Annotated in this window: 55 protein-coding genes and 1 pseudogene (1 of these 56 cut by a window edge); 22 read left to right on the forward strand and 34 right to left on the reverse strand. The window is 66.4% G+C overall.

What is annotated here, in order from left to right; genetic code table 11:
* Together ACU0AG_RS10070 and ACU0AG_RS10075 are read left to right on the forward strand one after the other, a co-directional pair.
* The coding region (locus ACU0AG_RS10070) for a hypothetical protein (protein WP_482782147.1) at positions 1 to 510 on the forward strand (510 nt) is incomplete at its 5' end.
* Between the two features lie 79 nt (positions 511 to 589).
* Entirely contained in the window at positions 590 to 2,764 is a 2,175-nt protein-coding gene (locus ACU0AG_RS10075) for a putative bifunctional diguanylate cyclase/phosphodiesterase (protein WP_482782148.1), read from the forward strand.
* Here the strand turns inward: ACU0AG_RS10075 and ACU0AG_RS10080 are convergent, their stop codons facing one another.
* A complete protein-coding gene (locus tag ACU0AG_RS10080) occupies positions 2,765 to 3,256 on the reverse strand; it encodes a DUF6702 family protein (protein ID WP_482782149.1) in 492 nt (163 codons plus the stop codon).
* Positions 3,256 to 5,694, reverse strand: coding sequence for a M1 family metallopeptidase (locus ACU0AG_RS10085; RefSeq protein ID WP_482782255.1), 2,439 nt, complete (start codon positions 5,692 to 5,694; stop codon positions 3,256 to 3,258). The genes ACU0AG_RS10080 and ACU0AG_RS10085 overlap by 1 nt, the downstream gene beginning before the upstream one ends.
* A 150-nt stretch (positions 5,695 to 5,844) precedes the next feature.
* Between ACU0AG_RS10085 and ACU0AG_RS10090 the strand changes: the two genes are divergently transcribed.
* The 5 genes from ACU0AG_RS10090 (at position 5,845) to ACU0AG_RS10110 (ending at position 10,846) form a co-directional block, all read left to right on the forward strand.
* Positions 5,845 to 6,030 (forward strand): C1orf53 family protein, encoded by a 186-nt coding sequence (locus ACU0AG_RS10090; RefSeq protein ID WP_482782150.1) that lies wholly within the window; start codon positions 5,845 to 5,847, stop codon positions 6,028 to 6,030.
* Positions 6,031 to 6,086: 56 nt separating this feature from the next.
* Positions 6,087 to 7,199 (forward strand): S-(hydroxymethyl)glutathione dehydrogenase/class III alcohol dehydrogenase, encoded by a 1,113-nt coding sequence (locus ACU0AG_RS10095; protein WP_482782151.1) that lies wholly within the window; start codon positions 6,087 to 6,089, stop codon positions 7,197 to 7,199.
* Between the two features lie 91 nt (positions 7,200 to 7,290).
* On the forward strand, positions 7,291 to 8,394 hold the full coding sequence (locus ACU0AG_RS10100) for a GNAT family N-acetyltransferase (protein WP_482782152.1): 1,104 nt from the start codon (positions 7,291 to 7,293) through the stop codon (positions 8,392 to 8,394).
* Complete coding sequence (locus ACU0AG_RS10105) at positions 8,387 to 9,883, forward strand: lipopolysaccharide biosynthesis protein (RefSeq protein WP_482782153.1); 1,497 nt, start codon at positions 8,387 to 8,389, stop codon at positions 9,881 to 9,883. Before ACU0AG_RS10100 ends, ACU0AG_RS10105 begins: the two co-directional genes overlap by 8 nt.
* A 57-nt stretch (positions 9,884 to 9,940) precedes the next feature.
* Positions 9,941 to 10,846 (forward strand): alpha/beta fold hydrolase, encoded by a 906-nt coding sequence (locus tag ACU0AG_RS10110; protein ID WP_482782154.1) that lies wholly within the window; start codon positions 9,941 to 9,943, stop codon positions 10,844 to 10,846.
* A gap of 15 nt (positions 10,847 to 10,861) precedes the next feature.
* Here ACU0AG_RS10110 and ACU0AG_RS10115 read toward each other — a convergent pair whose 3' ends face one another.
* From ACU0AG_RS10115 to ACU0AG_RS10200, 18 genes are read right to left on the reverse strand one after another with little or no spacing between them, the layout of a single operon-like run.
* On the reverse strand, positions 10,862 to 11,227 hold the full coding sequence (locus ACU0AG_RS10115) for a hypothetical protein (protein WP_482782155.1): 366 nt from the start codon (positions 11,225 to 11,227) through the stop codon (positions 10,862 to 10,864).
* 12 nt (positions 11,228 to 11,239) lie between these two features.
* Positions 11,240 to 12,670, reverse strand: a complete 1,431-nt coding sequence (gene fliD, locus ACU0AG_RS10120; protein ID WP_482782156.1) for a flagellar filament capping protein FliD — start codon at positions 12,668 to 12,670, stop codon at positions 11,240 to 11,242.
* Between the two features lie 30 nt (positions 12,671 to 12,700).
* Positions 12,701 to 13,837: an EscU/YscU/HrcU family type III secretion system export apparatus switch protein gene (locus ACU0AG_RS10125; protein WP_482782157.1), complete on the reverse strand. Its 1,137-nt coding sequence runs from the start codon at positions 13,835 to 13,837 to the stop codon at positions 12,701 to 12,703.
* Positions 13,837 to 14,622, reverse strand: a complete 786-nt coding sequence (locus ACU0AG_RS10130) for a flagellar biosynthetic protein FliR (protein ID WP_482782158.1) — start codon at positions 14,620 to 14,622, stop codon at positions 13,837 to 13,839. The genes ACU0AG_RS10125 and ACU0AG_RS10130 overlap by 1 nt, the downstream gene beginning before the upstream one ends.
* Positions 14,623 to 14,626: 4 nt before the next feature.
* Positions 14,627 to 14,899: a flagellar biosynthesis protein FliQ gene (gene fliQ / locus ACU0AG_RS10135; protein WP_482782159.1), complete on the reverse strand. Its 273-nt coding sequence runs from the start codon at positions 14,897 to 14,899 to the stop codon at positions 14,627 to 14,629.
* The gene (fliP, locus tag ACU0AG_RS10140) at positions 14,896 to 15,648 is read right to left on the reverse strand and encodes a flagellar type III secretion system pore protein FliP (RefSeq protein WP_482782160.1); all 753 of its coding nucleotides are present in this window, start codon (positions 15,646 to 15,648) and stop codon (positions 14,896 to 14,898) included. The genes fliQ and fliP overlap by 4 nt, the downstream gene beginning before the upstream one ends.
* Positions 15,649 to 15,701: 53 nt before the next feature.
* Positions 15,702 to 15,980: a flagellar biosynthetic protein FliO gene (locus ACU0AG_RS10145; RefSeq protein ID WP_482782161.1), complete on the reverse strand. Its 279-nt coding sequence runs from the start codon at positions 15,978 to 15,980 to the stop codon at positions 15,702 to 15,704.
* Between the two features lie 16 nt (positions 15,981 to 15,996).
* The gene (locus ACU0AG_RS10150) at positions 15,997 to 16,314 is read right to left on the reverse strand and encodes a FliM/FliN family flagellar motor switch protein (RefSeq protein WP_482782162.1); all 318 of its coding nucleotides are present in this window, start codon (positions 16,312 to 16,314) and stop codon (positions 15,997 to 15,999) included.
* Entirely contained in the window at positions 16,311 to 17,267 is a 957-nt protein-coding gene (locus tag ACU0AG_RS10155; protein ID WP_482782163.1) for a FliM/FliN family flagellar motor switch protein, read from the reverse strand. The genes ACU0AG_RS10150 and ACU0AG_RS10155 overlap by 4 nt, the downstream gene beginning before the upstream one ends.
* Positions 17,264 to 17,869, reverse strand: a complete 606-nt coding sequence (locus ACU0AG_RS10160; protein WP_482782164.1) for a flagellar basal body-associated FliL family protein — start codon at positions 17,867 to 17,869, stop codon at positions 17,264 to 17,266. Before ACU0AG_RS10160 ends, ACU0AG_RS10155 begins: the two co-directional genes overlap by 4 nt.
* 33 nt (positions 17,870 to 17,902) lie before the next feature.
* Positions 17,903 to 19,291, reverse strand: coding sequence for a hypothetical protein (locus ACU0AG_RS10165; protein WP_482782165.1), 1,389 nt, complete (start codon positions 19,289 to 19,291; stop codon positions 17,903 to 17,905).
* Positions 19,292 to 19,309: 18 nt separating this feature from the next.
* A complete protein-coding gene (locus tag ACU0AG_RS10170; protein WP_482782166.1) occupies positions 19,310 to 19,750 on the reverse strand; it encodes a hypothetical protein in 441 nt (146 codons plus the stop codon).
* On the reverse strand, positions 19,743 to 21,077 hold the full coding sequence (locus ACU0AG_RS10175) for a FliI/YscN family ATPase (protein ID WP_482782167.1): 1,335 nt from the start codon (positions 21,075 to 21,077) through the stop codon (positions 19,743 to 19,745). Before ACU0AG_RS10175 ends, ACU0AG_RS10170 begins: the two co-directional genes overlap by 8 nt.
* The gene (locus ACU0AG_RS10180; RefSeq protein WP_482782168.1) at positions 21,074 to 21,721 is read right to left on the reverse strand and encodes a FliH/SctL family protein; all 648 of its coding nucleotides are present in this window, start codon (positions 21,719 to 21,721) and stop codon (positions 21,074 to 21,076) included. Before ACU0AG_RS10180 ends, ACU0AG_RS10175 begins: the two co-directional genes overlap by 4 nt.
* Positions 21,705 to 22,763 (reverse strand): flagellar motor switch protein FliG, encoded by a 1,059-nt coding sequence (gene fliG / locus ACU0AG_RS10185; RefSeq protein WP_482782169.1) that lies wholly within the window; start codon positions 22,761 to 22,763, stop codon positions 21,705 to 21,707. Before fliG ends, ACU0AG_RS10180 begins: the two co-directional genes overlap by 17 nt.
* A complete protein-coding gene (fliF, locus tag ACU0AG_RS10190; protein ID WP_482782170.1) occupies positions 22,763 to 24,445 on the reverse strand; it encodes a flagellar basal-body MS-ring/collar protein FliF in 1,683 nt (560 codons plus the stop codon). The genes fliG and fliF overlap by 1 nt, the downstream gene beginning before the upstream one ends.
* 3 nt (positions 24,446 to 24,448) lie before the next feature.
* A complete protein-coding gene (gene fliE / locus ACU0AG_RS10195) occupies positions 24,449 to 24,808 on the reverse strand; it encodes a flagellar hook-basal body complex protein FliE (RefSeq protein WP_482782171.1) in 360 nt (119 codons plus the stop codon).
* Complete coding sequence (locus tag ACU0AG_RS10200; protein WP_482782172.1) at positions 24,805 to 26,100, reverse strand: sigma-54 interaction domain-containing protein; 1,296 nt, start codon at positions 26,098 to 26,100, stop codon at positions 24,805 to 24,807. Before ACU0AG_RS10200 ends, fliE begins: the two co-directional genes overlap by 4 nt.
* Before the next feature lie 273 nt (positions 26,101 to 26,373).
* Between ACU0AG_RS10200 and ACU0AG_RS10205 the strand changes: the two genes are divergently transcribed.
* Both ACU0AG_RS10205 and ACU0AG_RS10210 read left to right on the forward strand, forming a co-directional pair.
* Positions 26,374 to 27,204, forward strand: coding sequence for a flagellin N-terminal helical domain-containing protein (locus tag ACU0AG_RS10205; RefSeq protein WP_482782173.1), 831 nt, complete (start codon positions 26,374 to 26,376; stop codon positions 27,202 to 27,204).
* Between the two features lie 212 nt (positions 27,205 to 27,416).
* Positions 27,417 to 27,761 (forward strand): hypothetical protein, encoded by a 345-nt coding sequence (locus ACU0AG_RS10210; protein ID WP_482782174.1) that lies wholly within the window; start codon positions 27,417 to 27,419, stop codon positions 27,759 to 27,761.
* Between the two features lie 70 nt (positions 27,762 to 27,831).
* Here the strand turns inward: ACU0AG_RS10210 and ACU0AG_RS10215 are convergent, their stop codons facing one another.
* Positions 27,832 to 28,119, reverse strand: a complete 288-nt coding sequence (locus ACU0AG_RS10215) for a YciI family protein (RefSeq protein ID WP_069309208.1) — start codon at positions 28,117 to 28,119, stop codon at positions 27,832 to 27,834.
* Between the two features lie 147 nt (positions 28,120 to 28,266).
* Here ACU0AG_RS10215 and putA point away from each other — a divergent pair, with 147 nt between their 5' ends.
* The 6 genes from putA to ACU0AG_RS10245 all read left to right on the forward strand — a co-directional run bounded on the left by putA (position 28,267) and on the right by ACU0AG_RS10245 (position 41,263).
* On the forward strand, positions 28,267 to 31,404 hold the full coding sequence (putA, locus tag ACU0AG_RS10220) for a bifunctional proline dehydrogenase/L-glutamate gamma-semialdehyde dehydrogenase PutA (protein WP_482782175.1): 3,138 nt from the start codon (positions 28,267 to 28,269) through the stop codon (positions 31,402 to 31,404).
* A gap of 108 nt (positions 31,405 to 31,512) precedes the next feature.
* Entirely contained in the window at positions 31,513 to 36,540 is a 5,028-nt protein-coding gene (locus ACU0AG_RS10225) for a beta strand repeat-containing protein (RefSeq protein WP_482782176.1), read from the forward strand.
* A 537-nt stretch (positions 36,541 to 37,077) separates the two neighbouring features.
* Entirely contained in the window at positions 37,078 to 39,105 is a 2,028-nt protein-coding gene (locus ACU0AG_RS10230) for a ribonucleoside-diphosphate reductase subunit alpha (RefSeq protein WP_482782177.1), read from the forward strand.
* 82 nt (positions 39,106 to 39,187) lie between these two features.
* On the forward strand, positions 39,188 to 39,373 hold the full coding sequence (locus ACU0AG_RS10235; protein WP_482782178.1) for a hypothetical protein: 186 nt from the start codon (positions 39,188 to 39,190) through the stop codon (positions 39,371 to 39,373).
* Between the two features lie 62 nt (positions 39,374 to 39,435).
* Complete coding sequence (locus ACU0AG_RS10240; protein ID WP_482782179.1) at positions 39,436 to 40,485, forward strand: ribonucleotide-diphosphate reductase subunit beta; 1,050 nt, start codon at positions 39,436 to 39,438, stop codon at positions 40,483 to 40,485.
* Positions 40,486 to 40,546: 61 nt separating this feature from the next.
* Positions 40,547 to 41,263: a hypothetical protein gene (locus tag ACU0AG_RS10245; RefSeq protein WP_482782180.1), complete on the forward strand. Its 717-nt coding sequence runs from the start codon at positions 40,547 to 40,549 to the stop codon at positions 41,261 to 41,263.
* 63 nt (positions 41,264 to 41,326) lie between these two features.
* Here ACU0AG_RS10245 and ACU0AG_RS10250 read toward each other — a convergent pair whose 3' ends face one another.
* Together ACU0AG_RS10250 and ACU0AG_RS10255 are read right to left on the reverse strand one after the other, a co-directional pair.
* On the reverse strand, positions 41,327 to 41,695 hold the full coding sequence (locus ACU0AG_RS10250) for an endonuclease domain-containing protein (RefSeq protein WP_482782181.1): 369 nt from the start codon (positions 41,693 to 41,695) through the stop codon (positions 41,327 to 41,329).
* Positions 41,696 to 41,942: 247 nt separating this feature from the next.
* Positions 41,943 to 42,074, reverse strand: a pseudogene (locus tag ACU0AG_RS10255) (DUF559 domain-containing protein); the annotation flags it as partial.
* A gap of 215 nt (positions 42,075 to 42,289) precedes the next feature.
* Here ACU0AG_RS10255 and ACU0AG_RS10260 point away from each other — a divergent pair.
* Positions 42,290 to 43,018 (forward strand): hypothetical protein, encoded by a 729-nt coding sequence (locus ACU0AG_RS10260; protein ID WP_482782182.1) that lies wholly within the window; start codon positions 42,290 to 42,292, stop codon positions 43,016 to 43,018.
* A 7-nt stretch (positions 43,019 to 43,025) separates the two neighbouring features.
* On the opposite strand, the gene ACU0AG_RS10265 is transcribed toward ACU0AG_RS10260, so the two are convergent.
* Complete coding sequence (locus ACU0AG_RS10265) at positions 43,026 to 43,691, reverse strand: hypothetical protein (RefSeq protein ID WP_482782183.1); 666 nt, start codon at positions 43,689 to 43,691, stop codon at positions 43,026 to 43,028.
* 295 nt (positions 43,692 to 43,986) lie between these two features.
* On the opposite strand from ACU0AG_RS10265, the gene ACU0AG_RS10270 reads away from it, so the two are divergent.
* Positions 43,987 to 44,244, forward strand: a complete 258-nt coding sequence (locus tag ACU0AG_RS10270; protein WP_482782184.1) for an HP1242/YdcH family protein — start codon at positions 43,987 to 43,989, stop codon at positions 44,242 to 44,244.
* A gap of 59 nt (positions 44,245 to 44,303) precedes the next feature.
* Here ACU0AG_RS10270 and ACU0AG_RS10275 read toward each other — a convergent pair whose 3' ends face one another.
* Complete coding sequence (locus ACU0AG_RS10275) at positions 44,304 to 44,468, reverse strand: hypothetical protein (RefSeq protein WP_482782185.1); 165 nt, start codon at positions 44,466 to 44,468, stop codon at positions 44,304 to 44,306.
* A 125-nt stretch (positions 44,469 to 44,593) separates the two neighbouring features.
* Here ACU0AG_RS10275 and argB point away from each other — a divergent pair, with 125 nt between their 5' ends.
* The 5 genes from argB to ACU0AG_RS10300 all read left to right on the forward strand — a co-directional run bounded on the left by argB (position 44,594) and on the right by ACU0AG_RS10300 (position 48,209).
* A complete protein-coding gene (argB, locus tag ACU0AG_RS10280; protein WP_482782186.1) occupies positions 44,594 to 45,505 on the forward strand; it encodes an acetylglutamate kinase in 912 nt (303 codons plus the stop codon).
* Between the two features lie 106 nt (positions 45,506 to 45,611).
* Positions 45,612 to 45,905, forward strand: a complete 294-nt coding sequence (locus ACU0AG_RS10285) for a YggT family protein (RefSeq protein ID WP_482782187.1) — start codon at positions 45,612 to 45,614, stop codon at positions 45,903 to 45,905.
* Complete coding sequence (gene folD / locus ACU0AG_RS10290; protein WP_482782188.1) at positions 45,905 to 46,801, forward strand: bifunctional methylenetetrahydrofolate dehydrogenase/methenyltetrahydrofolate cyclohydrolase FolD; 897 nt, start codon at positions 45,905 to 45,907, stop codon at positions 46,799 to 46,801. The genes ACU0AG_RS10285 and folD overlap by 1 nt, the downstream gene beginning before the upstream one ends.
* Positions 46,798 to 47,577, forward strand: a complete 780-nt coding sequence (locus tag ACU0AG_RS10295) for a Cif family virulence factor (RefSeq protein ID WP_482782189.1) — start codon at positions 46,798 to 46,800, stop codon at positions 47,575 to 47,577. Before folD ends, ACU0AG_RS10295 begins: the two co-directional genes overlap by 4 nt.
* Positions 47,578 to 47,579: 2 nt before the next feature.
* Positions 47,580 to 48,209, forward strand: a complete 630-nt coding sequence (locus ACU0AG_RS10300; RefSeq protein WP_482782190.1) for a MarC family protein — start codon at positions 47,580 to 47,582, stop codon at positions 48,207 to 48,209.
* Between the two features lie 31 nt (positions 48,210 to 48,240).
* Here the strand turns inward: ACU0AG_RS10300 and ACU0AG_RS10305 are convergent, their stop codons facing one another.
* The 9 genes in view from ACU0AG_RS10305 to ACU0AG_RS10345 are tightly spaced (at most 30 nt apart) and all read right to left on the reverse strand, a layout consistent with a single transcriptional unit that may run on beyond the window.
* Entirely contained in the window at positions 48,241 to 49,197 is a 957-nt protein-coding gene (locus ACU0AG_RS10305) for a flagellar motor protein MotB (RefSeq protein WP_482782191.1), read from the reverse strand.
* Position 49,198: 1 nt separating this feature from the next.
* Entirely contained in the window at positions 49,199 to 50,062 is an 864-nt protein-coding gene (motA, locus tag ACU0AG_RS10310; RefSeq protein WP_482782192.1) for a flagellar motor stator protein MotA, read from the reverse strand.
* A 30-nt stretch (positions 50,063 to 50,092) separates the two neighbouring features.
* A complete protein-coding gene (locus ACU0AG_RS10315) occupies positions 50,093 to 51,013 on the reverse strand; it encodes a flagellin N-terminal helical domain-containing protein (RefSeq protein ID WP_482782193.1) in 921 nt (306 codons plus the stop codon).
* 15 nt (positions 51,014 to 51,028) lie between these two features.
* Entirely contained in the window at positions 51,029 to 52,369 is a 1,341-nt protein-coding gene (flgK, locus tag ACU0AG_RS10320; protein WP_482782194.1) for a flagellar hook-associated protein FlgK, read from the reverse strand.
* Positions 52,369 to 52,668 (reverse strand): rod-binding protein, encoded by a 300-nt coding sequence (locus ACU0AG_RS10325; protein WP_482782195.1) that lies wholly within the window; start codon positions 52,666 to 52,668, stop codon positions 52,369 to 52,371. Before ACU0AG_RS10325 ends, flgK begins: the two co-directional genes overlap by 1 nt.
* Positions 52,665 to 53,771, reverse strand: coding sequence for a flagellar basal body P-ring protein FlgI (locus ACU0AG_RS10330; RefSeq protein ID WP_482782196.1), 1,107 nt, complete (start codon positions 53,769 to 53,771; stop codon positions 52,665 to 52,667). Before ACU0AG_RS10330 ends, ACU0AG_RS10325 begins: the two co-directional genes overlap by 4 nt.
* Positions 53,772 to 53,781: 10 nt before the next feature.
* The gene (locus tag ACU0AG_RS10335; RefSeq protein WP_482782197.1) at positions 53,782 to 54,489 is read right to left on the reverse strand and encodes a flagellar basal body L-ring protein FlgH; all 708 of its coding nucleotides are present in this window, start codon (positions 54,487 to 54,489) and stop codon (positions 53,782 to 53,784) included.
* Positions 54,490 to 54,497: 8 nt separating this feature from the next.
* Complete coding sequence (gene flgG / locus ACU0AG_RS10340; RefSeq protein ID WP_482782198.1) at positions 54,498 to 55,289, reverse strand: flagellar basal-body rod protein FlgG; 792 nt, start codon at positions 55,287 to 55,289, stop codon at positions 54,498 to 54,500.
* A 26-nt stretch (positions 55,290 to 55,315) separates the two neighbouring features.
* Positions 55,316 to 55,855 carry the 3' portion of a flagellar basal body rod protein FlgF gene (locus ACU0AG_RS10345; RefSeq protein ID WP_482782199.1) on the reverse strand. The gene runs 234 nt beyond the window's last position, so 540 of the gene's 774 nt are visible here — the last part of the coding sequence; its start codon lies beyond the right edge, outside the window; the stop codon is at positions 55,316 to 55,318.

The raw sequence follows: 55,855 nt of genomic DNA on the forward strand, positions 1-55,855 counted from the left end.
GATGGCCTCGTCTATTTCATGGACTTCAGCTGGGCGGGCGAGACGCGGGTGGCGGGCATCTACATCGATCCGCTGGTGCAAGCAGGCATCGTCGAGCGGTTCGGCCCGAACGACAGCCAGCGCCGCTTCCAGAACGACTTGCAGATCGAGAACATCAACCGCGTGCTGGGTGCCGACGACTACGACAATGACGGGCTGCAGGAGGTCTATTTCGCTCTGACAGACGGCACCGCCTACCTGCGCGCGATCATGGAGTTCGATGGCAACATCCGTTACGCCAATTACCAGTCGCAGCAGGAAGTGATCGACTACCTCACCGCCAACGGCTTCGGGCCCGAGACCTATGCGGGCTGGTTCACCCGGCCTTCGTCAGGCGAGGCGATGCCGGGCGTGGATCAAGCCGCGGGGAGCCTCTATGCACCCCCCAATTTCGACCTGGCCGGTGATGTCGCAATCGCACCCCGCGGCGGCCTGTTGATGGAAGGCTTCCTGCAACCCGAATTCTTCTGACCGGTTTCAGGCCGGATCGACGCCACTACGCAGGGCGCTTGCCACCCGATTTTAAGGGATTTTCCTCCATCGACAGGGCGTGAACGATAACGCCCGTCTCGATGCCATCCGCAGTCTCGGGCTGGACAACCTGCCCGACCGCGATCTGTTTTCCCGGATAACCCTGCTGGCCAGCACGATGCTGGGCTGCCCCATCGCGCTGCTTTCGATTGTCGAGCAGGATCGCCAGTGGTTTCTGGGCCGCACCGGCACCACGCTCGCCGAAACCCCGATTGCCGATTCCTTCTGTGCGCTGTGCGTCATCAACAAGGGGCCTTCGCTGATTGCCGATGCCCGTCGGGACCCCTGCTGGCAGAACAATCCGCTGGTGACCGGCGCGCCCTTCATCCGTTCCTATCTGGGCGTGCCGGTGCGCGGCGACGGGGGGCTGCTGATCGGCGCGCTGTGCGTAATCTCGCCCGAACCCGATGCCTTCAGGCCCGAACAGATCGCGCCGCTCGCCATGCTCGCCGAACTGGCCGAGCAGAGCATTGCCCTGCATGTGCGCACCCGCGAACTGGGGGCCGCCAATGCGGCGCTGCGGCAATCGACCCGCATTTTCCGCCAGGCCGAACGGGCGGTCAATGTCGGCAGCTGGCGGGTGGATCTTGCCACGAACCGGCTGCACTGGTCCGATCAGGTCTATGCCATCACCGGGCTTGAGGCAGGCAATTCCGTCAGCGTTGCCGAGGCGGTCAACCTCTACCACCCGGATGACCGGGCGTTGATCAGGACCGCGCTTCACGACACGATCGAACATGGCAAGCCGTTCGGCTTCGAAACCAGCATCCGCCGCGATGATGGCGAACGGCGCCGGATCCGCGTGGTGGGAGAGCGGATCGATGTCGAAGGCAAGCCCGACAGCGTTGCCGGGATCATCCTCGACTGCACCGAGGAGCACCTGCGCAATGTCGCCTTGAAGCGCGCTGCCGAACGCGACCGGCTGACCGGCCTGTTCAACCGTGCGAGCTTCGACCGCAGGCTGGCAGCGGCGATGGAGCGGGTCGATTGCGAACCGGTGACGGTCGCGCTGCTCGATCTCGACGGGTTCAAGGATGTCAACGACACGCTCGGCCATCTGGTCGGCGACCGGGTGCTGGAGACGATTGCCGCGCAGCTCCAGCTCAAGACCGCATCCGGAGTGTTCCTCGCCCGCTGGGGTGGCGATGAATTCGCGATGCTGTTCCCCGCCGCCATGTCATTGGACGATGTGACCGGGTTCTTGCGCGAATTGCTGGCCGATTTCGGCGAGATTGCCCCGCTCGGCTCTTCGCTGCTGCGGATCGGCGCGACCTGCGGGGTGGCGCGGATGGACACGCCTGCGGGCAGCGAGGAGATCATGCGCCGCGCCGATCTGGCGCTCTATCGCGGCAAGGAAGACGGTGGCGGACAAGTCGTGTGCTGGGACCGGCAGATCGAGGCGTGCCAGTCCGAACGCCAGCAGGCCATCGCCCGCCTGCGCGGCGCGCTGGCCACCGGACAGGCGATTGCGGCCTATCAGCCGATCGTGGAACTCGCCAGCGGGCGGGTGGTCTCGGTCGAAGCCCTGCTGCGGCTGCGCGACGAACACGGGGGGCTGCTGGCGGCAGGCGATGTCTTCACCGCCCTGCTCGATCCCGAATTGTCGCGGCAGGTATCCCGCGTGATGCTCGATTGCGTGGTGGCCGACGGGTCGGCCCTGCTGGCGCTGTTCGGCCCCGATTGCCGGATCGGGCTCAACATGTCCGAAGCCGACCTCAGGCAGGGCGATTTCGTGCGCCACCTGATCGACGTGATCGACGACAGCCCGCTCAGCCCGCGCAACATCACCATCGAAGTGACCGAGACCATGCTGATCGACGCCCGCGGCAATCTGCGCGCTTCGCTCGCCCTGCTGGACGAATGCGGCTTCACCATCTGCCTCGATGATTTCGGCACCGGCTTTTCATCGCTCACCCACCTGCGCGCCTTCCCGATCAGCAAGGTCAAGATCGACCGCGATTTCATCGCCGGGATTGCCGATGACCACCAATCGCGGCTGATCATCCAGGCGATCGTGCAGATGGCGCACAGTCTGGGTCTCAGAGTGGTCGCCGAAGGGGTGGAGACCGAGGAACAGGAACTGTTCTTGCGCGCCATCGGCTGCCGCCATGTGCAGGGCTACCGCTTCGGTCGTCCGGCGCTGCTGGCGGAGTTGCAGGCGGACGGCGCACAGGAAAAGCGCCGCCGCGCCTGATCAGCGAGACAGCACCGTGTCGCGCGGGGTGGACCCGGCAGTGAAGATGAAGGTCGTCACCTTTGTCCCGCTGCCAATGTTGACGCGGTTTTCCTGCCGCGCCCAGACATCGATCAGCACCTGCGAATTGACCCGCAGCCGCACCTCGCCCGCCGGAGCAGGCATGTCCTGATAGACCATCAGGCTGCCGCCGACGATTTCGCTGCCGACATATTCGGGCGTGGCGACCTCGCCATTGACCGACAGCGCGAAGCGGCGGGTGACATAGGCGGCAAAGGCCTCGCGGCTTTTGGCGCTGCCGACGATGTCGGGCGTTTTCGCGCCCTGTGCCCGCAGCGCGTGTTCGGCATCGTGCACCGGCACCTGATGCACCAGCTCGATGCGGTCGGTGCGCGGGTTTACCGAGACAGTGCTGATCGTGATCTTCTGCTGGTGCGCCCACAAGGGGGCCGCCACCAGCAGCGCGAACAGCAGGACAACGCGGCGCAGCATCACTTGCGGTCTTTCACCTTCTCGGCGCCGGCAGCTTCACCCATCAGATCGCGGCTGACCCGCGACTTGCCCGCCTCGTCCTTGAAGGCTTCGATCCGGCTGGGGATGATGCGGCGCGGATAGTGGTTGTTCTCGATATCGGCATCGGCGGTTTCCCAATCGGGATCGACGACAACCTGCACCAGTTCCTTGCCCTTGGGGAACACCAGCAGCTTGGCCACCTCGCGCGCATTGCGGCGCCAGATTTCCGCCGGGATCATCAGCTTCTCGGTCTTGCCGTCCTTGAAGGTAAGGCCAAGGATGATCGGCATCACCAACCCGCCCTTGTTGCTGAAATTGAGGACGTAGTAGTTCGCGTCCTCTTTCACCGCGCGGTCAAACGCGGCGCGCTCCCAGCGGTCGAGCCCCTCGATGAAGTCCTTGTAACCCTTGCGGTCCTTGGGGGTGACGGTGAATTCGTCATTCTTGTCGTAGAAGTCGGTCACGCCAGGGTTTTCCATCACCCAGATCGGCAGGCGCTGCTGTTCGTTCAGGCCCACGCCGACCAGATCCGGCTCGTCGGCGCGCTCCTTGCGGCGCAGCGGCAGATCGATGTCGGGATCCTTGCTGTCCATCTTGAGGCGGTAGATCGAATCAAGGCTGATATCGACGTGATCGGTGGTGTAGAACCAGCCGCGCCAGAACCAGTCGAGATCGGTGCCCGATGCTTCCTCGATGGTGCGGAAGAAGTCCGCCGGCGTGGGCCGCTTGAACTTCCAGCGGCGGGCATATTCCTTCAGCGCGAAATCGAACCGCTCGCGCCCGATGATCGTGTCGCGCAGCAGGTGATAGGCAGCGCTCGGCTTGCCATAGGCATTGGCGCCGAGGTTGGTGATCGAATCCGACTGGGTCATGATCGGCTGCTGGTCGGAGGAGACCATGTAGCTGATCATGTCGCGCGGCAGGCTGCGGGTCCACGGCATGTTCGGATCCCATTCGTAACCCGCCACCGAATCGAGGAAGGAGTTTAGCCCTTCATCCATCCAGGTCCACTGGCGTTCATCCGAATTGACCGTCATCGGGAAGTAGATGTGCCCGATTTCGTGGATCACCACGCCCACCAGAAACACCTTTTCGGCCAGCGAATAGGTGCGGCTGCCATCCTTGTTGAGGGTGGTGCGCGGGCCGTTGAAGGTGATCATCGGATATTCCATCCCACCGACCGGCCCGTTCACGGACTGCGCGGTGGGATAGGGATAATCGAAGCTGAAGCGCGAATAGACCTTCAGCGTGTGCACCACGGCGGCGGTCGAATACTTCTTCCACAGATCGCCGCCTTCCTTGGGCCAGAAGCTCATGGCGAGCACGGTTTCATGCTCTGCACCGGGCTGCTTCACACCCTGTGCGTCCCACATGAACTTGCGGCTCGAAGCCCATGCGAAATCGCGCACATTGGCGGCGTTGAATTTCCAGGTCTTGGTGCCCCTGGGATTGCCCGCCTCGGCAGCGGCAGCCTCCTGCGGGGTGACGATGAACACCGGCGCATCGGCGTTCTTCGCCGCTTCCAGCCGCTGGCGCTGGGCGGCGGTGAGCACCGCATCGGGGTTCTGGAGCACACCGGTGGAAGCCACGATGTGATCGTCGGGCACCGTCATCTCGACTTCGTAATCGCCGAATTCGAGTGTGAATTCCCCGCGGCCCAGAAACTCCTTGTTGTGCCAGCCTTCGTAGTCCGAATAGACCACCATGCGCGGGAACCACTGCGCCATCAGGAAGATGTCGTTGCCGCCCTTGCGCGGATCATCGGGGAAATGTTCGAAGCCCGAACGCGCCACCACCGCGTCTTCCTCGACGATGTTGAAGGCCCATTCGATCATGAATTCACTCGTCGCGCCCGGCGCCAGCGGTTCTGCGAGATCGACCCGCATCAGCGTGCCGACGATGGTGTGCGGAATATCCGCCCCTGCCAGCGTCTTCACCGCGGAAATATCATAGCCGTAGTCATTGTCGGCCATCACCTGCTGGCGGCGCAGTTCGTCCATCGAAAGCTTGGTCGGCTCGGACGATGAACCCAGCTGGACCTTCGGCCCGCGCCGTCCGGCACCGCCGAAAGCGTCGGTCAGTTCGGCCATCGAATCGCGCTTGAAGATGTTCTGGTCGAGCTGCATCCACAGCCACGGCAGGGCATCAGGCGAATTGTTGGTGTAGCGGATAGTGGCCTTGGCCGTCAGGCGGCGCTTGGCCTCGTCCAGCTGCGCGGTGATCTTGTAATCGACCTTCTGCTGCCAGTATTCGTGCCCCGGCGCACCGCCTGCGGTGCGGTAGGTGTTGGCATCGGGCAGCACCTCGTCGAGCTGGCGGAACTTGTCCTCGAACGAACCCTTGGTCTGCTGCACGCCCTGAGCCGAAAGGGGCGCGGCGGCAGGGACAGCGAACAGCAGGGCAGCGACAAACAGCACGAAACGCAAGGGCAGTCTCCGGAGGTGCGATGTGTGATCGGTCGCAGGAGAGAGCGCAAAAGCACGGGGCGCGCAAGCCGGTATCCTGCCCGCTGCGGCAATTTTATGTCGCGCATGGCATCGAAAGCACGATTGCTCTAATCCGCTTCCATGACCGAGCCTGCCTGGCACGCCCTGCACGAAGCCGCCTGCGCCCGCGGGGAGAGCACCTATCGCGATCCCGCGACCGGCTACATGGTGTTCACAAGGCTCGCGCATCTCAAGCGCGGCAAGTGCTGTGGATCGGCCTGCCGCCACTGCCCATACGGCCACGAGGCGGTGCCGGGGCGCACGTGACGCTTGCCAATCCCTGAAGCTGCGGGAATAGGCATGGCTCCAAGGAGACACGCCCCATGAAGACCCGCGCCGCCGTTGCCTTTGCCGCCAAGCAGCCGCTCGAAATCGTCGAGCTCGATCTCGAAGGCCCCAAGGCCGGCGAGGTGCTTGTGGAGATCATGGCGACCGGCATCTGCCATACCGATGCCTACACGCTCGACGGTTTCGATAGCGAGGGGATCTTCCCCAGCGTTCTGGGCCATGAAGGCGCAGGCATCGTGCGCGAAGTTGGCGCGGGGGTGACCAGCGTGAAGCCGGGCGATCACGTGATCCCGCTCTACACCCCGGAATGCCGCCAGTGTAAGTCGTGCCTTTCGGGCAAGACCAACCTGTGCACCGCGATCCGCGCGACGCAGGGCAAGGGGCTGATGCCCGATGGCACCACGCGCTTCAGCTATAAAGGCCAGCCGATCTATCACTACATGGGCTGTTCGACCTTCTCGAACTTCACGGTGCTGCCCGAAATCGCCGTGGCGAAAATCCGTGAGGACGCGCCGTTCCAGAGCGCCTGCTACATCGGCTGCGGCGTCACCACCGGGGTGGGCGCGGTGACCAACACCGCCAAGGTGCAGGTGGGCGACAATGTCGTGGTGTTCGGACTCGGCGGGATCGGCCTCAATGTCATCCAGGGCGCGCGGCTGGCGGGGGCGAACCTGATTGTCGGCGTCGATATCAATCCGGCGCGGGAGGAATGGGGCAAGCGCTTCGGCATGACCCACTTCCTGAACTCATCCGGCATGAGCCGCGAGGAAATCGTCGCCAAGGTGGTCGAGATGACCGATGGCGGGGCGGACTTTACCTTCGATGCCACCGGCAACACCGAAGTGATGCGCACCGCGCTCGAAGCCTGCCACCGCGGCTGGGGCACCTCGATCATCATCGGCGTCGCCGAAGCGGGCAAGGAAATCGCCACCCGCCCGTTCCAGCTGGTGACGGGCCGCAACTGGCGCGGCACGGCCTTCGGCGGGGCCAAGGGCCGCACCGATGTGCCCAAGATCGTCGACATGTACATGACCGGCAAGATCGAGATCGACCCGATGATCACCCACGTCATGGGTCTTGAAGAGATCAACACCGCCTTCGATCTGATGCACGAAGGCAAGTCGATCCGCAGCGTCGTGGTGTTCTGACGCTGCAATCCGCGACCCTTGGTTAACCGGCTGGTTACACCGTATCTTTATGGCCGTTCCCCGAAGCCGCCTGTGGCGACCAAGGTGAACAATGTACGAAAGCAGGATTGCAACCGATCATCTGACGGTCGCGACGATCGAGGGCTTCCCGCCCGAGATCGACGCGCTGGCGGTATGCAACCTGTCGAGCCACGGGTTTCTGCGCGCCGCATGGTATGCCGCACGCGCCCCGGAATGCGGGCGCACCCTGCTGCTGCGGCGCGGCAATCCGGAAGGCGGGAGCGACGTGATCGCCGCGATCCCGACCATCGGGTTCGGCCCGGTGATCGGGCGCGCGCGCAAGGTGCCCGGTTCATACTGGCCGCTACGCTCCCCGCTGATCGCACCCGGCTGCAATGCGTTCGAGATTGCGCAGCTGCTGGAACACTCCGCCGCCCGCGGCCTCGGCCCGGTCTGGCGCGTCGGCCCGTCACGCGCGGATGATCCCACGGTCAGAATCCTCACCGAAGCCGCGCAGATCGCCAACTGGACCGTGCTGGCACGCCCGGCGGGAACCGCTTGGGTGATCGATCTGGAGGCCGCCCGCGCCGCCGGTTTCCCCCGCAAGTCGGTCGCCAAGAGCCTGCGCGCCGGATGGCGCAGGCTCGAAAGCCTCGGCACGCCGCACTGGCGCTATGTGCGCGGAGCGGCGTGGAACGATAGCGTGCTCGCCGATCTCGCAAGGATCGAGGCGGACAGCTGGATCGCCCGCACCACCGATGGCAGCGGGGCCAAGTTCATGAACGCCAAGTCCCGCGCCTATTGGCAGCACGTGCTGGCCGACCCAGCGCTGGCGGCACGGATTTCCGCAACCTTCCTGATGCTCGATGACCGTCCTGTGGCCTTCAGCTTCGATCTGGAAGATGGCCCGGTGCAATACAGCATCGCAGGCAGCTATGCCGAGGATCTGGGGCGCTGCAACATCGGCAAGCTGGTGAATTACCGCGTGCTCGAAGATGCCTGCAACCGCGGTCTTCGCACGCTCGACATGGGCGCGGGCGATACCGGCTACAAGAAGGAAATGGGCGCGACCGAAGGTTACGAAATGATCGACCTGCTGTTCGTTCGCAGCCGCACCGCCGCACTGATGCTGGCCGCTGCATGGGGACCCGAAGTGGCGCCCGCCCTGCCGGAAAAGCTGCGCACCTATGGCTGAGGCCGATCCCGTGGTGAAAGCCCCCTCGCTCGCCGCGCAGGTGCGCACGGCGGTGATCTGGCGTTCGGGCAGCCAGGTGCTGACGCAGATCGTGTCATGGGCCTCGACCCTGATCGTGATCCGCCTGTTGGCGCCGGAAGATTACGGCCTGTTCGCCATGGCGCAGGTGATGCTGATGCTGCTCAGCACCATGAACGGCTGGGGTCTTGCCAGCGCGCTGATCCGCGAGGAGCATGTCAGCGAGGAACGCCTGCGGCAGACGCTGGGGATGCTGGTGCTGATCAATTGCGGGCTGGCGCTGGGCCAGTTCCTCGCCGCGCCGCTGGTGGCAGCGTGGTTCGAACAGCCGCTCGTCACCGATCTGCTGCGGGTGCAATCGCTGCTTTATCTCGCCGTGCCGTTCTGCGCGGTGCCGCACGCGATGCTGAGCCGCAACATGGATTTCCGCAGCCCGGCACAGGTCAGGCTCGCCGCCGCGATCGCCGGGGCGACCACCGCGCTGGCGGGCGCGCTTGCGGGGATGGGCGTGTGGACGCTGGTGTTTGCACCCATGGCGATGCTGCTGACCGAGGCGGTGGGCATGACCCGCGCCGCCCGCGCGCCGATCCGCCCGAGCTTCCGCTTCAAGGGGGCAGGCCATATCGCCGGGTTCGGCGGGATGATGACGATGACGCAGCTGTTCTGGTTCGTGCAGAGCCAGGCCGATGTGGTGATCGCAGGGCGCGTGCTCGATCCCCATACGCTGGGGGTATACACCACCGGGCTGTTTCTGGCGCAGCTGCTCGCGGCCAAGTTCGTCCCGCCGATCAACGAAGTCGCCTATGCCGCCTATTCGCGCCAGCAGGATCTGGGCGCTTCGGCGCTGCTGGCGACGATCCGGCTGGTGATGCTGGTCGCGCTGCCCGCCTATGCCGGGATGGCGGCGGTCGCGCCGGCGCTGGTGCCGGTGCTGCTGGGCGAAAAGTGGATCGAGATCGTGCCGCTGCTGCCGGTGCTGTCAGGCGCGATGGCGATGATGACGCTGCAGATCCTGTTCGCGCCTGCCACCAATGCCCGCGGCGTGCCCGGTGCGGCGCTGCGGATCGCGATGCTCGGCAGCGTGATCATGCCGCTGTCCTTCTTCACCGGATCGCATTTCGGGGTGGATGGCTTTGCCTGGGGCTGGGTCGGCGGGATGGGCCTGCTCACGGCGCTGACAGTGCACCTTTCGGGCGGCGTGCTCGGCCTGAGGCTGGGCGGGCTGGTGCGGGCGGTAACGCCTCCGCTGGTTGCCGCGCTGGCGATGGCGGCGGGCGTTGCAGGCGCGCTGGCGCTGCTGCCCGATGGCGTTCCGGCGCTGCTGGCGCTGGCGATTGCGGTGCCGCTGGGCATCGCGCTTTATGGCGGCCTGCTCCACCTGATCGCGCCCGACCGGCTGGCCGAGGCGCTGCGCTTCGTGCGCAACCGCGGCGAGACCGAGGACGCCGCCCAACCGACCCCGGCGGAATGACCCCTGCCAAAAGCGTGCGATTGACACCTGCGGCGTGATCCGGTTGGGGCGTGGGCCATGACCATGCCGCGCCCTTCTCCCGTCACCCGCACATACGCCGTCGGCGATATTGACCTCGCCGTCCACGAATGGGCCGCCCCCGCAGGCAGCACCGCCGTGCCGCTGGTGTTCGCCCATGCGACCGGCTTTCACGGGCGGGTGTTCGATGCGATCATCGAAGCCTTCCCCGATCACCCGGTCTACGCGATCGACCTGCGCGGGCATGGACAGTCCGGCGGCGGGCCGATCAGCGATTGGCGGCAGGTGGCCCGCGATGTCGCGGATTTCCTGGGACAGGCGGGGATTTCGGACGCGGTTGGTATCGGCCATTCGATGGGGGCGCACACCCTGTTGCAGGTCGCGGCCGATCACCCTGCGGCCTTCAGGCGGCTGGTGCTGTTCGATCCGGTGATCCTTGCCCCCGATTATTACACCGCCCCGGAAGTGGTCTTCACCGTCGAAAACCCCCACCCCGCCATCCGCCGCAAGCGCGACTTTGCCAGTGCCGAAGCGATGATGGAACGTTTCGCCACCCGCGATCCCTATCACCTGTTCGCCCCCCGCGTTTTCGCCGATTACTGCCGTTTCGGGCTGGTTCCGGCGGCATCGGGAGAGGGCATGGAACTGGCCTGCGCGCCGGAAGTGGAGGCGAGCGTCTATGCCTCAAGCCGCAGCAATGGCGCGATTCTGGAGGCGGCAAAGGGCGTCGCCATTCCGGTGCTGGTGGTGCGCGCACAGGCGAGCAATCTCAACGATTTCAAGAGCTCGCCGACATGGCCCAAGCTGGCGCAGGTCTTGCCGCAGGGGCAGGACCTCTACCGCCCCGACATGACCCATTTCCACCCCTTTCAGGACCCCGCCGATGCGGCGCGGATCATTGCGGAATGGAGCGGCGCGACCCCTGACTTGCAATGTTTCACGTGAAACATTGCCTTGCAGCTATCCGGCGGCATCCAGCAGATCATTGATATCGTTCTGAATTCGCGAAATTTCCTGTTGGATTGGCTGTAGGATCGCCGCCCCGATCTGGCTCGCCAGGCCGCCGTAGAAGGCCCTAAGACTGCCCGCCAGCGGGTGATCGTCGGCTACCGAGCGGGCGAGCCACAGCATGATGCTCTGCGCCCGCGCCAGCGGCCCGCGAGGGGCAGTCAAGCCGCGGTCAAACGCGACCAAAGCGGTGCCAAGCGCGGCCGAGGCTTCCTCCAGACAGATGCGGGTGAGATCGGCGCGGCCCGAAGCCTCGATCCGCGCGTCAAGCTCGACGCGGCGATAGGCGGCGGCGGGGTTGCGGGACAGCATCTGCATCACGCCCGCTCCTTAGCGGCTGTCCGCCGACCACGCGGCGACCTGCGCGCGCAGGAAGGACAGCGTCGATTGCGAGGCGGCGACCTGCCGTTCGCTGGCGACGAACTGGCGGGTCAGCCGTTCGCGCAGGGCTTCCTGCTGCTCGGCAATCACCGACAGGCGTTCATCGGTCGAGGCCAGCTGGGTTTCGAACCGCCGCAGCGATGTGCCGAGCGATCCCGGCTCGGTCACCAGCGTGTTTTCGCGGGCGAAGCGGTCGAAGGTTGCGAACACGCCGTTCACCCCCACGGTGAACATCGCCGCCACGGCATCGGGGGTGTTCTGGAGCGCCGCATTGAGCCGCGCGCTATCGAGCCGGAAGGTGCCTTCGCGGGTGATCGCAAGGCCAAGATCGCCCAGCGTGCGCGGCTCGCCATCGGCAGCGTTCGGCATCACCACGCGGCTGGCAAGGCCCGCCAGATCGCGGCGCAGTTCGCGCGCGCCCGGATCATTGCCCAGCTGCCCGCCGACCGGCGCGGCCAGCGTTGCAAGCTGACCGGCGATATCGTTCATCGCCGCGACGAAATCGTTCATCACCCCCGAAAGCGCGGCGGTGTTGCTGGCAAAGGACAGCTGCGTCGGCGCGCCGGTGTTGGTGGCGGCAAGGTTGAGGCCGAAACCCCCCGGCAGGCCGGTGACGCGGTTGGTGGGGCTGGTGCGCTCCACCGTATCGAGGAGATAGACCGCATCCTGCGCGGCATTGCGCAATTCGCCCGTATCGCTGGCCGGCTCCCAGCCGAGATAGGCGAGATCGCCCGGCACCGCACCGCCGCCTGCGCCGGTGGCTTCGAGCACAAAGCCGCTCGCCGCGCCGTCCGCGCCCTTCATCACCAGCTGCGCGCCGTTCGGCCCCTGCGCGACATAGGCGCTGATCGCCCCGCCGCCTGCCCGCGTGATCTTGCCGGCGAGGCTCGCCAGCGTGTCATCGGCGGTCACCGCGATTTCGATCGGGCTGCGGGCGGCATCGGGATCGAAACTTGCCCCGTCAACCGTGCCGAAGCGGATCGCGAGCGTGCCCGCCCCCACCAGCGCGCTGCTGCCGGCGAAGGCCTTGGACACCAGCGTCTGGCTTTCGGCCAGCTGGCGCACTTCGAGCGAGAAATTGCCGCGCGGCGAGAGGCCCGCAGGCACGGTGACGCTGGCGACCGCCGGATTGCCGAGCGTGCCGCGCGGGGCAAGATCGCCGTTGCGGATGCGGTCGCCCAATGCGCTGGCGAGTTCGGTCAGCGAGGAGCGCAGCTGCCCGGCGGCAGAAATCTGCGCTTCGATGGCAGTGCGCCGCGTCGTCGCGCTGTTGCGCTGCACGGCGAAGCTGGCGTCGGCGATATCTGCGGCCAGCTTGGTGAAGTCCACGCCGCTGCCCGCGCCGAGTGCCGAAATGATCGAGGAGCCGGAAGTGGTCATGCCCCCAAGAACGGGCGCCTGACGGGGAGTTTAAGCCTGCACGGCCACCTTCCCGTCGCCATCGAAACGCAGTTCGGGCGGCACCTCGATCACCGGGCGGCGCGGGTTGGCCCCGCGCTTCAGCGCCAGCACGAAAGCCACCAGCGCGGCGATGGCGACATACAATTCCTCGCGCACCATCTGGTTAGGCTTCGTGGTGAAATAGACCGCGCGGGCAAGCTGCGGATATTCGAGCAGCGGCAATCCCTGTTCGCCCGCAATCTCGCGCATCGCCAGCGCGGTGTCGCCCCGCCCCTTGGCCAGCACCACCGGGGCAGGCGCGAGCGCGGGATCATAGGTCAGAGCCACGGCGAAGTGCAGCGGGTTGACGATCACGAACTGCGCGTCCTTCATCGCCTTGGCCACACCCCCGCGCGCCAGATCGCGCTGGCGCTGGCGGCGGGCGGATTTCATCTCGGGCGAGCCTTCGGCCTGTTTCTGCTCCTCGCGCATGTCCTGCAGGCTCATCATCAGCCGCTTGCCACGCTGGAAGCGTTGCAGCGGGTAATCAATCCCGGCGATCACCAGCAGGCCGATCAGCAGCGCGCCGACCAGCGAGGTGACAGCATCCAGCGCCGCGCCCAGCTGCGCCTCCAGCGGCAGGGTGCCCAGCATCAGCAGCACCGCGACGCGGTCCCCCGCCCAGAACCATGCGATGCCGCCCAGCAGCGCCAGCTTCAGCAGCCCCTTGCCCAGCTCGATCAGCCCCTGCCAGCCCATGATGCGCTTGAGGCCCGAGAGCGGGTTGATGCGCGATGCCTTGAAGGCGGCATTGCCGGGGTTGAAGCGCCCCTCGCCCAGCAGCAGTTGCGATGCGGTGGTGACCAGCGCCACGATCAGCCCCAGCGCCATCACCGGCGGCAGCGCAGCCCATGCCGCATCGCCCATCGCCGCGCCCGGCGCAAAGCCGTCCAGCGCGGCGCGATCGAAGCTGAAACCGGCGCGGGCGACCTGTGCCAGCGCCGCGTTGATCCACCCGCCGAGTGCCAGCAGCGCCAGCGCGCCGGTGCCGGTCGCGGCAAAGGTCGCCAGCTCTTTCGAGCGCAGCACATCGCCCTTTCTGGCGGCATCGGCCTTGCGCTTTTCGGTTGGCGCGAAGGTCTTTTCGCCGGCGGTCTCCTCGGCCATCAGCGCGTGCCCGCCAATGCGGCAGAGTGATCGAGCGCCGTGCCGATCACGCCTTCGAACTGGCCGACCATCACCGGCATGGCGATGATCAGCGCGGCAATCCCGGCGAGCACGCCTGCGGGCAGGCCCAGCGCGAACAGGTTCAATGACGGCGCGGAGCGGGCGATCAGGCCGGTGACAATCTGCACCAGCAGCAGCACCAGCACCACCGGCAGGGCAATCGCGGCGGCCGTGGCAAGGCCCAGCCCCATGAACATCACCACGCTTTTCGCCTGCCAGGCGGCAAAGCCCGCGCTGCCCGCAGGCAGCAGGCGGTAGCTTTCGACCAGCAGTTCATACCACAACAGGTGAGCGCCGATGGCGTAGAACAGCAGGCTGAGGACAAGGCCGAAGAACGTGCCGAGCGCGCCCGATTGCGCGCCGCTGGCCGGATCGATCGAGGTCGCGATGGCAAGGCCCATGGTGCCCGAAATCTGCTCTGCCGCGATCAGCGGAATGGCGAAGGCGAGTTGCAGGACGAACCCCAGCGCCGCGCCCACCAGCGCCTCGTGCAGCACCGCGATCACGGCGGCGAGGCTCAGCATTTCGGGCAGCGGGGCAATCGGCACCCAGCTGGCGATGAAGTATCCGAAGACGAGGCTCAGCAGGATGCGCACCGGCGCGGGCACCGCCATGCCGCCGATCATCGGCGCGGCCATGAAGGCCGCCCCGCAGCGGATCGAAAGGAAGAAAATCTGCCACAGCTGCGCTTCAAGGCTGCCGAGACCGAAATCGAGCGCGTTCATCGCGCTAGGCCGCCAGATTGGCGACCTGCGCCATGATCTCGCGGGTGAAATCCGCAAGCAGCCCCATCATCGCCGCGCCCAGCACCACGAAGACCAGCGCGGTGACCGCCAGCTTGGGGATGAAGCTCAGCGTCTGTTCGTTGACCGAGGTTGCCGCCTGGATAATCCCGACCACAAGGCCCACCACCAGCGCCGCGATCAGCACCGGCCCGGCGATCAGCGCGGTGACCCACAGCGTCTGGTCCGCCAGCGCGAGGAGCTGCGCGTCCTCGGTCATGTGGCGAAGCTCATCGCCAGTGATCCCATCAGCAGCGCCCAGCCATCGACCAGCACGAACAGCAGCAGCTTGAACGGCAGCGAGATGATGGTGGGGCTCAGCATCATCATGCCGAGGCTCATCAGCACGCTCGCCACGACAAGGTCGATCACGAGGAATGGCAGGAAGATCATGAAGCCGATCTGGAAGGCGGTCTCCAGTTCGGATGTGACGAAGGCGGGGAGCAGGATCGAGAAAGGCACATCCGACCCGCTCCGGAATGTCCCGCCGCCGGCAATGTCGGTGAACATCATCAGGTTCGCCTCGCGGGTCTGGGCCAGCATGAAGGCATGGAAGGCCTCGCCCGCCTTGCCGATCGCAACGTCGGCGCTGATCGTTCCGGCCGCATAGGGGGCAATCGCGCTGGCGTTCACGATGTCGAGCGTCGGCGCCATCACGAACAGGCTGAGGAACAGCGCCAATCCGGCGAGCACCTGTCCCGGCGGGGAGCCTTGCAGGCCGAGCGCCTGCCGCAGGATCGCCAGCACCACCAGAATGCGCAGGAAGCTGGTCATCATCAGCACCAGCGACGGCAGGATGGTGAGCAGCCCCATCACCACCAGCAGCTGGAGCGACATGCTCAGGGGCGTATCCTGCCCCGCACCGCCGTCACCCAGGGCGCGCTCGACGGCAGAGCCGACCCCCGCCGCCACCGGATCGGGGGCGGCGACAGGCGCTGCGGCGGCGGCCACATGCGGCGCCAGAAACATGGTTAACGCGATCAGGCACACCAAGGCCCCTCGCAGCATCGGGATGGCTCGCATCATTCGCTCTCCGTCGTGCTCGCGGGTGCCTCGCCCAGCCGCACCAGCCCGTTGCGGGTGCAGCCAAGCAGGATTTCGCGGTCATGAAACCGCACCACGGCCAGCTTCATGCCGGGCGCGACCATGCTGGTTTCGACCAGCTGCAGGTGCCGCGCCCCGGCAGCTCCGGGCGCGCCGTGGAGGCGGGTCTGGAGCCAGCGGGTCAGCCACAGGCTCCCCCAGATCAGCCCGCCGAGCAGCGGCAGCAGCAGCGCCAGCCGCAGCAGATATTCGATCATCGCCCCCGCGCCCCGTTTACGAAACGTCGCCCGCGCCGACCACCGGATCGGCGGCAGCGGGGGCAGGCGGCAGTTCCTGCCCGTCCTCGCCCACAAGGCTCACGATCCGCAGGGCAAAGCGGCCCTTTTCGGCCACCACCTCGCCGCGCGCGATCACCCGGCCATTGGCGGTGACATCGAGCAGCTCGTCGGTCAGCCGGTCAAGCGCGACCGTGCTGCCTTCGCCCAGCTGGAGCACCTCGCGCAGCGGCATTTCGGTGCGGCCGAGTTCGACCGAAAGGCGCACGGCCACATCGCCGAAACGCGAAAAACCGGCGGGTTGATAAGCACTCATGACGGGGCACCTTCTGCGAAAGCGGTGGGGGAAGGGGTGGTCGGGAAACGGGTCAGGCGGATCGCCATGCGATCATCGCTGGTGCCGATGCTGCCGTGGCCGACCAGCGTCTCGCCCGTCATCAGCGGCACCTGGCGGCCCATCGCGAGCGGGATCGTGTCTCCCGGCGCCAGCGTCTGGAGCCGGGCGAGCGACAGGTCGAATTCGGCCAGCACCACGTGCAGCGGCATGGGCATATCGGCGAACGGCGCGGCCAGCGGGCTGGCGGCGGCGCGCGCACCCTTCGGCCTTGCGGGCCTGCCGGTGCCGGGCAGCAGCCGGTCGATCCGTTCGGCCCCCATGGCAAGGCTCGCCCGCCATTCGCCCCCGTCGCGGTTGGCGATGGTGACAGTGAACATCACGCAGGGCGCATCGAGCGCAAATGCCTTGAGTCGCGCCGCGCTTTCGCTGCGCACGATCACCCCGCCATCGGCCTGCGCGGCAGCGGCGGGCGGATTGTCGCCATAGCTGACAGCGGTCATCGCGCCCGCGATCATCGCGGCGGCTTCCTCCACCAGCAGCGCGGCAGAGCGCGGCAGCTGTTCGGGCGGGCTGGCGGCGGGCCGGCCATCGCCGCCGAACGAACGGTCGGTCAGCGCCAGCGCGGTGGCGAAATCGAAACTCAGCAGCACCGTCTCGCCGCTCGCCCCTGCGCGCAGCAGGCTGTTGGCGGCGACCATGCCGATGCGCTTCAATGCGTCAGCGCCGGTCAGGCTTTCGGGTTCGGAGATGCTCACCTCCAGCCTGTCACCCGACAACAGCGGCGAGAGATCATCGGCGAGCGTGCGGGCAAGATCGCGCCGCCATGCCGCCAGCAATCCGGCGCGTTCTTCGGGCCGCGGGCCGCGATTGGTGAGTTCGGCACAATGCTGCGCGGCGGCGCGGGCAGCGGCGAAATCGTGGTGCATCCTCATTGGACCAGGAACCCCCGGAAATGCACGGCATCGATCCCGCCGAAGCCTTCGTTTTCCTCCAGCACATCATTGACCGCCTTGGTCAGCCGCTTGGCGAGGCGTTCCTTGCCGGCGACATCATAAACCTCGGCCTCGGGCGTGGCGGCCAGCTGGGCGAGGATCGCGGAACGGATCGCCAGCTCGTGGCTCTTGACCCATTGCAGCACGCGCCCGTCGCGGCGGGTGGAAACGGCAAGCTCCACCTGCACCAGCCCCGGCGAATCCGCGAGGTTGGAGGTGAAGCTTTCCTCGAAGGAGTAATAGGCCGTGCGATACTTGCTGCCGCCCTCGCCATAGACGGGCGCGGCGGCATCTTTCTCCTTGTCGGCGCCGGGCGGGGCATAGGGGTCTTCCTCGCCCTTGATCACCAGCTTGGGGGTGTCGGGTTCATCATGGCTCTCGCCGCCTCCGCCGATCAGGCCCATGGCAAAGGCGCCATAGGCACCGCCCGCGCCGGTGCCGAGCAGTAGCACCGCGCCGAGGACGATCTTGATCATCCCGCCCTTGCCGGATTTGCCGCCGCCCTCGGCGTCCTTGTCAGCCTTGTCCTTGCTCTTGGACATGCGCCCTCAAACTCCCTGTTCGCGGGTTGCCGGTCAGGCAAATACCCCGCGTGTCTCTGCCGATCCTCCGCCCGCTGCATCCCCCTCGGCGCGGCGCGCCACCGCATCGGTGGTGCCCGGCTGGCGGTGCTGCGGCTGGCCGGAGCCGCCGTCGCTGCGGCCCTGTGACTGGCCGCCCTGTGATTGGCTCAGGTATGGTTGAGACGATCCTTGCCCACCGTTAGGGGAAGACCCGTAGCGCTGGTCGGATGTGCCATTCTGGCCCGTATTGGTCGCGGCACTATCGGATGCGGCAGCGACGGCGCGATCAGCCAGCGCGAGCTGGACGGCGGGGACAAAGCCCGGATCGCGGCTTGCCAGCGTGGCGCGCCAGCTGTCCGCACCGGCCGCCTCGACCCGCAGCGCGACGAAGCCGAAATCGGCATGGCGCAGGGTCATTTCGGGGCGGGCGGCGCGCAGGGCTTCGCGGATCTCGCCAACGGCAGCAATGGCGCTTTCCTGATTGGCCGCAAGGGTGCGGGGTTCGGCACGCTCGGTTGCCTGCACCGGCGCGGCAGGCGCAGGCGCGGCGGCGTGGGCCGGAGCGTGGGCCGGAGCGGGGGCCGGAGCGGGGGCGGTTTGGCCCGCCGGGGCGGCAGCGGGTGCAGGTTCTGCTTCGACCGGCGCGGTGGAGGGCGCGGGCGCAGCGGGATCGGACACCGGATCAAACGGCAGTTCGGCACGCAACTGCGCTTCGGGCAGCGCGGCAATCGCGGCGGCGACCTGCGGTGCGGAGCCGCCCGCCACAGCCCGCGCCGTGACGCGATCGGGCAGAGCCTCTGCCTCTGTTTCTGACTCGGGCGCGGGGGGCGTGAGCACAGGCTGCACGGCGAGGCTTGCCGCGAGCGGGTTTGCCAAAAGCGTGACCGGCGTTGTTGCAGGGGCAAGTTCGGGCAGGGCGGTTTCCTCCCCGGTAGCGGCAGGCAATTCGGCACCGGTTGCAGGCAGCACCGCTTCGGCCGGCATCGGCTCCGGCGCCAGTGGTTGCGGCTGTGCGGGCACGGCATCGTCTGCGACCGGCTGCGCACCCGGTTTGGGCGCGAACAGCACCCGCATCACCGGCACCGGTTCCGGCGCGGCGGCGGCAGGCGGGACCGGCAAGCCTGTGCCGCTGTCCGGCACGATCATGCCGGGCGGCAAGGTCTCGCCAGCCGCTGACGCGATCGGACGGGCCGCAGGCGGCAGGGCAAAGGGCGACACAGCAGGCGGCGCAGCGGGCGGCGCAGGCACAGCTTCCGCCGCCGCCGGCATCGCCGCATCGAGCAGCCCGGCGAAATCGGCCCCTGCGCCACCCTCACCGCGCAACGCCGCGCCCGGCTGCGAAAGCAGTCCGGGCGCGGGCGCGCCGGGGGTGAGCGGCAATTCGGGCAGGAAAGGGATCATCGCATCATCCTTCTGGAATCAGGTTTCACGGGTGCTGTGCAACTTGCGTGCCATCGCGCTCGCCTCATGCGCCTGTTCGCGCCGCGCCCTTGCCGCATCGAGCGCGGCGCGGGCCTCGGCCTCGCGTTCGGCAAGGCGTTTGCTGCGGGTTTCGACCCGTGCGAGCGTATCGGCCTGCCAGGCGCTTTGGCGGGCGGCATCGGCAGCGGCATCGCGGGCGCTGGCGGCGAGGCGGGCAAGACTGGCGGTAAAGGCCGCGCGCCCGCCCAGCATCGCGCCAGTGGTCTCTCCCGGCACAGGCGCGCTCGCCCCCACCAGAGCGCGGCTGCGGGCGGCCAGCGCATGGCTGCGCGCCTCGGCCTCCATCGCCTCGGCGAGAGCGCGCAGGGCCTGCTTGCGCGCCACGCCCGCGATCATCGCCTGACGCTCGATCAGGGCAAGGCGGCGGGCTTCACGCAAGCGCGGGGGCCATCAGTTGCAGCAAGGCGTCGTGGCTGGCGGCCAGCGGCTCGGCCTCGCCACGCGCTTGCGTCAGGAAGGCATCGATCGCAGCCGATTGCGCCAGCGCCTCGTCAAGCAGCGGGTCGCTGCCTGCCCGATAGGCGCCCATCAGCACCAGATCGCGGTTATCCTCCCGCGCCGCGACCAGCGCGCGCAAGCGGCGCGAGGCGGCGGCGATATCGGGAGGGACCAGATCGTCCATCACGCGGCTGAGGCTGGCGGGCACATCGATCGCCGGATAATGCCCGCGCTGCGCCAGTGCGCGGCTCAGCACGATATGCCCGTCGAGAATGGCGCGGGCGGTATCGACCACCGGATCATTGCCATCATCGCCATCGGCCAGCACGGTGTAGATTCCCGTTACCGCCCCGCCCGTCCGGGCCGAATTGCCCGCCCGCTCCACCAGCCGCGTGACGGCGGCCAGAGCGGATGGCGGATAGCCCCGTGCCGCGCCCGGCTCGCCCAGCACCAGCGCCAGTTCGCGCGCGGCGTGGGCGACGCGGGTGAGACTGTCGAGGATCAGCAGCACGCGCTTGCCCTGCGCGCGGAAGTATTCGGCAATCGCGCTGGCATATTGCGCGGCGCGCAGCCGCAGGTTGGGGGCGTGATCGGCGGGGACGGCGACCACCACGATGCCGCCCCGCCGGTGCCCTGCCATGTGGCGGGACACGAAATCCGAAACCTCGCGCGCACGCTCGCCGATCAGCGCGACCACGGTGACATCCGCCACCGCATGGCCCGCGATGGTATCAACCAGCACCGACTTGCCCACGCCCGATCCCGCCATGATGCCGAGCCTCTGGCCGACGCCCATGGTGGCAAGCGCATTGATCGCCCGCACCCCGCAATCGAACGGCACGTCGACACTCGCCCGCTCCAGCGCCGCCTCGCGCTGTCCGGCGAGCGGCCAGACCTGTTTGCAATCGAGCCGCGGGCCGCCGTCGATCGGCTCGCCCAGCGCATCCACGGCACGGCCCAGCAAGGCATCGCCGACCCGCACCTCGCCCGGATTGCCCAGCGCCCGCACCCGCGCCTGCGGACGCAGCAGCATCGCATCGCCAAGCAGCATCATCAGCGAATGACCGGCGCGAAAGCCGATCACCTCGGCAAGGCATTCCCCGCCCGCATCATTGGCAATCGCACCCAGCGAGCCGACCGGCAACGGCAGGCCTGCGACCTCGATCAGCCCGCCGTCGCAAGCGACCACGCGCCCCGCCAGCACCGGCCCGCTGGCAAGGCTTGCGGCGCGCATCCGTGCCAGATCAAGCTGCAAGGCACCGATCATCCGTGCACCGCAGCGGCAATGGCGCGGCGCCATTCGGCCGGGCCATCGCTGACCATGCCATCGGCACCCTCGATCAGCACCGATCCGCGTTCGAGATCCGCATCGCCGACAATCCGCCAGCCACTGGCGGCCTCGTCGCCGAGCAGCGCAATGTCATCGGGGTGGAGATGCAGGGCGAGCGTTTCCGCCGCACCGCCAATCCGCTGTGCCGCCGCATGGCAGCGGGCGATCAGGCCCTCGCGATCGATCGCCGCTCCGGCCAGCACCGCATCGCACAGCGCCATCACCGTGGCGGCAAGATCATCGGCGAGCACGGCCTGCGCTGTTTCATCGAGCGACCGGAACGCCAGCCGCAGCGCCCGCTGGCGGGAGGCGGCGGCCTCTGCCTCGGCCTCGGCCATGGCGCGGCCCGCGGCCAGCCCATCGGCATAGGCGCGCTCAATCGCCTCCTGCGCCGGATCGGGGGCTGGCAGACCGGGATCGGGTTCGGGATCGGGCACAGGTTCGGGTTCGGGCGCAGCGAAGGGCAGCGTCTCGCGGAAGCCCTCGTGCCCGCCCAGCATGGCGAGCCAGCCGGGCTGCGGTCGGGGCGCAGGCGTGGCGGGAGCGTCAAGCACGCCCGGCCACTCAGACAAATTCGCCATTGCCGCTTCCGATCACGATCTCGCCGCTGTCGGCCAGGCCGCGGGCAATCTCGACAATGGCGCGCTGCGCCGCTGCCACTTCGCTCTTCGACAGGCGGCCGCGCAGTTCGATCTCGTCGCGCACACCGTCCGCCGCACGGCTCGACATGGCGGCGAAGAACGGGGCGCGGTCGTCTTCCTTGAGGCCTTTGAGCGCATCGACCAGCTTCTCGTTGTCGACATCGCGCAGCAGCCTGCCCATCTGCATCGGATCGAGCGCGAACAGCATCTCGAAGGTGAACAGTTCCTCCTCGATCCGTTCGGCCAGCGGAGCGTTGCGGCTGGCGATGGCGGGCAGCACGGTGCTGCGCACCTCGCCCGCCGCCAGATTGATGAGGTTCGCCGCTTCACGCGGGCCGCCCAGCGTGAGCGCAGCCGTGCCATAGGCGGCGCTGATGCGCTGGGTCAGCAGGGTGTCGATCGTGGTGATCGCCTGCTGCGAGATGGCGCCGCTGCGCGCCACACGCTCGACCACCTGCGATTGCAGGTCCATCGGCAGCATGGCGAGGATTTCCGCCGCCGGTTCGGGGTCGATCAGCAGCAGCAGCGCGGCGATCACCTGCGGATGTTCGTCGAGGATCAGCCGGACCAGCACCGTGGGCGCCAGCCAGCGCGCCAGTTCAAGGCTGCGCGGCGCGGCATCGGGCTCGATCCGCTGGAGCATGCTGTCCGCCCGCGCCGGGCCGAGCGCCTTGTCGAGCAGGGTGCGCACCCGGTCATTGCGCCCGCGCTGCGGCAGCAGTTCGCGCGCGGCCTCGCCGGTGAAATCGGCGAGCGCCTCGGCCATGTGCGGCTGGTCGATCTCGCCCAGCGCCAGCATCGCCGCGCCCAGCTTTTCGAGTTCGGCAGGGCTGAGGCGGGCGAGCAGGCCGGACGCCTCCTCGTCGCCCAGCAGCATCAGGAACACCGCCGCGCGGTCAATCCGGCTCAGCAGGGCAGCGTGCTGCGCGGGAGCGGCTTCGGCCCCGGTTTCGGCCGCATCAAGATCGGCAGCAAGGCTCATCACGCACGCCCCCCGTTGTCGGCAGGCGGCGGCCCTTCCAGCAGCATCCGCTGCAAGGCTTCGACCGCGCGTTCGGGCTGGCTTGCCGCGAGCCTGCGGGCGAGTTCGACCTGCTGCGGCAGATCGCCGAGCATGATGGTGGCGCCGGATTGGGCCGGCTCATCCTCGCCAGCGGCATCATCGCCCGCTGCATCATCGCCGGCAGCCAGCAGCGCGGTGTCATCGGACGCGGCAGGATCGGCCTTCTCGCCCTTGCCCTTCAGCTTGCCGATCAGCGGCCGCACCGCCAGCAGCAACACCAGCAGCACCGCGATCAGCATCGCGCCGTAACGCACCAGCATCGCGAACCACGGCTGTTCGTAGAAGGCGGGCGGTTCGAGATCGACGGGTTCGAACTTGCTCGCCACCACTTCGACCATGTCGCCGCGCTGGGCATTGGCGCCGACCGCCGCGCTGACCAGTGCTTCAAGCTGGGCGGCGGTCATCGGAGCGGCTTTCTTGAGCGCCGCATCGCTCACCGCCACCGCAACCGACAGCTTCTTCAGCCCGCCGGGCCGCGCCGTGGTGACAGCGACCTCGCGCCCGAGTTCGTAGCTGCGTTCGCTGGCGGTTTCGGTGTCGGTTGCACCAGCGCCCTGTGCGGGCGCAGCAGGCTGCGGCGCGCCATCGACCAGCTGCGCCTGCGGTGGCGGGGTGTTGGCCGGAACGCCCGGCACCCCGCCGACAGGTGCCGCGCCGGTGCGGCTGGCGTTGCGCTCGCTCTCGGCGCGCACCACGCCTTCCTTTTCATAGGTCTCGCGCGCGGAGGTGACCTCGTTCTGGTCGAGTTCGACCTGAACCTGCGCCGAGAAATTGCCCTCGCCCAGCAGCGGGCGCAGCAGCGCATCGACCTGTTCGCGCAGCTTGGCTTCGTGTTCGCGTTGCAGCAACAGGCCTTCGCCCTCGGCCTCGCGCGGGTCGGACAGCAGCCGTCCGTTCTGGTCAACCACGCGCACCGCATCGGCGCTCATCCCCGGCACCGATGCCGCGACGAGATTGACGATCGCCTCGACCTGGCTCTGTGACAGGCTGCGCCCGCTGACCAGCCGCACCATCACCGAGGCCGAGGGCGGGTTGTTCTCGCGCACGAACACCGATCGTTCGGGGGTGGCGAGATGGACGCGGACGCTCTCGATCCCGTCGATCTCGCGGATCGTCAGCATCAGCTCGCGCTCGCGGGCGAGGCGCAGACGTTCGCCTTCCAGCGTGCGCGAGGTGCCGAGCGGCATGGCGTCGAGCATCGCTTCGGCCCCTTCGGGCGCGGCGATCCCCGCATCGCTGGCGACCAGCATCTTGGCGCGGTAGACATCGTCCTCCGCCACCGAAATCGCGCCGGTGCCGTTGTCGATCGCATAGCCTATCCCGCCCGCTTCCAGCGTGGCGACCACCTTGGCGCGTTCGGCATCGGTGAGGCTGGTGTAGAGCACGCGGTCAGGCCCGCTGGCGAGGCTCATCCACAGCGCGCCTGCCGCTGCCAGCGCGCCTGCGCCCGCCAGCATCGGCAGCGCCCGCGACAGGGCGGGCTGGGCGATGAAATCCGCCGCCGCCGGGGGCAGCATTGCGCGCCAGCCGCTGGCCGCAGCGCCGTTCGCCATCGGCACGCCCGCAGCATCGGCGGGCACCGGAAGGGTTGCGTCAGCCATCTATCAGCCCCCCATCCGCATGATATCTTGGTAAGCGGTCAGCAGCTTGTTGCGCACCTGCAAGGTCGCCTCGAAGGCGACACCCGCTTCCTGCCGGGCGAGCATCACCTGCGCGATATCGGTCACCGCGCCGCGTTCGTAGGCGACCTGCATATCGGACGAATGCTGCTGCACCGCGCTCACCTGCCGCAGCGCGGTGTCGAGCGTGCTGGCAAAGCCTGCGCCGGGCGCCCTGGCGGGGGCGGCGGTCTGCCCGGCCTCGCTCGCCTCGCGCAGCTGGCGCACGGCATCATTGCGGGCGAGCACGTTGGCGCGCAGGGCCATCACGTCCTGCACCCCCATCATCGGGCGAATGCCGCTCATGCTGCACCTCCGGCGGCGGCGAGCATCCCTGCCCCGCGCATCGAGGCGAGGCGGTAACGCAGGGTGCGCTCCGAAATGCCGAGGCTGCGCGCGGTCGCGGCGCGGTTGCCGCTATGGCGCGACAGCGTGTCGAGGATGGCACGGGCTTCCGAGGCAAAGGCCACGTCCGACAGCGAGCGTCCCGCCGCCGCGACCGGAGCAGGACGGGCCAGCGTGCCGCAATCGGCCACGGCGCGCACGGCGGTGTCGAAGACGATATGCTCCGGCGCGATCACCCCGGCATCGCCCGCCAGCAGAATGGCGCGGCGGATGACATTTTCCAGCTCGCGGACATTGCCCGGCCAGGGGTGCGCCTCCAGCAGGGCGAGCGCCTCGCGCGCAATCCAGCCCGGCCGCCCCCCGACCCGTCCGGGCGCAGCCGCATGGCGCAGCAGCATCCCGAAGGCGAGCGGGGCAATATCGCCCGGCCGGTCGCGCAGCGCGGGCAGTGCAAGGGGGAAGACGTTGAGGCGATAGAGCAGATCCTCGCGGAACCGGCCGGCCTCGACTTCGGCTGCAAGATGCCGGTTGGTGGCGGCCACCACCCGCACATCGACGCTGACCGGCCTGGTCGCGCCCAGCGGCAGGATCTCGCCTTCCTGAAGCGCGCGCAGCAGCTTGGCCTGCAGGGCTAGCGGCAGTTCGCCGATCTCGTCGAGCAGCAGCGTGCCCTTGTCGGCAGCGCGGAACAGCCCCTCGCCCGCCTCGGCCGCGCCGGTGAAGGCCCCCTTGCGGTGGCCGAACAGCAGCGCCTCCAGCATCGCTTCGGGCATGGCGGCGCAATTGACCGCGACAAACGGCCCGTCGGCACGGGGAGACAGGCGGTGGACGAATTGCGCCATCACTTCCTTGCCAGTGCCGGTCGGCCCTTCGAGCAGGACGGGAATCTCGCTCTGCGCGATGCGCTCGGCCAGCGTCAGCAACGCCAGCGTCTGCGGGTCGCCCGCGATCGGCCAGCCGCCCTGTGCCGATGCGGCGAGCAGCGCGGGACGGGCATCGCCGGGGGCGGCAGGATCATAGGCAAGCGCGATCCGCTGCGGCCCCGACAGCGCCAGCGCAGGCTGATCCGCATGGGAAAGGCTGATCGCCACCTTGCCGCTGCGGGCAATCCCCGCGGCCAGCGCGGGCGGCATCGCCTCGCCCAGCATGATCCGCTCGCTCTGCCAGCGACCGCCCATCAACGGCACGGTCATGCCGATCAGGCTATCATGGCTGCCATCGCCCCGCGTTGCGGTGCCCGTTACACGTGTCATCTTCGCCCCTGGTCCTGGTGTTGACGGCAAACAAATGCCGCCGGCACGCTGGACATGTGGCAAATTTAAGCCCCCGTAGGACCACCTATGCCAGCGGTGGCGGGAAACCCCCGAAATTCCGGCCCGGCTGCGGGCCTCCTGCCGGAAATCTCATTCACATGTCTGATTTATAACGATAAAATTTTCCCGCTTAAACATCCTGAGAGGCAGCCGCTCTATTGGCCAGCAGCGACGGGCCAGTTCGTCCTGCCTGACCATTCAGGAGTTTCGACAATGACTGTGATCAACACCAATATCTCGGCCCTGCGCGCCACCAATGCTGCGGTTTCGGCCAACAAGATGCTCGGCACCTCGATGGAGCGCCTGTCGACCGGCAGCCGCATCAACAGCGCTTCCGACGATGCCGCCGGCCTCGCGATTGCCGCTTCGATGACCTCGCAGATCCGCGGCATGGCCCAGGGCATCCGCAACGCCAATGACGGCATCTCGCTGGCGCAGACCGCCGAAGGCGCGCTCAACGAAGTGACCAACATGCTCCAGCGTGTTCGTGAACTGGCGGTCCAGGCCGGTTCGGACACCTATTCCGCGACCGACCGTGACAACATCCAGATCGAAGTGGACGAACTGACCGCGCAGATCGGCCAGGTTGTCGCCAACACCGAATTCAACGGCGTGACCCTGTTCGACGGTTCGACCGCGACGGTGACCGTGCTGGCCGGTGCGAACGATGTCGACACGGTTGACCTGACGCTCGACGATCTTACCGCCCTGACCTCTGGCGGCGGCGCGGCCGGTTCGTTCGACGTGACCGGCGCCGATGGTAGCGCGGCCCGCACCGCGCTGGCCGATATCGATGCCGACATCGAATCGATCTCCGCCACCCGGGCCACGCTGGGTGCCGGCCAGAACCGCCTGCAATCGGCGGTCAACAACCTCGCCAACGTGTCGACCAACCTGTCGGACGCCCGTTCGCGGATCCAGGACACCGACTATTCGGCCGAAACCACCGCGCTCGCCAAGGCCCAGATCCTCGGCCAGGCCTCGACCGCGATGCTGGCGCAGGCCAACCAGTCGCAGCAGAACGTGCTGTCGCTGCTGCGTTAATCCGCCACCCCTCCCCCGCCCCACACCCCTTTGGGCGGGCCACATGGAAAGCCCGGAGCTGCACGGCTCCGGGCTTTTCTGTTGCGTCGGTGCGGGGAATGGCAGGTTTGGCAGTAACCGGGATAAAAGCAGATATTCTGGAAACGACCCCTGTGTGGACGTTGGAGATGCGGCTATCATCGCTGTTCGGAAAAACATCGAGGTCATGATTGATGTTCTGGCGACGCAATAAGTCGGAGGCAACTACACCGGCGAACCCCGCAACCTTCGCGGAAGCAAAGGAAGCCACTCGGCGAGCAGCTTTTCTGAATGTGGCGTCGGGTATGACAACGGATAAGGCCTACAAGCAAAGCCTCACCGAGCTATTCCGCATGTGCAGGTCCGAAGCCGTAGCGGCGGGCGCTGCGGAGGGACTGTCTGAGGCAGATGTGGATGCGAGCATCGCCGCACTCTGCGACGCCGATACGGAAAGGATGCAGAGTGCATCGGACGATGAGTTTCGTCAGTTCGCTCATGAATCGGGCGAAATCGTTAAGAGTTTTCTCGGCAATCGCTAACGTCCGCTTCCCACCCACTTCCCGCCAATCACACACCATCCGGCGACACCCGAAAGCCGCCGTCGCGCCGCTAGGCCCAGTCGCCCAGCAGCGGGGTGAATTCGTCCACCCGGATCAGCTGCCACACGCCGCCGGTGAGATAGGGGTCGTCCGCCAGAATCGCCCGCGCTGCGGCCTCGTCCTCGGCCTTCACGATCAGCAGTGATCCGATGATCAGCCCGTCGGCGCGTTTCAGCGGGCCGACGATCACGAAATGATCGGCGTTGGCATGGATGAATTCGAGATGCGCCGGGCGGTGGATCGCCCGCAGCCGTCCGCCATCCTCCCCGTCGCGGCAGTGGAAGCAGAACATGCGCATGCGATAGATCCCCTGATAGCATTCACAGGCTAACCCTGCGCGCGCGGGCGATCAAGCAGGCCGGTTGCAAAGACCGAACTTGAAGCGCAGCCTCTTGCCGTCCAGAGGGCCGGATTATTGTCCGAATCGTTTCAGGTGAAACCAGATATGGCTGATGCTGCCGCCGCCTTTCCCGCTCTCGATCGCAGCGATCTGCGCCGCGCTTACCGGCAGGACGAGGAAGCCTGCATTGCCGAGCGGCTGGATCAGGCCGCGCCGGCGGCAAAGGTGCACGATGCGGCGGCGACGCTCGCGATCGCGCTGATCAACGGCGCCCGCGCCCACAAGGCCAGCGGGATCGATGCCTTTCTCCAGCAATACGGCCTCGATACCGAGGAAGGCATTGCCCTGATGTGCCTTGCCGAGGCGCTGCTGCGCGTGCCCGATGCCGCCACCGCCGATGCGCTGATCCGCGACAAGATCGGCAGCATCGAATGGGGCGAGCATCTGGGAGAGAGCAGTTCCACCTTCGTCAACGCCGCCACCTTCTCGCTGATGCTGACCGGCGAAGTGCTCGATCCGCCCGATGTGCGCCAGCGCGGCATGGGCGGGGTGCTGAAGCGCGCGATCAACCGGCTGGGCGAGCCGGTGGTGCGCACCGCCACGGGTCAGGCGATGAAGATTCTGGGCGGGCAGTTCGTCTTCGGCCGCACCATCGACGAGGCGCTGAAGCGCGCTGCGCCGGAACGCGCACAGGGCATCACCCATTCCTTCGACATGCTGGGCGAAGCGGCGATGACCTTTGCCGATGCCGAGAAATACCGGCAGGCCTATGACAGCGCGCTGGACCGCCTCTCGCGCGAGGCGGGCGCGGGCGTTGCCGCTTCGCCGGGGATTTCGGTGAAGCTTTCGGCGCTGCATCCCAAATACAATTTCTTCCACGCCGCCGAGGCCCGCGCCGCGATGGTGCCGGTGATCCGCGCACTGGCGGTGAAGGCGCGGGATGCCGACATCCACTTCACCATCGATGCCGAAGAGGCCGAGCGGCTCGAACTCAGCATGGACATCATCGAGGAACTGGTCGGTGATGACGATCTGTTCCGCCGCGCCGATGGCAGCCGCTGGGAAGGTTTCGGGCTTGCCATCCAGGCCTACCAGAAGCGCGGCGTTGCCATGTGCGACTGGGCAGGCAAGCTTGCCCGCAGGCATGGGCGCCGCCTGTTCGTGCGACTGGTCAAGGGCGCATACTGGGACAGCGAGGTGAAGCTCGCGCAGGTCGGCGGTTACAGCGATTACCCGGTCTTCACCCGCAAGGTGGCGACCGATGTGTCCTATCTGGCCTGCGCGGTGCGGCTGTTCGAGCACGCCGACGTGATCCGCCCGGCCTTTGCCACGCACAACGCCTACACCATCGGCGCGATCAAGGCGCTTTCCGCCGGCAAACCCTTCGAATTCCAGCGCCTGCACGGCATGGGCGAGGAGGTCTATCAGGCGCTGCGCAAGGTCGAGGGCAACAATCCCACCCCGGTGCGGATCTACGCTCCGGTGGGCGGGCACAAGGAACTGCTCGCCTATCTGGTGCGCCGCCTGCTGGAGAACGGGGCCAACACCAGCTTCGTCAACCGCATGGGCGATGCCGATATTCCGGCAGAGGAGCTGGTCGGCGATCCGGTGGCGGAACTGGCGGCGCTCAGCCCCCGCCGCAATCCGGCGATCCCGCTGCCCGCCGACATCTTCGGCGCGCGCCGCAACAGCGCCGGGATCGACCTGTCGGACCCGCTGGTGCGCGAGCCCCTGCTGGCGAAGCTGGCGATGCTCGAGAGCGCCGAGTGGCGGGCCGAGCCGACCTTCCCCGCTGCCACCCCCGGTGAAATCGCCCCGATCACCAGCCCGCACGATCTCGCCCACGTGGTCGGCACCCGCCGCGATGCCACCGCCGAGGAGGTCGAGGCGGCCTTCACCCGTGCCGCCGCGATCCAGCCCGGCTGGGACGCGCTGGGCGGCGAGGCGCGCGCGCTGCTGCTGGAGGAAGCCGCCGAACTGTTCGAGGCGCACACGCCTGAATTCCTCAGCCTGTGCCAGCGCGAAGCAGGCAAAACCCTGCTCGATTCGGTGCTCGAACTGCGCGAGGCGGTCGATTTCCTGCGCTACTACGCGGCCGAAGCGCGGCGGCAGTTTGCTGAACCCACCATCCTGCCGGGGCCGACGGGGGAGGAAAACTCGCTCTCGCTCCACGGGCGCGGGGTGTTTGCCACCATCTCCCCGTGGAACTTCCCGCTGGCGATCTTCATCGGCATGGCCTCTGCCGCGCTGGCGGCGGGCAACACCGTGATCGCCAAGCCCGCCGAACAGACCCCGCTGATCGCCGCACTGGCGGTGAAGCTGTGCCATCAGGCGGGCATCCCGCCCGAAGCGCTGCAACTGCTGCCGGGCGCGGGGGCGGTCGGGCAGATGATCACCGCCGATCCGCGTCTTGCCGGGGTCGCCTTCACCGGATCGACCGAAACCGCCCGCATCATCAACCGCGCGCTCGCCAATCGCGACGGGCCGATCGCGACCCTGATCGCCGAGACCGGCGGCCAGAACGCGATGATCGTGGATAGCTCCGCCCTGCCCGAACAGGTGGTGCGCGATGTGCTCGCCAGCAGCTTCCAGAGCGCGGGCCAGCGCTGTTCGGCGCTGCGGGTGCTCTATCTGCAGGAAGACATTGCCGACACCATGCTGGAGATGATCCGCGGCGGGTTTGCGGCGCTGACAGTCGGCAATCCGGCGGATCTTGCCACCGATGTCGGCCCGGTGATCGATACCGACGCGCAGACCGCGCTCGAACGCCACGTCGCCCGCAGCGAGGCGAGCGGCCGCCGGGTCGAGCGCCTTCCGCTGCCCGCCGAAACCGCCAGAGGCTGCTTCGTCGCGCCCACGATCATCGAGATCGGCGGGATCGGCGAGCTGGCGGCGGAGCATTTCGGCCCGATCCTGCACGTGGTGCGCTTCGCATCGGGCGATCTGGCGCAGGTGGTGGACGACATCAACAGCGTCGGCTTCGGCCTGACGCTGGGCCTCCACAGCCGCATCGCCGAAACGCGGCGATTTGTGCAGGGCCGCGCGAAGGTCGGCAATTTCTACGTCAACCGCAACCAGATCGGTGCGGTGGTGGAAAGCCAGCCCTTCGGCGGCGAGGGCCTGTCGGGCACCGGGCCCAAGGCCGGCGGGCCGCACTACCTCGCCCGCTTCGCCACCGAACGGGTGATGTGCATCGACACCACGGCAGCAGGCGGCAATGCCAGCCTGCTGGCGGCAGGCTGAGGGGCGCACACCGCAAAAACACCCTTTTGACTTGCGGGCATTTTTTGGGCCGACTAGCCTTGGAGCCAGCACCCCGGTGCAGGTTCCCCAGGCGAAGGCGGGTTTTTGATGTCGGTTTTGTCCCGGTTTTCGCGGCTGTCCCTCAACAGCTTCGCTGGTTCAGGCGATCTGCGGATCAATCGGGCTGACCCGTTCGCCTATGCCGGCCCGTGGTGGGACGGCCTGTTTGGCGATGGCATCCGGGCTGGCCGCGCCTTGCCTGCGGAACCGGAAAAGCAGGGCAACCTTGCACCGCTTAATGGCACCCCGGGCGATGATTTCTTCGGCGGCACCAGCGGGGACGACGTTTACAGCGGCGGTGACGGCAATGACCGCATCGAGGATGGCTTCGGCGGCAATGATGTCCTGAATGGCGATGGCGGGAATGATGTGATCGTCATCCAGCGGTTTGGCGGCACGCGCAACACTGTCACCGTCAATGGCGGCACGGGCGATGATTTCGTCTATATCAACGCCGGCACCGGCGGGCTGTTCACCATCGATCTCGGCGCGGGCGATGACCGGCTGCTGGCCGAAGGGGACGGGCTCTACGTCACCGACATCACGCTGGGCAGCGGGATCGACAGGGTCGAATTCGACCGGTTCGGCAGCCTGATCATCCGCGATTTCACGCCGGGCGATGCGGGCGACATCTTCACCTTCCCGCGGATGAACTTCCGCTCGGCGACTTACAGTTCGGGGCAGAACCCCTTCTCCTCCGGCCATTTCACCCTGACGCAGGATGGCGCGGACAGCATTCTGACCTTCTACGCATCGGGCAATGCCTCAGGTGCGGCACTGGTGATCGGGATTTTCCGCAACACGCAGATCGGGGATTTCACCGCGCACAATTTCGGCGGCTTCGATCCGGCAGCGGGCGGGCCGGGCGATGTCATCACCGGCACCGAAGGCGACGATACCCTCACCGGCACGCAGGGCGCGGACACGATGCGCGGGCTCGGCGGCAATGACACGATCGACGGCGGCGATGGCGATGACGATATCGACGGCGGCAGCGGTAACGACACCATAACCGGCGGTATCGGCAATGACACGATCATCGGCGGCGATGGCGATGATGTGATCACCGATGCCTTTGGCGCCAACATCATCGATGGCGGCAGCGGCAATGATACGATCAACATCTCCGGCTATTCCGGCAGTTTCCTGGCCAGTGATCCGCAAGCCATTTCCGGCGGGGCGGGCAATGACAGCGTGCTGTGGGATTTCAATTCGAGCAGCGCTCTGGTGCTCGATCTGGGCGAGGGCAACGACCGGATCACCTTCATCGCCCCGATCCGCGACAACAGCCTGACGCTCGGCCTCGGTGCCGACATTGTCGATGTCAACGGCATCCGGGACATCGATACGACAGACCCGATCACCATCACCGATTTCCAGACCGGCGACGGCGGCGACCGGCTGGTGTGGGGCGACTGGATCAGGGAAGAAACCGGCTTTACCGGCAACGCGGGGTTCAATCCCTTCGCCTTCAACGAAACCAGCCTCGTGCAGGTCGGCAATGATGTGCACATCATCTGGACCTTCCGGCAGATCAACAACAGCTCGACCTTGTTCATCTTCCAGAACACGCAGGTGGCGGACTTCACCGCCTTCAACCTCGAATTCGATCCCAACGCGGCGACCCCGCCGGGCGAGAATTTCGATGGCACCGCGGGTGACGATACCTACGAAGGCACCAATCTCGATGACACCGCCCGCGGCTTTGGCGGGCGCGACAGGTTGCGCGGGCGGGCCGGTGACGATCGGCTCGACGGCGGAGATGACGATGACCAGCTGGACGGCGATGAAGGCGATGATACGCTGATCGGCGGGGCCGGGAACGACCTCATCAACGGCGGCACCGGCGCCGACACGATCGACGGCGGCGATGGCAATGACGAAATCAACGCCGGCATCGGCGACGGCGAGCGCGACACGATCGATGCCGGTGCAGGCGATGACCGGATCACCTTCTCCGGTTCCAACGATCTCTACATCGGCGGGGCCGGTTTCGACACGCTGGACATCTTCGGCACCGGTTTTGGCGGCCTGCTGCGCGAGGCCATTGTCATCGACTTCACCAGTTTCCCGATCGATGGGTCCTTGCTGATCGGCGGGCAGCGGGTCACCGATATCGAGCGGGTTGATTACCTCGGCGATTCCAGCAATTTCGACGATACCGTGATCTACGGGCCGAACTACATCTTCGGCGTCACCCTGAGCGGCGGCAATGGCAACGACACCCTGACCGGCGGCAACGGCCCGGATTCGATCAATGGCGGGGCGGGCAATGATGTGCTTACCGGTCTCGGCGGGAACGATTCCATCGAGGATCTGCTGGGTGACAACCGGATCGCCGCCGGGGCCGGGAACGACAATGTTACGGCAGGCACAGGCAATGACATCATCGACGGCGGTGACGGCGACGATGTCATCAGCGCCGGAGCGGGCAATGACACGATCACCGGCGGCAGCGGCAACGACACCATCGATACCGGGCGCGGCGTCGATGTGGTCGCGGCGGGAGAGGGCGATGATCTCGTCCTGCTCGACGGGCTTGATGCAGGGGACGATATCGATGGCGGCGCGGGCACCGACACGCTGCGGGTGATCAGCAGCAGCGGCGGGCTCGATTTCGATTTTGCCGCGATCGCGGGCACGGGCGGCACCGCGCCGGTCCGCAATTTCGAGGTGTTCGAATTCCGGTTCACGGGTTTCAGCGACCGATTGACCCTTGGCGCCCCATTCCTTGCGGGCGTGACGCTCGACGGGTTCGAGGGCGACGACACGATTACCGGCGGTGCCGGAGCCGATACCATCATCGGCGGCAACGGGTCCGATATCCTTTCGGGCGGCAATGGCAACGACACGCTCTACGGCGGCACCCTGGGCTTCAACGGCAGCCAGTATGACGAGCTCTACGGCGGGGCCGGCAATGATTCGCTCAACGGCTTCGGCCTGCTCGATGGCGGGGCGGGGAACGACTTCCTGTCGGGTTCGGGCGAGCTGATCGGCGGCACCGGCAATGATACCATCAACAGCTTCGGCGATGGTGATATCGTGCGCGGCGGCGCGGGGCAGAACACCATCGCCCTGCGCGGCACGAGCGCGACCGTGCTGCTTGCGGCAGGCCTCACCACCGACCGGATCGACGGCGGTTCGGGCAGCTACACCATACGGGCGACGGCCGGCAATTCGTCGCTGCAATGGACCGCGGCACTGGAACAGGACCCGACTGCCGCGCGCGCGGTGGTGACCGGCATCGATGTCGTCTCGTCAGGCGGCTTTGCCAATTTCCGCATTGTCGGCACCAATCTGAACGACGACTTCACTCTCGTCGATTTCGGCAGCAGCATCGTTCTGGAAGGCGTCGCCGCGATTGACGGGCTGGGCGGCAATGATCGCATCACCGGATCATCGGGCAATGACCGGATTTTCGGCGGCGAGGGCAATGACATTCTCGCAGGCGGCGGCGGCGAGGATGAACTGCACGGCGGGCTGGGCGATGACCGCTTCACCGTCGATTCGGCAGGCGACCGGGTGTTCGAAAACACCGGTGAAGGCTACGACATCGTCACCGCCATCGTGGATTTCGAAATCGGCGCGCACGTCGAACAGCTCAATCTCGAAGGCGCGGCGCGGCGCGGCACGGGCAACGACCAGAACAACTTGATCATCGGCAATGCGCTCGACAATGCGCTGTTCGGACGCGGCGGCAATGATCGCATCGAGGGCGGCCAGGGCAACGACATGCTCGACGGCGGGCTCGGCAATGACTGGCTGATCGGCGGTCAGGGCAACGACACACTGCTCGACTACAACGGCTTCAACATCCTTGACGGCGGGGATGGCAACGACACCATCGAGGGCGATGGCGAGCTGATCGGCGGTGTGGGCGACGACCGGCTGACCGGCGGCGGCAACAACGACATTCTGGTGGGCGGAACGGGTATCAACAGGCTCGACGGGGCCGGCGGGAATGATACCGCCAGCTACCGCGACGCGACGCAGGGGGTGAGGGTCGATCTGTCCAACACCGGGCAGCAGAACACCATCGGCGGCGGGTTCGATACGCTGATCAGCATCGAAAACCTGACCGGCTCGGCTTTCGATGACCGCCTGACCGGCAATGACGGCGCCAACGTCTTCTTCGGCGGCGGGGGCAGCGACGAAATCCGCGGCGGGGCGAACATCGATGTGGCGGTGTTCGCGGGCAACCTTGCGAATTACACCATCGTCCAGTTCACCGATTTCTCCTTCGGCGTCATCGGCCCCGATGGCGAGGACCGGCTGTTCGGAATCGAGTTCGCGCGGTTCGACGACCAGATCCTGCGCCTGCTGCCGGGCACGGGGGTGAGCGTCAATTTCAACACCGCCGATCCCTCGATTTACCAGACCGCCATGAACGCGATCCGCGATTTCGATGGCAATGCATTGGGCGGCAATGGCAGCTGGCTGCGCATCGGGTCTGCCGATGTGAACGGCGATGGCGACATCGACCAGATCCTCGTCAACCGCGCCATTGGCAGGTTCGCCACCGTCGGCACGGCACCTGATGGCCTCGTCTATTTCAACGATTTCAGCTGGGCGGGCGAGACCCGCGTGGCGGGGATCTACATCGACCCGCTGGTCGCGGCCGGGATCGTGCAGGCAGGCAGCGACAATGACAGCCAGCGCCGCTTCCAGAACGACTTGCAGATCGAGAACATCAACCGCGTGCTGGGTGCCGACGACTACGACAATGACGGGCTGCAGGAGGTCTACTTCGCCCTCACCGATGGCACCGCCTACCTGCGGGCCTTGATGGAGGCGGACGGGAACATCCGTTACGCCAATTATCAGAGCCAGCAGGAAGTGATCGACTACCTCACCACCAACGGCTTCGGGCCGGAGACATGGGCGGGCTGGTTCAGCCAGCCTTCTTCGGGCGAGGCGATGCTGCGCGCAGAGCAGCCGCTCGCGGCGCAAGACACAGGCGGACGGGCAGCGATCGGCGCGCCTGCGGCGGATATCCTCGCAGGCCTGAGCGATCTTGCGCTTGCTCCGCACAGCGCCCTGCCTGCCGATCAAACCTTCCGCGCCGAATTCGTCTGAGCGAAACCGGACCCGGTGGCGGGGTGCGGCGCGGCAGGTTTCGCGCCGCGGCCGCGCCGCACGCCGACAGCGCAACAATCATGCCTGCATCGGTGCAAAAGATTCACGGTTGGATTCGAATGATTCAATCACCATTTTTTTCTTCACAGATTCAATTTGGGGCTTGCAGGCCGCGCGACTCAAGCTTGTTCCACGCGTCGCGGGCTTCGCGGCAGTTTGGCTGCCACCACATATGGTAATTTACGGGTTAATCGCCCGTTGACGGGACTCCCCGCCTGATTCATCATCTAGTGGTTCGGTGCAAATCGGACCCCCAAGCCATGGTGATTTTCCGTCCGCTCCGACAGGGGCCCGAGGGGAAGGATTCGCCGGCGCAGGGGGTTTTCGCGGCGCACCGCAAAGCGTTTCGCAGAGGCGGCAGCAGGCCCTTTTCGGGCTCATCCTGTTGGCAAGTCTGTGGACCGCCCGGTATAGAACAGAATCGGAACATGGCCTCTTGCGTCATCGTCCCGATTCGGGGGACAAGTGGGGCTACTGATGGATTTCAAGGCGAGCGAAAACGTGCCGGGTGATGTTGTGAATGAATTGGATGCAGGCACGGCCAATGCGGCTGCCGCAGGGGATGAAAAGGCCGTGACGATGAAAACCACTGATGCAGGCTCGGACGCGCTGATCGCGGCCAAGGCGGGCGAGGCACTTGTCGGCGCGATGGCGACTGCCATGAAGGACGCTGCCAAGTCGGACAGCAAGAAGGTCAACGACCGCCGCTTCACGATTGTGACCGATGCCAGCCGCGATGCGCGCCTCACCGATTTCGGCAAGGACACCCTGACCGACCGCTACCTGCTGCCCGGCGAGGTCTATCAGGATCTCTTCGCCCGCGTGGCCGATGCCTATGCCGATGATCAGGATCACGCCCAGCGGCTGTATGATTACATCTCGAACCTGTGGTTCATGCCCGCGACCCCGGTGCTCTCGAACGGCGGCACCAACCGCGGCCTGCCGATCTCGTGCTACCTCAACTCGGTCGAGGACAGCCTCGAAGGGATCGTCGGCACCTGGAACGAGAACGTGTGGCTCGCGTCGAAGGGCGGCGGGATCGGCACCTATTGGGGCAATGTCCGCGGCATCGGCGAGCCGGTCGGTCTCAACGGCAAGACCAGCGGCATCATCCCCTTCGTGCGCGTGATGGACAGCCTGACGCTGGCGATCAGCCAAGGCTCGCTGCGGCGCGGCTCGGCGGCGTGCTATCTCGACATCAGCCACCCGGAAATCGAGGAGTTCCTCGAAATCCGCAAGCCTTCGGGCGACTTCAACCGCAAGGCGCTGAACCTGCATCACGGCGTGCTGGTCACCGACGAGTTCATGAACGCGGTGCGTGAAGGTGCCGAGTTCGAATTGAAGTCGCCCCGCGATGGTTCGGTCCGCGGCAAGGTCGATGCGCGTTCGCTGTTTCAGAAGCTGGTCGAAACCCGTCTGGCGACCGGTGAGCCCTACATCGTCTTCTCCGACACCGTGAACCGCATGATGCCCAAGCATCACCGCGATCTGGGCCTCAAGGTTTCGACCTCGAACCTGTGCTCGGAAATCACCCTGCCGACCGGCATCGACCACCTCGGCAATGACCGCACGGCGGTGTGCTGCCTGTCGTCGCTCAACCTCGAAACCTGGGAAGAGTGGAAGGGCGACAAGCAGTTCATCGAGGACGTGATGCGCTTCCTCGACAACGTGCTGCAGGACTATATCGACCGCGCGCCGGACGAGATGGCCCGTGCCAAGTATTCCGCCGCGCGCGAGCGCAGCGTGGGCCTCGGGGTGATGGGCTTCCACTCCTATCTCCAGCAAAAGGGCGTCGCCTTCGAAAGCGCGATGGCCAAGGCGCTGAACCTGCAGATGTTCAAGCACATCCATTCGAAGGCGTGCGAGGCTTCGATGCTGCTGGCGCAGGAGCGCGGCCCTTGCCCCGACGCGGCCGACATGGGCGCGATGGAACGCTTCAGCTGCAAGATGGCGATCGCGCCGACCGCGTCGATCTCGATCATCTGCGGCGGGACTAGCGCCTGCATCGAACCGATCCCGGCCAATATCTACACCCACAAGACCCTGTCGGGCAGCTTCATCGTCAAGAACCCCTATCTCGAAAAGCTGCTCGACAAGAAGGCCAAGAACTCGACCAATGTCTGGAACTCGATCCTCGAACGCGGCGGATCGGTGCAGCACCTCGACTTCCTGACGCCGGAGGAAAAGGCGGTCTACAAGACCAGCTTCGAGATCGACCAGCGCTGGCTGCTCGAATTCGCCGCCGACCGCACGCCCTATATCGATCAGGCCCAGTCGCTGAACCTGTTCATCCCGGCCGATGTCGACAAGTGGGATCTGATGATGCTGCACTATCAGGCGTGGGAACGCGGCATCAAGTCGCTCTATTACCTCCGCTCCAAGAGCGTGCAGCGCGCCGGCTTCGTCGGCGGGGTGGAGGCGGACAACACCTCGGAAGCCCCCCGGATCGAACTCTCCGCCAGCGGCGAGCAGACCGATTACGAGGAATGCCTGAGCTGCCAGTAAGCGGCCCGCGCGGGCCGGGCGCGGCGGGGGCACTCCCCTGCCCGCCCGCCCCCCGCGCCATCACACACAGGGGGAGTTGATCATGGAATTGCCGTTCTGGGCCGGATTGCTGGGGGTTGTCGTCGGACTGGTGTTCGTGGTGCGCGCTGTCATCCAGCTGAAGAAAGAAGGCACCGGCCACGCCCATAACGCGGCGATGATCCATGTGCCGATGGGCGGGATGCTGCTGGTCGGCAGCCTGATCGTGATGATCGCCTACGCCCCCTGATGAATCCGCGCAGGCGCGCCCTGCGTATATGCTATACCGAATTGATCCAGGAGTTACCCGCCATGTCGCTGCTCGAAGCCCGTTCGACCTACAAGCCGTTCCAGTACCCCTGGGCCTATGATTTCTGGAAGCGTCAGCAGCAGATCCACTGGATGCCCGAAGAAGTGCCGCTGGGCGAGGATTGCCGCGACTGGGCGCAGAAGATCACCGATCACGAGCGCAACCTGCTCACCCAGATCTTCCGCTTCTTCACCCAGGCCGATGTCGAGGTGCAGAACTGCTACCACGAAAACTACGGCCGCGTTTTCAAACCGACCGAGGTGAAGATGATGCTCGCCGCCTTCTCCAACATGGAGACGGTGCACATCGCGGCCTATTCGCACCTGCTCGACACCATCGGGATGCCGGAAACCGAATACTCCGCCTTCCTCGAATACGAGGAGATGAAGGACAAGCACGATTTCCTCGGCCAGTTCGGCGTCGACACCGACGAGGATATCGCCCGCACGCTGGCAGCCTTCGGCGGCTTTACCGAAGGGCTCCAGCTGTTCGCCTCCTTCGCGATGCTGATGAACTTCCCGCGCTTCAACAAGATGAAGGGCATGGGACAGATCGTCAGCTGGTCGGTGCGCGATGAATCGCTGCACTGCGAAGGCATCATCAAGCTGTTCCACACCTTCTGCGAGGAACGCCAGTGCCTCACCAAGGCGGTGAAGGAAGACCTGATCGACATCTGCCAGAAGACCGTGCGTCTCGAAGACGCCTTCATCGACCTCGCCTTCGAAATGGGCCCGGTGAACGGCATGAGCGCCAAGGAGATCAAGCGCTACATCCGGTACATCGCCGACTGGCGTCTGAAGCAGCTGGGCCTGCAGGAAATCTACATGATCGAGGAACACCCCCTCCCCTGGCTCGCGCCGCTGCTGAACGGGGTGGAACACGCCAACTTCTTCGAAACCCGCGCGACCGAATATTCGAAGGGCGCAACGCGGGGCGACTGGAACACCGTGTGGTCGAGCTTCGACAAGCGCCAGAAGGCGAAGGCTGCGAATGAGGGCGGCGCTGAGGGCGAGGCGGAGGCCGGGCTGTTTGGGGTGCAAGCGGCGGAGTGATTGCGAGCCTATTGCTATCTACTCACCGGAGCCTTTCTTAACTTCCTTTGACAAAGAGCTTTTGCGCCTGCTGTCGGAATTAGTCCTTCAGCAGGAGCAAGGCTGGACCGCAAATCGCAGCCAAGAATATGTTGAGCTCTCAGAGTCTGAGAGCCGTTCGCTAATTGAACTCCTCGAGCAATTTCTCGAATCTAAGCGAGCCCAACAAGCCGCGTACCTTCTTGAAGAGATTTTCTCTGGACGCGACGGTGACTTGTCTGGCGCTCGCGAGATATTCATGCGAGGGCGAGTCGAGCGCGGTCGAACTCGCGCGGTAGCTTCAGTCCAATGGCATGAATTTTTGATGCGTCTCGGCGCATACCCTTCAACAAAGAGCGAGCGTCGATATTGGCACCGGCCCTCAGCAGAGCCCATGCCGCTTGATCATTTCCTTCGAATGGAAGTTCGCCTCGCGGATGTTGCGGGTATACACCCTAGGGTTCGCGCGTTAATACTTGGATATGTTCGCCTAAATTTTCAGGGTCTTACCCGTGTGCTTTCTGGAGAAGAAGTCATCGAGCGTGGGCAAATCTTAAAAAAGCCTAAGCAAGTGAGCCAAGCATTGCGCCAGGATATGTTGTCACCGGTTGGTATAAAGCCAATCTCTGTGCAAAAAATTACTGCTGTCATGACCATTGTTATGGATATGTCGGTACTATACACGACAAGAGATTGGAGCGTTACCGGGTTCATGTCGACGATTGCTGGCTCCCTCCCACCTGCAATTCTTGACGAATAAAGATTGAAATAGGGGCCTTGGCTTGCGCCCACCCCCGCCCCCTCCCCCGAGCGGGAGGGTAGATCAGCGCCCCCCCTTCAGCCCCCGCAGCCGCTCGATCTCAAGCCGGATCGCGGTCACCACGCCCTCGACGTTCCTCTGCACATCATCATTGCTGAAGCGCAGCACAGTGAACCCGTGCGCCGCCATCCATCGGTCGCGGCGCTCATCCCGTTCAGGCGCAACATCATGGCTGAACCCGTCGAGTTCCACGACCAGCGACAGCTCCCGGCAAAGGAAATCGGCGAACCACGGCCCGACCGGCATCTGGCGGCTGAACTTCGCGCCCGTCTGGCTCTTCGCAAGAAACGCCCACAGCGTCCGCTCCGGCCCCGTCGCCTTGCGCCGCAGCGCACGGGCGCGCGCGGTGTTTCGGGGCTTCCACTCAGGCATTTCAGATAATTACACCCCGCAGTAGATCCGGGCAAGACTCGCCCACCCCCGACCCCTCCCGCAAGCGGGAGGGGAGAACCAGCGCGTTCCAATCCCCCTCCCGCTTGCGGGAGGGGTTAGGGGTGGGCAAGTCCGGACCTGTCGGCGCAGGTCCATCCCGCTGTCATAAGGCTCGCCTTCGGCTCGCTCCCACCCTCTGCCGCTGTGGCTGCGCCACACCTGCGGTTCCCCGCAAGCGGGAGGGGAGTTAGCTTCCCTTCAGCCCCCGCAGCCGCTCCACCTCGGCGCGGATCACGCTCACCACGCCTTCGATATTCTCCCGCACATCGCCATTGGCAAAGCGCAGCACGGTGTTGCCATGCGCCGCCATCCACCGCCCCCGCCCCGGATCAGGTCAGGGGCGGGGGGTGTAAGGGCCGCACCCTTTCTTCGTCGCCCCGTCATGATCCGGGATCCCGCTGCTTGCGCCGGAAACCGCTCTAGCGTCCCCGCTCAGACTTTTGCAGGACTGCCCTGACATTTTTCGTTTCCTTTACAGCGTAACGCTTTGATGAAACTATATTCGTGGGCGGCTCGAGTCGAAGCGAGGGTGGCATGTCAATCAAGTCGGAAATCGAAACTGCTTTGGGAAAAATGCGGCGTGACTTGGTAGTAGACGACCATACGATCGAGCGCGGACAGATCGTTAAAACTACCAAGCGCACCTTTTTCGAAGGATCATTTAGTCGAAGAAACATGTTGGATAGGATTGCCCGCATCAATGGCCCGGCAGGCAGTGCGGAAATCTCAATGGCGCAGCTGGAACTCTTCCTGCTCCGCATCAGAGACGATATAAAGGGAAATCATCGCCACGTATTGCACGATCAATCATGGCAAACCTTTTATCACATGAGCGCCCATCCGGTGCAATGGCAGTGCATTGACCAGCAAGGTCAGCCCCAACCTTTCATTTATCAGCGGTCGATACCCTGCTGGCATTGTGGAATAGTCCTACCAATCCAAGCAATGCAGATTGATCACTCGCGACCAATAGAGGGCAACAACACTGAAGCCGTTGCCAAATTCTTCCGACATGCTGGAGCGACAAGGGCGGCCGCCAAGGGCATGAAGGGCCGCCAAAATACCATTTGGGCTGCATCCGAAGGAACCATGGATGATCGCTATTCGCTTTCGGATACCGGTATTATTTTGTTTCAACTGATCCGTTCTGCAGGTGTTTACAAAAAGTTCGAAAAATCTTGCCTCGACAGCTATGAAAATCTGCGACCGCTTTGTGCCCAATGCAATACCCGCCGAAACAGCCAGCCTCTCAGTAAGTTTTGACGCCCCCTCACCACCCCCACGCAGGCGGCGGCAGGGCCACGGGCTGGGTCAGATCAAACTCCACGCGGAAGTGCCGTTCGGCGGGCGCTCCTCCCGCCACCGTGCGGCGCAAGGTGTAGGCATAGACCCCGCCCGGCGCGCCCACTGGGTCGACCTCGACCGACCAGACATTGGTGACCGATGCGGACAGCCCCTCGCGGCGGAACATCGCGATGGACTCCGCGTCGACGGGGAAGGACTGGATGCGCGCCGTGCCGGCAGCGGCGGTGTCGCCGCCGTAGAAGGTGACCGGATCGGCAGAGCCGTCGGCGTGGCGGTGATCGTGCTTGAGGCGCAGGGCGCCGCCTGTGGTGCGGGTGATGAGCCAGGTGCGCGAGCGGTCCCACGTGCCGTCGGCGTTCTGGACGTGGAACGGCACGGCGATGCGGGTGGCGGAGCAATCGCGCACGGCCATCACCATGGCGCTCCCCGCAAGGTCGGCGTCGGCGGCGTCGCTGGTGACCATGCGTCCGGCATAGGCCTTGCCGCAATGGCTCGACAGCGCGGCCCAGAAGGCGTCCTGCGGGCTGGGAGGCGCGGCGGGCGTGGTGGCGCATCCGGCGAGCAGCAGGAGCGCGAGCGGCAGGAGGCGGCGGGGCGCGGCGGAGGCGGGGGCGGGTGCGGCTAGGGGCATGGCGCGGGGTGTAGCGCAGTTTCCTACCGCCCGCACCCCGCCTATGCCGGACCGGTGCGATGGTGGTGTGGAAGGGTGCCTTTTCGCCGCAAGTGTGCTCCGAAACTGGCTTTTGCTTACCTTTCAGAGGTTTGGCGAAAAATCAGGCGGTTTTAGACCCCTCCCAGGTCGCTCCAGACCCCTTCCAGACCCACTTTAGACCCCCTCCAGCCTGCACCAGAGGCGATTTTGACTCCGGTCAAATACCCGCACCGATCCGGCGGCTAGTCGGGAGGGGTAACCAAGGGAGAACCTCATGTCCGCGCACACCCCCAACGAACTCCACGATGCCTTCCCCGAAGACGCCGAAGCGCTGCACCGCCTCAAGGTGACCAACGCCCACTTCGCCAGGCTTGCCGAGCGGCATCATGCGGTGAACCGCGAAATCCACCGGATCGAGGCCGAGATCGAAGCCGCCAGCGACGAGCGGGTCGAAGCGCTCAAGAAGGAGCGGCTCCACCTGCTCGACGAAATCGCGGAAATGCTGGAGGCCGAGGGCGCGAACCCCGCCTGACACGCGGTTTGTGCGGGCCGGGTATGAGGCGATGCCCGGCCTTCAACCTGCCGGATTGCCTAGCTGTCCTCGCGCGGGGAGGAACGCCTGTCGGCGCCCGAACGGCGCTCGCCCTTGCGGCGGTCCGGGCCGCTGATCGGCGCGTCCCCCTGTCGCCTGTCGCCCTGACGCCGTCCGCTGCCGGGGCCATCCTTGTCTGCATCATCGCCGGTTTGATTGGTCATCGTCACCTCGCTGGGCGGAATGATATCACCACACGCAGCAATTGCCTAATGCACGCAGCAAGCGGCTTGGCCCCGCGCACAAGGGGCGCTAGGGCGCGGGGCGACCAGCGGATTGGAACCCTCGCGTGACCGACAAGACCCATCACCCCCGCGCCGAAGCGCCCGACCTTTCGAAAGCCGAAGTGCTGATCGAGGCGCTGCCCTATTTCCAGCGCTACGCCGGGCGCACCTTCGTGGTGAAATACGGCGGCCACGCAATGGGCGATCCCGAAGCCGCGCGCGATTTTGCCGAGGATATCGTGCTCTTGAAGGCGGTCGGCATCAACCCGGTGGTGGTGCATGGCGGCGGCCCGCAGATCGGGCAGATGCTCGCCCGCCTCGGGGTGGAGAGCACCTTTGTCGACGGCCTGCGCGTCACCGACGAGGCCACCGCCAGGGTCGCGGAAATGGTGCTGTCGGGCGCGATCAACAAGGAGCTGGTCGGCTGGATCGCAGGCGCTGGTGGCAAGGCGATCGGCATTTCCGGCAAGGATGGCGGGCTGGTCACCGCTCGCAAGGTCAGCCGCACCACCCGCGATCCTGACAGCAATATCGAACAGGTCGTCGATCTCGGCTTTGTGGGCGAGCCGGCCCATGTCGATACCACGGTGATCGATACCATGGTGGCAGCCGGCATGATCCCGGTGATCGCCCCGATCGCGCCGGGCGCCGACGGAGCGACCTACAACATCAACGCCGATACCATGGCAGGCGCCATTGCGGCGGCGCTGGGCGCGGCGCGGCTGTTCCTGCTGACCGATGTGGCCGGCGTGCTGGATGGCGAGGGCAAGCTGCTGACCGACCTCACCCCCGCCGACATCAAGCGACTGCGCGAGGACGGCGTGATCCGCGGCGGGATGGTGCCCAAGCTCGAAACCTGCATCGACGCCGTGAGCGCCGGGTGCGAGGCCGCCGTGGTGCTCGACGGGCGGGTGGGCCACGCGATGCTGCTCGAATTCTTCACCGCCCGGGGCGCCGGAACGCTGGTGCGCGCCTGAGGGCGGGAACAGGAGAGTAGCGCCAGGCGTATTAACAGGCTAATACGCTTCGCAAGGGACTTCAAAGCGCGCGCGCAATCCGCGCCCGTTACAGAAAGCAATGGCAATGCAAGGACTCAATATTGTCGTCGGCCTGCTGGAAATGCTCGCCAGTGTTCTGGTCATGCTGGTCATTACCCAATTCATCATCAGCCTGCTGTTCGCCTTCAACGTGGTCAGCCCGTCGAACGAGTTTCTGCGGCAGGTGTTCGATGCCATCGACCGGCTGCTGCGGCCGGTGTTGCAGCCGATCCGCCGGATCATGCCCGATACCGGGACGATCGACTTCTCGCCGCTGGTGCTGATCTTCGGCCTGCAGGCTCTGATTTTCGTCCTTGATAGCATCGTGAAAGGCTATTGATGTCCCACGCCGATCTGATCGACGGCAAGGCCTTTGCCGAAGGGCTGCGCGCCCGTATCGGCACGGCCGCAGGTGCCTTTGTGCAGGCCACCGGCAGGCGCCCCGGCCTCGCGGTGGTGCTGGTGGGCGAGGATCCGGCCAGCCAGGTCTATGTCGGCGCCAAGGGCAAGGCCTGCGAGGCTGCGGGCATGGCGAGCTTCGAACACCGCCTGCCTGCCGACACCTCTGAAGCGGCGCTGCTCTCGCTGGTCGAACGGCTGAACCACGATCCGGAGGTTGACGGTATTCTGGTGCAGATGCCGCTGCCGGGCGGGCTCGACGAACAGGCGGTGATCGCCGCAATCAGCCCCGACAAGGATGTCGATGGCTTCCACGTGATCAACGCCGGGCGCCTTGCGGTGGGGCAGCAGGGCTTTATCCCCTGCACGCCGCTGGGCTGCATGATGCTGCTGAAAGACCGTCTGGGCGACCTTTCTGGGCTGGAAGCGGTGGTGATCGGCCGGTCGAACATCGTCGGCAAGCCGATGGCGCAGCTGCTGGTCGATGCCAACGCCACGGTCACCGTCGCGCACAGCCGCACGAAGAACCTGCCCGACATCGTCCGCCGCGCCGATATCGTGGTGGCGGCAGTGGGCCGTCCGGAAATGGTGCGCGCTGACTGGATCAAGCCGGGCGCAACCGTGATCGATGTCGGCATCAACCGCCTGCCTCCTGCCGAGGGCAAGGACAAGGGTCGGCTGGTGGGCGATGTCGCCTTTGCCGAAGTGCGCGAGGTCGCGGGCGCGATTACCCCTGTGCCGGGCGGGGTCGGACCGATGACCATCGCGGTGCTGCTGCGCAACACGCTGGTTGCCGCGCACCACCATGCGGGGCTGGACGCGCCGGAGGGGTTGTGAGGCACGCGCTTCACACTGTGACGCTGGGCGCGCTGGCTCTGGCGTTGTCGGCTTGCGCAGGCAATGGCGGGCCGCCCAAGCCCAGCCAGCGGGCGCTGGCGATGATCGACCGCGCACTGGCAACCGCACCGGGCGCAGCGCAGCCGAGCACCATAGTCGCCACCGAACTCGCCTTTTCGCGCGCCGCCCGCGAGCGCGGCCAGTGGACCGCCTTCCGCCTTTATGCCGCCCCCGGCGCGCTGCTTCACGGGCAGAACGGCCCCTTCCCGATCGAACCCTGGCTGGCGACGCAAACCGATCCCCCCGCCGCCGTGCAGTGGGAACCGCGCGCGGTCGTGATCAGCTGCGATGGCGCGGTGGCCGTCAGTCAGGGGCGGCTGACCACGCCCGAAGGCAAGGTCGGCAATTTCGTGACCGTGTGGGAGCGCCAGGCTGACGGCGAATACCGCTATGTCTTCGACGCGGGCGGCCTCGATGTGCCGCAGCCGCCGCCGAGAAAGCCGGTCGAGGATGGTGCGATTGTCGTCACCGCGATCGATGCCGTGCTGGGGATGGTTGCCTCCTGCCCACGCGGCGGCGCACCCGTTCCTCCGCCGCCCGCCATTCCGCTGGGGGAAGACGGCAAGGCCGATGCCCGCCTGTCGAAGGACAGCACCCTGCGCTGGCGGTGGGAACACCGCGCCGACGGCACCCGCTATGCCGCGGCGGAATACTTCACCGAGGGCCGCTGGAAGCCCGCCTTTGAACAAAGCCTGTTGCCGGGCAGCGGGGAATAGCAGTGCTCACCGAACTTTTCCTGTCCGCTTTCGTGACCCTGTTCGTGGTGATCGACCCGCCCGGATGCGCGCCGATCTATGCCGGGCTGACCAAGGGCGCGAGCGCGGCTCAGGCGCGCAGCATGGCGCTGCGGGCGACATTCATCGCGGCGATCATCCTGCTGATCTTCGCGCTGTTCGGCCAGCAACTGCTGGGCGCGCTGCATATCGAGCTCAACAGCTTCCGCATTGCCGGCGGACTGATGCTGTTCTTCATCGCCTTCGACATGGTGTTCGAAAAGCGCACCCAGCGCCGCGAGGAACGCGCCGAGAAAATGGCGGCGACTCCTGAAATCGAGGACGTTTCGGTGTTCCCGATGGCAATGCCGATGCTGGCCGGGCCGGGCGCGATTGCGGCGGTGATGCTGCTGATGAACGAGGCTGGCGGCGCGCCGGAAAAGGTCGCGCAGGTGCTCGCCGCGCTGGCGGCCGTGCTGGCGATCACTGCCGCTGCGCTGGTCGCCGCAGGTCCGCTGATCCGGCTGCTGGGCGACAAGGTCGAGGCGGTGATCACCCGCCTGCTCGGCGTGCTGCTGGCCGCGCTGGCCGCGCAATATGTGATTGACGGGCTGAAGGGCAGCTTCGGGCTCTAGAGCGCTTTCCGCCCATTGGGCGGAAGCCGCTCTAACCTCCCGGCGGTGTCTGCTTTGCGACCGGCAGCGACAAGGCCTTGCCCGCAGGGCCGATCCGTTCGGGCTTCGGCGCACTCCGCCCGTCGAGCAGCAGCAGCGATATCCGGCGGTTGCGCGGGTCGGCGGGGTTGTCGGTGACGAGCGGTTCGGTGTCGGCCACGCCTTCGATCCGGGCAATGCGCTGCATCGGCACCCCGCCCAGCACCAGCGCCTGCCGGGTCGCTTCGGCACGGCCGGTGGAGAGCGACCAGTTGTTCGCTGTCACCCCGCCGCGCCACGGCAGCGAATCCGTGTGACCGCGCAGGATCAGCGGGGCGTTCTCGTCCTTCAGGGTCTCGGCCATCACCCCGAGCAGGCCGCGGGCCTCCCTGGTCAGGATTGTCGTGCCGAGTTCGAACATCGAGAAGTCGGCATTGTCCATCAGGTCGATCCGGATGCCTTCGGGCGCGCGCATCACCCGTACCTGCCGCGCGAGGTGCGAAAGCTGGCGGCGCTGGACGAGCTTCTTTTCGATCTTGTCCTGCAATTCCTTGAGCTTTTCGGAGTCGAGTTCGCCCCGCCCGCCGCCCTCCACCGGCCCGCCGGTGACACCGCGAGGGATGGTGATCGCCTTGGTCCCGGTCTGCCCCATGGCATTGGGGTAATTGTCGGCATCGGTGATCGACGATCCGCCCAGCAATCCGTCCGAGCCCGCGCTTTCCTTGCGCATCTTCACCAGCGTGGGAGTGAAATAGTCGGCGATGCCCTTGCGCTGCTTCTCCTCGGTCGCGCCGAGCAGCCACAGCAGCAGGAAGAACGCCATCATCGCGGTCACGAAATCGGCATAGGCGACCTTCCATGCCCCGCCGTGGTGGCCGCCTTCGATGATGGTGACTTTCTTGACGATGATCGGCGCGGGGATCGCGGCAGCCGCACCCTCGCCCGACTGGGTCGGATCGGACAGCGCCACCTTATCGTCCCCGCATCATGTCGAGCAGTTCGGTCAGCTTGGGGCGGTGCGCGGGCGGCAGGCCCGACCGCGCCGCTTCCAGCACCAGCGGCTGCGGATAGCCGTGCAGGCTCGCGATGATCACCTGCTTGATCGAATGGAAGATCTGGCTGTCGTGGGCATTGATCTGCTTCAGCCGCCCGCCGAGCGGCCCGGCAAAGCCATAGGCCAGCAGCACCCCGAGGAACGTCCCCACCAGCGCCGAACCGATCATCTTGCCGAGAATTTCGGGCGGTTCGTTGATCGCGCCCATGGTCTTGATGATGCCGAGCACCGCCGCCACGATCCCCAGCGCGGGCAAGGCATCAGCGAGCGACTGGATCATGTGCTGGGGCTCGTCCATCTCGTGCAGCTGGGTCTTGATCGCGCTGTCGATCACATCCTCGACCGCATGGGTATCGAGCGTGCCCGAAGACACCACCAGCAGCGTCAGCGGATCGCAGATCATCGCGGTGATCACCGGATCGGATTGCAGGCGCGGATATTCGCTGAAGATCGTCGAACTGCCAGGTTCGGTCACGTGGCTTTCCAGCGCCACCGCACCTTCCGCACGCAGCAGCTTCATCAGTTTCGATGTCAGCGCGATCACATCGATGTGATCCTGATCGGTATATTTCGGCCCCTTGAAAATGCGCCCCATCGCCCCGCCGAGCAGCTTGATCTCGTGCATCGAGTTGCCGATCACGGTCGCACCCACGGCAGCGCCGCCGATCATCATGAATTCGAACGGCAGCGCCGCCAGCACCGGGCCCATGGCACCGCCGGCGAGGATGAAGCCGCCGAACACCATGGCCAGCAGCACGACAATTCCGATTGCGACAAACACGGGGGCTAGGCTCCTCTGGCCGGGTCAGGATCAGCGCAGCGCGCGGAACAGGTTGAGTTCGCTCACGCGGGCAAAGGCCGCCTGGCTGGCTTCGAGCGCGGTGAGCGATTGCTGGAGGCGGGCGATGGCTTCGGCGACATCGGTATCGCCCACACGGCTGCGGCGTTCGGCGAGCGCGATGCCCCGATCGGCCTGCTGGTCCTGCACCTGCTCGACCCACGCCATGCGGGTGCCGAGAATGGTCTGGGCGCGACTGGTGGTATCGAGCGCGGCGTCCAGCCCTTCCAGCGCGGCCAGCGCGGCACCAGCCGGATCGGGCGAGCCGCCATCAAGCGCGGCCGCCAGCCCGCCGAGCACCGCAAAGGCGCTGGACGGCGTGCCGTTGAGATCGAATTCGAACACGGCATTGCCCGGCAAGCCGCGCTCGATCGCGGTGCCCGGCGCAACCGGAACCGCGCCGCTGGCGGGCGTTCCCGCATAGGTGACATTGCCCAGCGCATCGCGGGTGAAGGCGGTGCCGGAGGAAAGCCCCGCAAACAGCGGCTCTCCCGTCAGCGATGTGCTGTTGGCGCGGCTGAACAGCTCTTCGGACAATTGCTGGAGCTCGACCGCAATCGCACGGCGACCATCCGGCCCCGTGGGGGTATTGGCCGCCTGCACCGCCAGTTCGCGGGCACGCTGGAGCAGCGCGGTCACCGCTTCGAGTTCGTCGGAGGCCGCACCGAGATCCCCTTCGAGGCGCGATGCATTGTCGCCTTCGACCGCGGCAAGTGCCTCGCGCCGGGCCACGCTGCGCAATTGCGCAGCAGCGGCGGGATTGTCCGACCCGCGCTCGATCCGGCTGCCGGTGGCAATCTGGGTGCGGGTGCGTTCGATCCCGGCCCGCAAATCGGCCATCTGGCTGATCGCACGGTTGAAGAACGATCCGGAGGAATTGCTGACAAAGCTCATGCGGCGCGCCCTCCCCTATCTCAGGCCCAGCAGCGTATCGAACAGCTCGGTGGCGACCTGGATCACGCGGCTGTTGGCCTCGAAGGCCTGTTGCAGCCGCACGAGGTTCGCCGCTTCGTCGTCCAGATCGACACCGGTTTCGCGCAGCAGCTCGGCTTCGGCGCTGGAAGCGACCACGCCCAGACCATCGCTGCGGGTCTGGAGCGCCGAGACACGGCTCGACAGGCCCAGCAACAGGTTATCGGCGGCAGCCGAAGGTCCGGTCGGTGCGGCAAGCGCGGCCAGCAGGGCGGCAAGGTTGCCGGCATCGCGGCTGCCCGCAGGCGAACCGGCGGGCGCGGTGGCAAGGCCGCCTGCCGATGCCAGCACGACGTCGATATCGGCAGCGCCGGTTCCGGCAAACAGCGGCGGGCCGGCGGTGCCATCGGCCCCTGCGCCATTGGCCTGTGCGGTGTTGGCGATGGTGATCACCGATTGCGCCAGCGCATCGAGATCGGTCTGCAAACCGGCCATCTGGGCCAGTGCGGCGGCGCGCCCGGCCATCGCCCCGCCGGACGGGGCAAAGGCAGTCGCCCCGACAGCGAAAGTGGCCGTTCCATCGGCAGCGAAACTCACGCTGACGCTCTGGGCATTGGCCCCCGTCACCAGCGTCACAGGCGGGGTGCCCGCCAGCGTCACATCGGCGGTGCCATTGGCATTGATCGTGGGGGTGATGGCGAATTGTTCGGCGAGGCCCCGCAGCGCCTTGTCCCGCGCATCGAGCAAGGCTGCGCGCCCCGCCGTGCCTTCGCGTGCGCCGACCAGATCGCGGTTGACCGCGGCCAGCTCGGCAGCGAGTTCGTTGCCCGTCAGCACCTCGGCGCCCGCCTCGCCCTGCACCAGACTGCGGGCATTGGCGAGCGTGCTGTCGGCCACGCGGAAATTGCTCGCCAGGCTGCGCGCACTTTCGATCGCCGACAGGCGCAGCGCGGGTTCGAGCGGGTTGCCTTCAAGGCGGGTCAGAGCGGCTTCGAAAGCGACGAGGCCAGTGAACACGCCCGATGCCTCGATCGCGCTTTCCGCCTCGCGCATGGCGGTGAATTCCGCTTCGGCAGCCGCCAGCGCGGAGGACGCATCGCGGGCCTGCCGCTGCACCAGCGTGCTTTCGGCACGCGTGATGATGCCGGGGCGCACCCCGCCATAGGAATCCGGCTGGTTGATCCCGATCGCGCCGGTCAGCACCAGTTCGCCCTGCGTCAGCGTGCGGCGCGCGTAATCGGCATTGCCGGCATTGGCGATGTTCTGCGCCGTCAGTTCAAGGCTGCGGCGCGAGGCTGCAAGGCCGCTGCGGCCGATCGAGAAGATTGCAGTTGGCATCAGCTGTCCCCTTGCGCCCGGTCATAACCGGGAAGGTGTTGCGCAAGCTGTGCCTCGATACTGCGGGCAAACCCCAAGGTGCCGGATCTGGCGGTGATATCGGCGAGATGCTCATCGCGCATGGCCTGGAACTGCTGCATCCCGCCGCCGGTCAGCGGGGTCTTCTCGGCGAGGCTCGACGCCCGCGCCGCGGCGAGCATCTTGCGCACCATGATCGCCTCGAAGCCTTCTGCTGCCTTGCGCAGCTCGGCGCGCTCGGGCGAGAGGACGGGGCCGGAGGATGCGACCGGCCCGATCACAGCACCACCATTTCGGCTTGCAGCGCGCCTGCCTGCTTGAGGCTTTCGAGGATCACAACCAGATCCGATGCACCCACACCCAGCAGGTTCAGGGCATCGACAATCTCGCTGAGCGAGGCTGCGCCGGGCATATAGGCGACCCTGTCGGACCGTTCCTCGACCGTGATGGTGGAGGATTCCTCCACCGCCGTCTGTCCCCGGCTGAAGGGCGCGGGCTGCACAACGGTGGGGTTCTCGTCGATCCGGATCACCAGCTTGCCGTGGCTGACCGCTGCGGGGGATAGGCGCACCGCATCATTGATCACCACCGTGCCGGTGCGGCTGTTGACGATCACCTTGGCGGCCACCGGTGCAGGGGTAACGGCGAGCATCTCGATCTCGGCCATAATGCCCGAACGCAGGTCATTGCCCTGCGGCAGGGCCAGTTCGATGCTCACCCCGTCGGCAATGGTGGCGATGCCGGGATAGCGGCCATTGATCGCGTCGCGCACGCGCGCGGCGGTCAGGAAATCGGCCTTGTGAAGGTTGAAGCGCAGCGGGCCGGCGCGGTCGAAGCCGGTGGCGACCAGCCGCTCCACCGTCGCGCCATCGGCGATCCGGCCCACGGTGGCGACATTGACGCTGACCTGCGAACCATCGCGCCCGGTCACGCCCAGCCCGCCGACCGCGACATTGCCCTGCGCCATTGCGTAGATCTGTCCGTCGGCGCCATAAAGCGGGGTCAGGATCAGCGCCCCGCCGCGCAGCGACGATGCCTGACCCAGCGTGGACACGGTAATGTCGATCCGCTGCCCCGGCTTGGCAAAGGCGGGCAGTTCGGCGGTCACGATCACGGCAGCGGCATTGCGCAGCGTCGGGCTGACGCCGGGCGGCAGCGGCAGGCCGAGCCTGCCCGAAACCCCGCGCATCGCCTCGGTCACATAGGCGAGGTTGTTGTCGCCTGTGCCCTGAAGGCCGACAACCACGCCGTAACCGGTCAACTGGTTGGCGCGCAGCCCTTCGAACTGGCCGAGATCGCGGATCCGCTCGGCCATGGCGGGCGCAGGCGCAAAGGCTGCCAGCAGCGCCATGGCGAAGGCGATCATCTGGAAAATCCGGGTCATGCTGGCCTCCTCAGAACGGCGAAATCTTGCCGAAGAACCGGCTCAGCCAGCCCGGACGGCTCGCCTGCTGCACCGCGCCCTTGCCCGAATAGATGATCCGCGCATTGGCAACCTGCGAGGACGCGAGGCGGTTGTCGCCGTCGATATCGACCAGCCGGATGCGTCCGGCGAACTGCACCCATTCATCGCCCTGGCTGAACATCATCTGCTTTTCTCCGACCACTTCGGCGGTGCCGTTGGGGTAGATCGCGGCGATGGTCACCGCGACGGCCCCGTTGAGGCGGCTCTGCTGCGCAGCATTGCCTCCGCCAGTGAACGACCCTTCCGCCGCAGCTTTAAGGGCTTCGGGGTTGAGGAAATCGAGCGGGCCCGAGGCGGGCGGGGTGATCCCGAAGCTGCCTTCGCGGTTGGTGCGGCCCTGCGTGCTCTTGGTGGTGGAGGTCGCCTCGACCAGCACGATGGTGACCATGTCCCCCAGCGCACGGGCGCGGTTGCCGGTGACGAGATTGGCGTAGCCATTGGCAGGCTGGAAGATCGAGCCCGCGCTCGCTTGCTGCACCGGCGGCGCAGCGGCGTAGGGATCGCCCACGGTGGCCGCGGTGATCGCAGCGCCCGGCGGGGGCGGCGCGGTGAAGCCGGGTTGCGGCCCGCTGCCCCCGCTGCCCATGCAGGCAGCGAGCAGCACGGGTGCGGTAAGGATCAGGATGCGGCCGGTCATGTGCGTTCTCACAGGGTCTGGTTGGCGTTGCGCAGCATCTCGTCGACCGCGCTCACCATCTTGGAATTGATTTCGTAGGCGCGCTGGGCCTCGATCATCTCGACCAGCTCCTCGACCACGTTGACATTGCTGGCCTCGAGCATCCCCTGCCGGATCTGCCCGCGCCCGTTTTCGCCCGCAAAGCCGATCTCGGCCGGGCCGGAAGCGGCGGTTTCGACGAGGAAGTTGTCGCCGATGGCGCGCAGGCCCGCGGGATTGATGAAGCTGGCGACCGATAGCTGGCCCAGCAGCGTCGGTTCGGCACTGCCCGGTGTCAGCGCGCTCACCGTGCCATCGGGGGCAATGGTGATCGATTGCGCTCCGGCGGGCACCTGCAAGGGCGGCTGCAATGCATAGCCCTGCGAGGTCACCAGCGTGCCATCGTTCGACAGGGTGAAGTTCCCCGCCCGCGTAAAGCCCACCTGCCCGCCCGGCGGCAGTTCCACCTGGAAATAGCCCGGCCCGTCAAACGCCAGATCGAGCGTGTTGCCCGTGGCGTTGAGCGTGCCCTGCGCCTCCATCCGCGTGGTGCCCTGCAACTGCACCCCGGTGCCGAGGTTGAGCCCGACCGCAAAGGCGGTCTGCCCGGTCGATTGCTGCCCGGCGACGCGTTGTTCCTGATAGGCAAGCGTCGCAAAATCGGCACGGTCGCGCTTGAAACCGGTGGTGCCGATATTGGCGAGGTTGTTGGCGATGACGCGCATCCGCGCATCCTGAGCCTCAAGCCCGGTGCGGGCGACGTGAAGGGCGGAAGTGGGCATCGGTCAGGGTCTCCTGAAAAAAGGGGTCAGCGCAGCGTCATCAGGCCGCTGGAGGCTTCGTCGAGCTCGCCCGCGGTGGCGATGATCTTGGCGCGCTGTTCGAAGGCGCGCTGCGCCTCGATCATCTGGACGAGAGTATCGGCGGTCTCGACATTCGACTGTTCAAGCGCGCCGGGGGTCAGCCTTGCGGTAAGGTCGGGCGGCAGCACGCCGGTGCCGCCATTGCGGGCAGGCACCTTCAGAAAGCTGTCGATCCCCTTGGCCAGCGGGCTGCCTTCGGGATTGACCAGCCGCAGCCGGTCGATCTGTTCGGCGGGAGCACCGGGCGCAGCAGGATCGCGGGCGAGGATCGCACCGTCAGCCGCGATTGCGATGGTGAAGCCCGGCGGCACCGTTATCGGCGTGCCGCCTTCGCCCAGCACCGCGAGCCCTTCGCCATTCTCGATCACGCCGGATGCCCCGACCCGCAGGTCACCGCGGCGCGAATAGACCTCTCCCTGCCGGTCGGGTGCCTGAAAGGCGAGCAGCGCCTTGCCTTCCAGCGCCACATCGAGCGGGTTGCCGGT

This window comes from Erythrobacter sp. RANMB8 (genome assembly GCF_056848235.1).

What these genes read in the sequence shown, in the direction of transcription:
- ACU0AG_RS10080 (WP_482782149.1), bottom strand. Translation starts at nt 3,256, where the DNA reads ATGCTGCGCCGCGTTGTCCTGCTGTTCGCGCTGCTGGTGGCGGCCCCC.
- ACU0AG_RS10090 (WP_482782150.1), top strand. Translation starts at nt 5,845, where the DNA reads ATGACCGAGCCTGCCTGGCACGCCCTGCACGAAGCCGCCTGCGCCCGC.
- ACU0AG_RS10095 (WP_482782151.1), top strand. Translation starts at nt 6,087, where the DNA reads ATGAAGACCCGCGCCGCCGTTGCCTTTGCCGCCAAGCAGCCGCTCGAA.
- ACU0AG_RS10100 (WP_482782152.1), top strand. Translation starts at nt 7,291, where the DNA reads ATGTACGAAAGCAGGATTGCAACCGATCATCTGACGGTCGCGACGATC.
- ACU0AG_RS10105 (WP_482782153.1), top strand. Translation starts at nt 8,387, where the DNA reads ATGGCTGAGGCCGATCCCGTGGTGAAAGCCCCCTCGCTCGCCGCGCAG.
- ACU0AG_RS10110 (WP_482782154.1), top strand. Translation starts at nt 9,941, where the DNA reads ATGACCATGCCGCGCCCTTCTCCCGTCACCCGCACATACGCCGTCGGC.
- ACU0AG_RS10115 (WP_482782155.1), bottom strand. Translation starts at nt 11,227, where the DNA reads ATGCAGATGCTGTCCCGCAACCCCGCCGCCGCCTATCGCCGCGTCGAG.
- fliD (WP_482782156.1), bottom strand. Translation starts at nt 12,670, where the DNA reads ATGACCACTTCCGGCTCCTCGATCATTTCGGCACTCGGCGCGGGCAGC.
- ACU0AG_RS10125 (WP_482782157.1), bottom strand. Translation starts at nt 13,837, where the DNA reads ATGGCCGAGGAGACCGCCGGCGAAAAGACCTTCGCGCCAACCGAAAAG.
- ACU0AG_RS10130 (WP_482782158.1), bottom strand. Translation starts at nt 14,622, where the DNA reads ATGAACGCGCTCGATTTCGGTCTCGGCAGCCTTGAAGCGCAGCTGTGG.
- fliQ (WP_482782159.1), bottom strand. Translation starts at nt 14,899, where the DNA reads ATGACCGAGGACGCGCAGCTCCTCGCGCTGGCGGACCAGACGCTGTGG.
- fliP (WP_482782160.1), bottom strand. Translation starts at nt 15,648, where the DNA reads ATGTTTCTGGCGCCGCATGTGGCCGCCGCCGCAGCGCCTGTCGCCGCC.
- ACU0AG_RS10145 (WP_482782161.1), bottom strand. Translation starts at nt 15,980, where the DNA reads ATGATCGAATATCTGCTGCGGCTGGCGCTGCTGCTGCCGCTGCTCGGC.
- ACU0AG_RS10150 (WP_482782162.1), bottom strand. Translation starts at nt 16,314, where the DNA reads ATGAGTGCTTATCAACCCGCCGGTTTTTCGCGTTTCGGCGATGTGGCC.
- ACU0AG_RS10155 (WP_482782163.1), bottom strand. Translation starts at nt 17,267, where the DNA reads ATGAGGATGCACCACGATTTCGCCGCTGCCCGCGCCGCCGCGCAGCAT.
- ACU0AG_RS10160 (WP_482782164.1), bottom strand. Translation starts at nt 17,869, where the DNA reads ATGTCCAAGAGCAAGGACAAGGCTGACAAGGACGCCGAGGGCGGCGGC.
- ACU0AG_RS10165 (WP_482782165.1), bottom strand. Translation starts at nt 19,291, where the DNA reads ATGATCCCTTTCCTGCCCGAATTGCCGCTCACCCCCGGCGCGCCCGCG.
- ACU0AG_RS10175 (WP_482782167.1), bottom strand. Translation starts at nt 21,077, where the DNA reads ATGATCGGTGCCTTGCAGCTTGATCTGGCACGGATGCGCGCCGCAAGC.
- ACU0AG_RS10180 (WP_482782168.1), bottom strand. Translation starts at nt 21,721, where the DNA reads ATGGCGAATTTGTCTGAGTGGCCGGGCGTGCTTGACGCTCCCGCCACG.
- fliG (WP_482782169.1), bottom strand. Translation starts at nt 22,763, where the DNA reads ATGAGCCTTGCTGCCGATCTTGATGCGGCCGAAACCGGGGCCGAAGCC.
- fliF (WP_482782170.1), bottom strand. Translation starts at nt 24,445, where the DNA reads ATGGCTGACGCAACCCTTCCGGTGCCCGCCGATGCTGCGGGCGTGCCG.
- fliE (WP_482782171.1), bottom strand. Translation starts at nt 24,808, where the DNA reads ATGAGCGGCATTCGCCCGATGATGGGGGTGCAGGACGTGATGGCCCTG.
- ACU0AG_RS10200 (WP_482782172.1), bottom strand. Translation starts at nt 26,100, where the DNA reads ATGACACGTGTAACGGGCACCGCAACGCGGGGCGATGGCAGCCATGAT.
- ACU0AG_RS10205 (WP_482782173.1), top strand. Translation starts at nt 26,374, where the DNA reads ATGACTGTGATCAACACCAATATCTCGGCCCTGCGCGCCACCAATGCT.
- ACU0AG_RS10210 (WP_482782174.1), top strand. Translation starts at nt 27,417, where the DNA reads ATGTTCTGGCGACGCAATAAGTCGGAGGCAACTACACCGGCGAACCCC.
- ACU0AG_RS10215 (WP_069309208.1), bottom strand. Translation starts at nt 28,119, where the DNA reads ATGCGCATGTTCTGCTTCCACTGCCGCGACGGGGAGGATGGCGGACGG.
- putA (WP_482782175.1), top strand. Translation starts at nt 28,267, where the DNA reads ATGGCTGATGCTGCCGCCGCCTTTCCCGCTCTCGATCGCAGCGATCTG.
- ACU0AG_RS10225 (WP_482782176.1), top strand. Translation starts at nt 31,513, where the DNA reads ATGTCGGTTTTGTCCCGGTTTTCGCGGCTGTCCCTCAACAGCTTCGCT.
- ACU0AG_RS10230 (WP_482782177.1), top strand. Translation starts at nt 37,078, where the DNA reads ATGGATTTCAAGGCGAGCGAAAACGTGCCGGGTGATGTTGTGAATGAA.
- ACU0AG_RS10235 (WP_482782178.1), top strand. Translation starts at nt 39,188, where the DNA reads ATGGAATTGCCGTTCTGGGCCGGATTGCTGGGGGTTGTCGTCGGACTG.
- ACU0AG_RS10240 (WP_482782179.1), top strand. Translation starts at nt 39,436, where the DNA reads ATGTCGCTGCTCGAAGCCCGTTCGACCTACAAGCCGTTCCAGTACCCC.
- ACU0AG_RS10250 (WP_482782181.1), bottom strand. Translation starts at nt 41,695, where the DNA reads ATGCCTGAGTGGAAGCCCCGAAACACCGCGCGCGCCCGTGCGCTGCGG.
- ACU0AG_RS10260 (WP_482782182.1), top strand. Translation starts at nt 42,290, where the DNA reads ATGTCAATCAAGTCGGAAATCGAAACTGCTTTGGGAAAAATGCGGCGT.
- ACU0AG_RS10265 (WP_482782183.1), bottom strand. Translation starts at nt 43,691, where the DNA reads ATGCCCCTAGCCGCACCCGCCCCCGCCTCCGCCGCGCCCCGCCGCCTC.
- ACU0AG_RS10270 (WP_482782184.1), top strand. Translation starts at nt 43,987, where the DNA reads ATGTCCGCGCACACCCCCAACGAACTCCACGATGCCTTCCCCGAAGAC.
- ACU0AG_RS10275 (WP_482782185.1), bottom strand. Translation starts at nt 44,468, where the DNA reads ATGACCAATCAAACCGGCGATGATGCAGACAAGGATGGCCCCGGCAGC.
- ACU0AG_RS10285 (WP_482782187.1), top strand. Translation starts at nt 45,612, where the DNA reads ATGCAAGGACTCAATATTGTCGTCGGCCTGCTGGAAATGCTCGCCAGT.
- folD (WP_482782188.1), top strand. Translation starts at nt 45,905, where the DNA reads ATGTCCCACGCCGATCTGATCGACGGCAAGGCCTTTGCCGAAGGGCTG.
- ACU0AG_RS10315 (WP_482782193.1), bottom strand. Translation starts at nt 51,013, where the DNA reads ATGAGCTTTGTCAGCAATTCCTCCGGATCGTTCTTCAACCGTGCGATC.
- flgK (WP_482782194.1), bottom strand. Translation starts at nt 52,369, where the DNA reads ATGCCAACTGCAATCTTCTCGATCGGCCGCAGCGGCCTTGCAGCCTCG.
- ACU0AG_RS10330 (WP_482782196.1), bottom strand. Translation starts at nt 53,771, where the DNA reads ATGACCCGGATTTTCCAGATGATCGCCTTCGCCATGGCGCTGCTGGCA.
- ACU0AG_RS10335 (WP_482782197.1), bottom strand. Translation starts at nt 54,489, where the DNA reads ATGACCGGCCGCATCCTGATCCTTACCGCACCCGTGCTGCTCGCTGCC.
- flgG (WP_482782198.1), bottom strand. Translation starts at nt 55,289, where the DNA reads ATGCCCACTTCCGCCCTTCACGTCGCCCGCACCGGGCTTGAGGCTCAG.